The organism is Bacteroidales bacterium, assembly GCA_029210725.1.
Taxonomy (GTDB): Bacteria; Bacteroidota; Bacteroidia; order Bacteroidales.
This window is the reverse complement of sequence record JARGFM010000009.1, coordinates 57,672-115,342: the sequence shown is the minus strand read 5'-3', so window position 1 is coordinate 115,342 and position 57,671 is coordinate 57,672. Positions and strand designations below refer to the sequence as shown.

The window sequence follows — 57,671 nt, the reverse complement described above, 5'->3', positions numbered from 1 at the left end:
GGATCTTTGCATAGGAGCCCTCAATAAATGTTTGTCCCCCGAACCCCGGGTTGACCGTCATCACCAGTACCATATTCAGATCGGGAAGAATGGGTTCCAGCAGGCCCACATCGGTGTGAGGGTTCAGGGAGACAGCCGGTTTCATTTCCAGTTCCCTGATCCGGTGAACGGTCCGGTGCAGGTGGGTGCATGCTTCATAGTGGACTGTCAGCCAGTCGGCTCCTGCATCGCGGTACTCCTCCAGGTAGCGGTCGGCATGAACCACCATCAGATGCACATCCAGTGGTTTCCTGGCTACCGATTTGATCTGGCGGATCACCGGGAAACCGAAGCTCAGGTTGGGTACAAATACCCCATCCATGATATCCAGGTGCAGGAGATCTGCCTGAGAACGATTGATCATCTCAATCTCCCGTTCCAGATGGAGGAAGTCGGCTGTCAGAATAGAGGGTGCAATCAGGTGTTTGCTCATAGCGATGCGCTTTACCGTAAAAATACATTTTTAAAATTATACGCAACCATTGTACCGGATCGTTTCTCCTACAACATGAACTTTTGCTACCTTTCATCTTTTTTAATCAAAATACGAAGCATGTACAGGTCTCCGCTCCTTGCCGGAATACTCAGTATACTTCTGTTCAATAGTGTTTCAGGACAGAATTTTACATTCAGCGGCTATATAGAGGATAGTACCACCGGTGAAAAGCTGATTGCTGCAACCGTATACGACCGTTTATCGGAAAAGGGCACTTCATCCAATGAGTATGGTTTTTTCAGTCTGACGCTTCCCTCGGATGAGGTGCAGCTGCAGGTCTCCTATGTCGGGTATCGAAGCCATACGGTGAGCTTCAAACTTACAGACAATCAGACTATGAATATCTCCCTGGTGCCGGTACTGAGCCTGGAAGAAGTGGTGGTCAGCACGAACCGCCCCCGTGATATCGTGGAGGATGTTCAGATGAGCGCGGTGCATATACCCATCAGGGAGATCAAATCCATTCCCATGTTTATGGGGGAGGCCGATGTAATCAAGACCATACAGCTGATGCCGGGAGTGCAGTCGGGAACCGAAGGGACCAGCGGGATTTATGTGCGGGGGGGAGGTCCCGATCAGAACCTCTTCCTGCTGGACGGGGTTCCCATCTACAACGCCAATCACCTTTTTGGATTCTTTTCGGTTTTTAATCCCGATGCCATCTCCAATATTACCATGACCAAGGGGGGATTCCCCGCGCATTACGGAGGCAGGCTCTCCTCGGTGGTGGATATCCGTCTGAAGGAAGGGAACATGAAGGAGTTTCACGGTGCAGGCTCCATCGGGCTGATTGCATCCAAGCTAACCCTGGAAGGTCCGCTTATCAGGGATAAGACCTCCTTTATCGTATCGGCCCGCCGAACTTACCTGGATGTACTGGCCAGACCGGTCATCCGGGCCATCAATAAACAGAACGGGATCGAGGGACTGACCGCTTACTACTTCTATGATCTGAATGCCAAGATCAATCATAAGTTCTCGGATAAGGACAGGATTTATCTGAGTATGTACCACGGGCGCGACCGTTTGTTTATCAACGAGGAGGAACAATGGATAGACAATGATACCTCGTACCTGCGGAAATCCGAATCGGGACTCTACTGGGGTAACTTTACCACGGCACTGCGCTGGAACCATCTTTACGGAAATAAGTTATTCAGCAATGTATCCCTGATATACAGCAACTACAAGTTCGATACCTTTGATGAAACGCAAACCCTGGTGAATAAGAAGTATGATGTGGGCTATGCCTATGATTACTTTTCCGGAATTGAGGACTACGGCGGGATTTTCGATTTTGATTACCGGCCCCTTCCCGGCCATACCATCCGCTTTGGGGGCAAGTACCTCTATCATACCTTTTCTCCGGGAATCGAAACCCTGGAATCGACCGACGATACCTTGAATCTGCAGTTCAACGCCGATCCCATTTACGCCCATGAATACTATGTGTACGGAGAGGATAATTTCCAGCTTGGTACGAGGATCAGGGCCAACTTCGGGCTGCACTATTCCGGTTTTTTTGTGAACAGGGAGTTTTATCATTCGCTGCAGCCCCGTTTTACCGGCAGGTTACTGATCACCCCCGACTTTTCATTTAAGGCGGCCTTTTCACGAATGGATCAGTATATTCACTTGTTGACCAATGCGACCATCGGACTGCCCACCGATCTCTGGCTGCCGGCCACGGACCGTACCAAACCGCAAAGCTCCTACCAGTATGCCACCGGACTGGCATATAACCTGAAGGATAGCTGGTATTTTACTCTGGAGGCTTACTATAAGACTATGAACAATCTGATCGATTATGCCGAGGGCTCCAGTTTCTTTGAGTATGGAGTCGACTGGGAGGACAAGATTGAACGGGAAGGAAAAGGACTGTCCTACGGACTGGAGTTCCTCGCCCGGAAGGATGTGGGGAAGTTCAGGGGCTGGGTGGGTTATACCCTTTCCAAAGCCGAGGTGCAGTTTGAGAATCTTAACAATGGCGAAGTATATCCCTACACCTACGACCGGCGGCACGATGTTTCCATGGTCCTGATGTATCGCCTGGACGAACGCACGGATATCAGCGCCACCTGGGTCTACGGAACCGGTAAGGCCCGCACCCTGGCGGTCTCCCGCTACGCTCCTGATCAATACAACTTCAGCAGCTCTTTCATGAACCCTTATTCTTATCATTACTACGACGAGATCGAATATTTCAAGGGCAAGAATGCCTACCGGGAGCCGGCCTATCATCGCCTGGATGTGGGATTAAACCGGCACAAGGAAAAAAAGTGGGGGACACAGACCTGGAGCTTCGGGCTTTATAACGCCTATAACAGGCAGAATCCCTTCTATCTCTATTTTGGTTACGATAACTATGGAAACCGGGCTCTGAAGCAGTTGAGCATCTTTATGATGATCCCTTCCATTTCTTACTCTTTTGAATTTTAGCATGATGAGAAAAGATAAACACCTGTTAATACTGGGAACCGGGATTCTATTTCTTCTGGCAACTTCCTGTGAATCGGTACTGTTTATCGAGCTGGAAGAGTCCGATAAACTGATTGTGCTTAACGGTACCCTGAGCAAGGATTCCACTGTGGTGGTGCAGGTGAGCCGCACCAGGCATATCCTGGATAATGCGGACCTGGAACCCCTGGAAAACGCAAGCGTGAATCTTTTCAGAGGAGGCGAAAGGATTATGCAGATGGACTATTCCGGAAATGCTTATTTCCTGGCTTCCGGCTTTCGTCCGGCCATTGGTGAAGAGTTGAGCATTGAGGTGGAGCAGGCCGGATATCCGACTGTCTCGGCGCGTTGTGAGATACCGGAAACCGTAGGGATTCAATCGGTGGATACCTCGACAGTGGTTCAGGAGTACGGCGATATGTACTATAGCTACACGGAGGAAATGTTTCAGATGGATGTGACCCTGCGTGATCCGCCAGGCGTGGACAACTATTATCTGCTGAACCTGCTGGTGGATAAATCCTACACCAGCTGGAGAGATACTACCGTTCAGTATGTGGATTCTCTTTATCACAATAGCGAGTGGCAATACTATGTAGCGGATTCCACCTATACCCTTACCGAAATATTCCGCTATGCGGAGGATCCGATGGTCAGCTCCCCTGATCTGGTGGTGGAGGCCAACACTCCTGAGGGCATCCTCTTTTCCGATCAGCTGATCGATGGCAAGGAGTATTCGCTTCGCGTATCCACCATGGGCTATGCTCTGGGTTCGGCCGATTCGGCGGTGGTGGATATCCGTCTTCACTCCATCTCGGAATCCTATTACAAGTATCTGAAGACCCGTCAGAAGCACTATGAAACCAAGGAGGATCCTTTTGCAGTTCCTGTTATTGTCTATACGAATGTGGAGGGGGGGGCCGGTTTTTTAGGAGGGTATTCCTCCGATGTGCATTCTATCACTACCTTTGTTCCTGAGTTTGGCAATGAGTACTGGTATTATGAATATGAATGAGTATGATTGTTTTTGAAGAGGTGATCGCCGGGCGGACAGGGATTCCGCTCAGGCAGGTGAAAAATACGGTCGATTTGCTGGAGGAAGGGGCCACCATCCCCTTTATCAGCCGCTACCGGAAGGAGCATACCGGCAGCCTGGATGAGGTGCAGATCACAGAGATCAGGGATGCTCTGAACCAGCTGAAAGAGCTGCAGAAAAGGCAGGATTACATCCTGAAGACCATCGGGGAGCAGGAGAAGCTTACTCCCGAATTAAAACGAAAGATCGAAGAGTGTCTCGACCCGGTCCAGCTGGAGGATATCTATCTTCCCTATAAACCCAAGCGGAAAACCAGGGCCACGGTGGCCCGGGACAAGGGACTGGAGCCGCTGGCAAAGGTCCTTCTGAAGCAGCAGGAGATGCATATGGAGAAGGCAGCTTCCTCTTTTCTGAGCGAGGAGGTGGAGAGTGTGGAAGATGCTTTGCAGGGAGCCCGGGATATTATTGCGGAATGGGTGAATGAAAATGAGCGGGCCCGAAAAACCGTTCGTTATCATTTCGACCGCAGCGCGGTGATTTCCTCCAGACTGGTGAAAGGAAAAGAGGAGGAAGGGGCCAAGTACCGGGATTATTTTGAATTCAGCGAGCCCCTGAAAAAGTGTCCCGGCCACCGGATCCTGGCCATGCGCCGGGGCGAACAGGAGGGCTTCCTGAAGCTGACGGTAGAGCCGGAATCGCGCCCGGTGACCGATGCCCTGGAGGAACAGTGGGTAAAGAGCCCGTATGAGGGGGGTCAGCAGGTGGCCCAGGCGGTCAGGGATGCCTATAAACGACTGATGCAGCCTTCCATGGAGAATGAATATAAAGCCCTTTACAAGGAGAAGGCCGACCAGGAGGCCATAAAAGTATTTGCCGATAACCTGAGACAGCTGCTGCTGGCCTCCCCCCTTGGACAGAAGCGGGTACTGGCACTGGATCCCGGATTCCGGACCGGATGCAAGCTGGTTTGCCTGGATGAGCAGGGAAACCTGGTGCACAACGCCACCATTTATCCGCATCCTCCCCAGGCCGACCGGGCCGGATCGACCCGCAAGGTGAGTTCGCTGCTGCAGCAGTACAAGATCGAGGCGGTGGCCATCGGAAATGGAACGGCCAGCCGGGAGACCGAGCGTTTTATCCGGTTGATCCGCTTCCCCCGGGATATAGAGGTCTATGTGGTTAATGAATCGGGCGCTTCCATCTATTCGGCCTCGAAAACTGCACGGGACGAATTCCCCGATTATGATGTGACGGTGCGCGGTGCCGTCTCCATCGGCAGGAGACTGATGGATCCCCTGGCCGAGCTGGTGAAGATCGATGCCAAATCCATCGGGGTGGGACAGTACCAGCATGATGTGGACCAGGGGAACCTGAAGAAGAGCCTGGATGAGGTGGTGGAGAGCTGCGTGAACCTGGTGGGGGTGAATGTAAATACCGCCAGCAAGCACCTGCTCACCTATGTCTCCGGATTGGGACCGGTCCTGGCGCAGAATGTGGTGGATTACCGGCAGGAGATTGGCGGATTCACCTCCAGGAAGCAACTAAAGAAAGTGCCCCGCATGGGGGAGAAGGCCTTTGAACAATGCGCGGGCTTCCTGCGCATCGAAGGGGCAAAAAACCCCCTGGATAATTCGGCCGTCCACCCGGAAAGCTATCATATCGTGGAGCAGATGGCTGCCGATCTGATGGTGGACCTGACCCAGCTGGTCCGGGATGAAAGCCTGGTCAAACAGATTCAGCTGGAGCGTTATGTAAAGGGAGGGATCGGTCTTCCCACCCTGAAGGATATCCGGGCGGAACTGGAAAAGCCCGGACGGGATCCCAGGGAGCAGATCGAGGTCTTCGAATTTGACCAGACGGTCTACAGCGTGGAGGATCTGAAGCCCGGCATGGAGCTGCCCGGAATCGTGACAAACATTACCAAATTCGGGGTTTTTGTGGATGTGGGGGTGAAGCAGGACGGACTGGTCCATATCTCCCAGCTTGCCGACCGCTTTGTCAAGGATCCCAACGATATCGTGAAGATCCACCAGCATGTGAGGGTCCGGGTGCTGGAGGTGGACCTGGCCCGCAAGCGGATCCAGCTATCCATGAAAGGGCCTGGAAAATAGCAGCGGTCCGCGAATTTTCATTAAATTCGGCCAGTCAACCCAAAATCCCGGCTATATGAAAACAATCATCCCTGTCACGCTGACCCTGGTGGCCGTGCTGACAGTATAATCCTGTAAAACAAACACATCCATGGAAGCACCAGTTGCTGCAAAGAAACCCCGGGAGCTGACCATTCATGGTCACACACGAATCGATAATTACTACTGGCTCAGGGAACGTGAAAACCCGGAAGTGATTGCTTACCTGGAAGAGGAAAATGCTTACAGGGAGGAGCTGATGAAAGGGACGGCGCAGTTCCAGAAGGATCTCTTCGATGAGATTGTCGGCCGGATCAAACAGGACGATGAAAGTGTTCCCTACAAGGAGAATGGATATTTCTATTATACCAGGTATGAAGAAGGCAGGGAGTATCCCATTTTCTGCCGGAAGAAAGAGAGCCTGGAAGCTGATGAGGAGATTCTGGCCAACGTGAATGAGATGGCCGAGGGGCACAGTTATTACCAGGTGGGCGGACTGAGCGTGAGCCCCGACAACCGGTATATGGCCATCGGGATTGATACGGTGAGCAGAAGAAAGTATACGATTTATATCAAGGACCTGGAGACCGGGACCATGCTGGAGGATCAGATCCCCCTGACCACGGGAGGGGCCTCCTGGGCCGGCGACAGCAAGACCCTGTTCTATACCCGGAAGGATGATGAGACCCTGCGAAGTAAAGCCATTTTCCGGCACGTAAGGGGAAGCGATGCCTCGGAGGATGTACTGGTCTTTGAGGAAACGGATGAGACCTTCAGTACCATTGTTTATAAAAGCAAGTCACAGGCATATATGATGATTGCCTGCTTTAGCACGCTCACTACAGAGTTCCGCGTTCTCCCTTCCGATAAGCCGGAAGGGGAATTCAGGGTGGTTCAGCCCCGTGAGCGTGGACTGGAATACAATATTTCCCATTTCGGGGACCATTTTTATATCATTACCAATCTGGATGCCACCAACTTCCGCCTGATGAAGACGCCCGTTGAAAGAACAGGGAAGGAGAACTGGGCGGAGGTGATCCCCCATCGCGAGGATGTGTTTCTGGAAGGGCTGGAGATCTTCAAAGAATACCTGGTGCTGGATGAACGCAGGGAAGGGCTGACCAGGTTACGGGTAATTCCCTGGGATGGCAGTGAGGAGCACTATATTGATATGGGAGAAGAGGTATACACGGCCTCCATTTCAGTGAATCCCGAGTTTGACAGCGATGTATTAAGGTACCGCTATTCATCACTCACCACACCCAATACCGTCCTGGATTACCACCTGGCCAATAAGGAAAAAACAGTTCTGAAGCAGGATGAGGTGCTGGGAGGAACATTCGACCCGGCCTCTTATGAGGCCAAACGGATTTATGCCACAGCCGACGACGGGAAGAAAATCCCCATGAGTATTGTATACCGCAGGGGAACCGAATTGAACGGAGCAAATCCGACCCTTCTGTATGGATATGGATCCTATGGTCATACCATGGATCCGGGCTTCCGGTCGTACCGCCTCTCGCTGCTGGACCGGGGATTTATCTTTGCCATCGCCCATATCCGGGGCAGCCAGGTGTACGGACGTCCCTGGTACGAGGATGGAAAGCTGTTGAAGAAAATGAACACGTTTACCGATTTTAATGATTGCGCCGAACACCTGATCCGGGAGAAGTACACCAGTCCGGAGCATCTCTATGCCATGGGCGGCAGTGCAGGTGGATTGCTGATGGGTGCGGTGATCAATCTGCAGCCTGAGCTCTACAGGGGGGTGATTGCAGCCGTGCCCTTTATGGATGTGGTGACCACTATGCTGGATGAAGATATTCCACTGACCACCAGCGAGTATGATGAATGGGGAAACCCCAATGAGAAGGAGTACTATGACTATATGCTCAGCTACTCTCCCTACGACCAGGTGGAAGCCAAAGACTATCCCAACCTGCTGGTCACCACCGGACTCCATGACAGTCAGGTGCAGTACTGGGAGCCGGCCAAGTGGGTGGCCAAACTTCGGGAAATGAAAACAGATGACAATCTCCTGCTGATGTATTGCAATATGGAGACCGGGCACGGCGGCGCTTCCGGCAGGTTTGAACAATTCAGGGAAACGGCCATGGAATATGCCTTTTTGTTTAGTCTCGAGGGAATAAAAGAATAATTTATGCGACCAGCTACCAGCAGAGTTCAATACCGGGTTCTCTATGCCGATACCGATATGATGGGGGTGGTTTATTACGGGAATTACGGGAGGCTTTATGAAATGGGCCGGACGGAAATGATCCGGGAGATGGGTATGCCCTATATCGAACTGGAAAAGGCAGGCATTGTGATGCCGGTCTTCTCGGTGGAGTCCAGATACAGGAAGGTGTTGAAATACGACGAGCTGATCACCATCGAAACTACCGTGAAAGAGTTGCCTGCCGCACGGATGGAGTTCTTTCACAGGATCTACAACGAAGATGGCGGACTGGCCCATGAGGCAAAAGTGGTGCTGGTATTTTTGGATATGCAGACCAATCGCCCGGTGAGAGCTCCGAAAAAACTGCTTGATCTGCTGGAGAATTAGCCGGGCTGAAGGGTCAGCAGAGTAATCTCGGGACGGATGCCCACACGACCCGGATATCCGGTATATCCCAGTCCCCTGTTCACATACAGCTGCTGGCCATTCTCTTTGTAAAGGCCTGCCCAGTGCCTGTAGGTCCATCTGGAAGGGCTCCATTTGAACTTACCGATCTCAATGCCAAACTGCATTCCATGGGTATGCCCGGAAAGGGTCAGGTCGATAGCTTCTTTCCGGCATACCTGAAGATCCCAGTGGGAAGGGTCATGGGAGAGGAGGATCTTGACCCGTTCGGGGTGAACCCCAGCCATGGCCTTACGCAGGTCGCCCCGCTGGGGGAAGGGAGGTTTCCCCCAGTTCTCGACCCCGATAAGCTCCAGCGAATAGCCCTTCAGGGCAATGGTCCTGTGCTCATTCAAAAGAAGATCAAAGCCGCTGGCCCTGATTTGTGCTTTGACCCGTTCCAGGTTAGCTGCTTCCTCTTCTTCAGAGTTCCATGCGTAGTAAGCCCCATAATCATGGTTTCCCAGAACTGCATATTTTCCAAGCGGGGCCTTAATAGCTTTCAGTACCCCGGTGAAGGGATCGACTTCTTCAGAAAAGTTGTGGACCATATCCCCGGTAAAGCAGACCAGGTCGGGCATAAGTTCATTGACCAGGGTCACGACCCGCCGGATATAGGCCGGATGCTTATAAAAACCCGCCAGGTGAATATCTGAGAGCTGGACAATACGGAGCCCGTGGAAAGATTCCGGCAGGGACTGGATCCGGATATCTTCCCGGAAGACTTTCAGATGGGTTCGTCCCCGGGCCATGCCCAAACCAAGTGCGATAAGGGTCAGGAGTCCCACAAACAATCCAGGAAACAGGAACCAGGTCCTCAGGGAAGCGGAAGGCTGCCGGAACAGGGAAGAGACCAGGGAGCTCAGGTCGCCCAGCAACTGGATGATATTAAAGAGCAGCTTGGGCAGGTATAGCATCAGGAAGAGGCCCATGATCAGCATGATGGGGAAAAAACGGGAGGGATCGCGCTGTTGCTGAAACATGGATCCGGCCAGGATCAGGCTCACCAGCATCAGAAAGCTGACTCCCCAGTATATGTAATAGAACAGGCGATTCGGCTCACTGCCTGGAGAAAACAGGTGTTGAATCCCCCGGAGGGCATAAAGGTCCATGCCAATGATAAAAACCGCGATGATGACTAGGATGATCAGGGACCTCATTCTTTGGGATTCATATGATAATTCACACAAATAAACGAGAAATTGTTTTCCCTTGTATGAAAGGATTGTAAATTTATGAGGATGAAACTAACGATCAAGCAGGCCGGATTCATATCCATGATCCTTGCCATTCAAATCGGCCACTTATCTTTGGCCAAAGCCCAGAATCGGGCCGCCGAACAGGATCTCCTGGTGGCCCCCTTACCTGAAATTCTGATCAGCCGGTCGGGCCTTTCCATTGAATCGCCCGAACAATGGGAGACACTTCGCCGGCCCGAGATTCTGGATCTGTTCCGGGACCACGTCTATGGCCGTGTTCCGGAATCAGATGTTAAAGTTGATTACCGGCTTGTTTATGAGGACCGGGAGGCCCTGCAGAGAACAGCCATCCAGAAAGAGGTGCTCATGGAGCTAAGCAGAGGAGGCGATACGATGGAAATTCCGATGCTTATCTTTCTTCCCCGGGAGCAACATGGCCCGGTCCCCCTCTTCCTGGGACTGAACTTCAATGGAAACCATAGCGTTCACCCCGATCCGAATATATCAGTTACAGAGAGCTGGGTACGAAACAATCAGGAACATGGGATCCTGGACAACCGGGCCACGGAAGCTTCCCGGGGAGCAAGTTCCGGCCGCTGGCCCGTGGACCTGATCCTATCCAGAGGATATGGACTGGCCACCATTTATTACGGGGATATAGACCCCGATTTTGATGACGGTTTCAGGAACGGGATTTTTGCTTTGATGGATCCCGGTCAGCCCGGTCGCGGTCCTTCATCCTGGGGCTCCATTGCTGCCTGGGCCTGGGGCCTGTCCAGAGCTATGGACTATTTTGAAAGGGACACAGAAATCGATTCGGAGCGCGTGGCCCTGATGGGCCATTCCAGGCTGGGAAAGACCTCCCTCTGGGCCGGTGCTCAGGATGAAAGGTTCTCTATGGTGATCTCCAATAATTCGGGTTGTGGCGGAGCGTCTCTTTCCCGCAGGCCTTACGGAGAGCGTGTCAGCAATATCAACACCTCCTTCCCGCACTGGTTTGCGTCCCGCTTCCATGACTATAATGAGAACGAGGCTGCCCTGCCGGTGGACCAGCATATGCTGATGGCCCTGATGGCACCCCGGGCACTCTATGTGGCCAGCGCCGGGGAGGATGACTGGGCCGATCAGCGTGGCGAATATCTCTCTCTGGTATACGGAAGCAAGGCCTTCCAGCTGTATAACAGGGATGTTTTCCTGCCCGCTCAAATGCCCCGTCCGGATCAGCCGGTTAGCAGCGGTAAACTGGGCTACCACATCCGGACCGGCGGACATGATGTGACCCGGTACGACTGGGAAAAATTCCTGGATTTTGCCGACCGGCATCTTCAGGCTGCCGGAGAGAAGGGAAAGGCAAATCCCCTTAACAGGGAGTGGATGGAAGCACGTTTGTTTAAAACCCACCCCAGGCTGATCCTTACTCCACGGCTGGTGTATGAAATCCCGCAACAGATGGATGTGGCAGAGATGGCCAGCGGGGTGGCCCTGGCCATTGATTGGGGGGGTGAGTACTTATCGCCAGAGGTGGAGCAACTGGCCCGTCAGGCCTTTGCAGCCTGTGATTTCCTTTTAAACAGAGAGTTATGAGAAAAATTTCCATCCTCCCGGGGATGTGCCTGCTTTTGGCCATGGCTTGTTCCGGTTCCGGACAGAAGGAGCAGCCCAACTTTGTATGGATCATCTCCGAGGATAATTCCGTCCACTATATGGAGTTGTTCGATCCCGGAGGCATTGCCACTCCCCATATTGCCAGGATGGCGGAAGAAGGGATACGCTTTACCCGAGCATTCTCCAACGCACCGGTGTGCAGCGTGGCCCGCTCGACCCTGATCTCATCCTGCTATGGACCACGCACCGGGGCCCAGTATCACCGGCGATCCACACTGGTCCCCATGCCCGAAGGTCTGGAAATGTTTCCTGCTTACCTGAAAAGGGCCGGGTACTACACCACCAATAACAGCAAGGAAGACTATAACTATATAAAGAATGAGGGGGTATGGGATGAATCCTCCGGAACCGCACACTGGAGCAATCGTGAACCCGGCCAGCCCTTTTTTCATAAAGAATCCCACCCGGTATCTCACGAAAGCAGGCTTCATTTCAAGGCGGAGCTCATGGAGTCGTACCACCCGCTTTGTCATCCCGACAGCATACAGCTTTTTCCCAATCATCCCGACACCGATCTATTCCGCTTTACCTCTGCGTATTACCGCGATAAGATCCTGGGGGTGGATAACATAGTCGGGGGGGTGATCCGGAAGCTGGAAGAGGAGGATCTGCTGGAGAGTACCTTTGTCTTTTATTTCGGGGATCACGGGGGTGTGTTGCCGGGCAGCAAGGGTTATCTTTATGAGACCGGACTGCATGTTCCCCTGGTGGTCAGGATCCCGAAGAAATTCAGGCACCTGACAGATCTGAAGCGGGGAGAGGCTTCGGATGGTTTTGTGAGCTTTATCGATCTTGGGCCCACCCTCCTGAAGCTGGCCGGGATTGAGATTCCCGGAGCAATGGATGGGGTTCCCTTCCTGGGTGAGGGGGTTTCAGCGGAAGAGTCTGGCAGCAGGGAAATCACCTATGGATATGCCGACCGCTTCGATGAGAAGTATGATCTGGTTCGCACCGTCAGGCGTGGAGATCTGAAATATATGCGGAGTTATCAACCCTTTAATGTGGATGGATTGCAGAACAATTACCGCTATCTCTGCCTGGCTTATGAACAGTGGCGCGACATGTACCGGGCCGGTGAACTTAACCCGGCCCAGGCTGCTTTCTTCGAACCCAGAGAACCGGAAGCCCTGTACGATCTGGCGAAGGATCCTTTTGAAACCCGGAACCTGGCCGGGGATCCGGCCTTTTCGGATCAGCTCTCGGAAATGAGAGCGCTGCTGGCCGGGTGGGAGAAGGGAATGCCCGATCTGAGTTTCTACCCGGAGAATTATCTCCGCAAGCATGCCTTCGGGAATCCTGTTTTATTTGGAGAGCAGCATAAAGCCGATATCGGTCATCTGATCGATATTGCCAACCTGGAACTGCTGCCCTATGAAGAGGCACGAAGCGGAATTATAAAGGCTCTGGACTCAGAGGATCCCTTTACGAAGTACTGGGGACTGATCGTATGCAGTGCTTTTGGTTCAGAAGCAGGGGAATTCAGGGATCGGGCCGGGATTCTGTGCAAAGACGCTGATCTTCTGGTACGTACCCGGGCGGCTGAGTTTCTGGGTTTGACCGGACTGGGCGATCCGGTCCCTGTGATCCTGGATGCACTTTACGGATGCTGCGACGGGGTGGAGGCTCTTTTGATTCTTAACTCGCTGGTGCTGCTGAGGGATGGTCCTTATGCCTGCCATTTTGAGCTGGACGAGGGAAAGCTTTCCCCGCTTGTTCTGCAGGACCAGCAGGTGCAGCGGCGGCTCGGGTATATTCACTCCAGGCCGGCTTTGCCTTGAAGACTGGTAAAGCTGTAAAAAACTGTACATTTGCACATGATTTCATTTAAGGAGTTTCTGAAGGACAATCTGGTCTTACTGGATGGCGCCATGGGCTCCCTGATCTACGAAAAGGGGGTCTTTATAGATAAGTGTTACGACGAGCTGAATCTTTCCAGGCCCGAACTGATCTTTTCCATTCATGAGGAATATGTAAGGGCGGGAGCTACGGTGATTGAGACCAATACATATGGAGCCAACAGTTTCAAGTTAAAATCGCACAACCTCCTGGATCAAATGGAAGAGATCAACCGGAAAGGGGTTGAGCTGGCCAGGAAGGCAGCCGGCGGGGAGGTTTATGTGGCCGGTTCCATGGGACCTTCGGGTCTGGAGATTGAACCCTGGGGAGAGACCTCGCTGGAAGAGGTTTTCAAGGCTTATGCCCGGCAGGCCGACATTCTGAACCATGCGGGTGTTGACCTCTTTATCCTGGAGACCTTCCAGGATATCAGGGAGATGGAGCAGGCTATAAAGGCCATCGTGAGTGTCTCAGAACTGCCGGTGGTGGCCATGATGACCGTGGGGGAAGACGGCTTAACTCGTTATGGGGTGGATCTGGAAGATGTCACTACAGTGCTTGACAGGAGTGAGGCCACTGTGATCGGACTGAACTGCACGGTGGGACCCAAACCCATGCTGGATTTCGCGGAGCAGATGGGACGTCTGACGGATAAAGCTCTTAGCCTGATGCCTAATGCAGGACGGCCACAGTTCACCGATGGCCGGATGATTTATATGAGCACCCCGGAGTATTTCTCGGTCTATACAAAACGTTTTATTGAAAAAGGGGTCAGGATGCTGGGGGGATGCTGCGGCACCACTCCCGAGCATATAGCGAAAATGGCCAATGCACTGGCCATGAAGCAGACCCGGATCCAGCATTCCATAAACATCGGGTTGAAGCCGGTAAGCGAGGAACCCTTGCCCGACCCGGTACCTTTGGCTGAGAAGTCGAAACTGGCAGCGAAGATAAGCTCAGGCCGTCAGGTGGTCCTGGTGGAGATGGTGCCCCCGCGCAGCACCGATATCACCAAACCCCTGGAAGGAGCCAGGCTGCTCAGGGAGCACAGGGTGGATGCCATAAATATTCCCGATGGTCCGCGGGCCACGGCACGTATGACCGGACTGGCACTGGCAGTCTTGCTGCAGAACCAGGTCGACATTGAAACGGTCCTTCACTATACCTGCAGGGACCGTAACCTGCTGGGTATGCAGTCGGACCTGCTGGGAGCCACGGCCATGGGCATACGGAATATCCTGGCAATCACGGGCGATCCGCCCATGATCGGGGACTACCCCCAGGCCACGGCTGTTTTTGATATTGATTCCATCGGACTGGTGCACCTGATCAATAATCTGAATCACGGGATGGATGTGGGGGAGAAAAGAATCGGAGATCCCACTTCATTTTTTACCGGGGTGGGAGTGGATCCCAACAGCGTGAATCCGGAGAATGAAATACATCGACTGCAGCTGAAGAAGGAGGCAGGTGCCGAGTATGTGATAACCCAGCCGGTTTTTGATGTGGATTCGCTGGAGAGATTCCTGGAGAAAGCGAATCTGGGGAGTCTTTCCCTGGTGGCCGGGATCTGGCCGCTGGTTAGTCTGCGTAATGCTGAATTTATGAAGAACGAGGTGCCGGGTGTTTATGTGCCGGACGAGCTGATCTCTCGTATTGCCAGTTACGATAACAAGGAGGACCAGCTGAAAGCCGGAATCGAGATTGCCCGGGGTATGGTTGAACGGGTTTCCGCTTTTGTTCAGGGGATCCAGGTAAGTGCCCCTTTCGGACGATACCATCTGGCCGTGGAGGTGGCAGGGTCCATGCTATAGGATCTGATTGATCTTTGGCATAAAGATCAGGAGATAGGTGAAAAAAGAGAAGCCGGTAATAAAGGCCAGTACCACATTACTCAAGGCTTTGATCCGCACAGCCTGATCCGCTGAAATGGAGTCGTCATACCTGGCTGCCAGGAAGACGGCATTTCTGTAAAACCCGGTAAACAGAAAAACAGTGGAGAGCAGGGTAACAATGGTCCACTGTAAAAAGTTCAGCTGCAGGAATATACCTGCAGAAATAACAGCGATTGTAAAAAGCACCTGGATAAGAAATTCACCCTCTTCTGTGATTATTCTTCCTATACCCATGTGGTGAGCTGTGCATCTTTTTACCATGGTATCATCAGGCTGTGTGACCAAATGTAATCAATGTTCCGTGAATGTCAAATTTCTTTACATGAAATTTTTTATTGGAGCAGGTTCCTGGCAACTGCTTTCCACGAAATGGCCGTTTTGAAGGATGAATGTAAGCTCCGGGTCCGGCAAGATCACTACCCACGGTTATTTCCCGATGGACCCATTCTGTTTTTATCCGCTTCTATGGAATATTTCCTCAGGTATTTCTGATGCATCAGCCGGGCATCAAATTTGCTGATGCTTTTTGCGCCTCCCAAAAATTCAGCTTCAATAAAGGTCTTGCAGGCTTTCTCCAGGACCTGGCATACCACAAAGGCTTCCTCCAGGTTGCGCCCCACACAAACGGCCCCGTGATTGGCCATCAGTGCGGCATTTCTTCCTTTCAGGGCCCTGACCGTCCTTTTCGCAATTTTTTTTGTGGAGGAGAGTGCATATTCCGTTACCCTGACCGAGGGTCCGATAATCTGAGCCATATCATCCAGAACCGGGGGAAGCTCCCGGCGGGCTGCAGCCACCGTAGAGGCATTCATCTGGTGGGTGTGAATGACTGCATGGATATTTTTCCTGCTTCGGTATATTTCGCAGTGAAGCTCCTTTTCAGAGGAGGGCCTGATTTTTCCTTCATGCCTGCAGCTGAGGTAATCCACCAGGACAATATCTTCCGGCTGCAGATCTTCATAAGTACGTCCGCTGGGAGTAATCAGCATACGGTTCTTATCCACCCTGATGCTAATATTTCCCCAGGTTCGCGTCACCAGGCCCTCTTTCAGCAGCCTGATTCCGCCTTCGATGATCTTTTGTCTGATCCGTTTCAGCTCCTGGTTATCTTCCATACGATTCTAATTTACGGAAAATCCGGATGCAGAAACGATGGAAGAAATGTATTTTCTTGTAACTTGTCTTAGCTTACCAAATGACCCCGTATTTAATTTCAAACACTTAACAATTTCACCATGAAAACAGTAAGATTCTTAATGATTTTGATGCTGCTTGCAACCTTTGCCACCACCGTTTCAGCCCAGAAAAAGATGGACCCTGCCGGAACCTGGGCCTATGAAGCCCCTCAGGCGCCCTATGAATACAGTTCAGGAGATATTGTGATAAGCAAAGAGGCTAAAGACTACACCGTGAAGATGGTGCTTGGCGAATTTGAATCGGAGGCCGGGAATGTGGTCTATGAAAACAACGTTCTTTCATTTAATATTTTTGTGGAAATGGAGACTGTGGAGATCAAGTTAACTGTAGAGAAAGATTCCATGGAAGGAACAGCTGCCTACAGCGAGGGAAGCATACCAATCACCGCCAAGAAAAAATAGGAGTTCTTTGTCCTTAGCCACAGGCAACATTGGTAAAGACCATCATTAAGCTTCCACCATGAAATACTTCATACCTGCTCTTCTGGCTCTGACCCTCTTGGTTTCATGTCATCAGCCCCCTCCTCCTGCAGCCCTGGGGCCGGTGCCTTCAGAGCGCCAGCTCCTCTGGCATCAGCTTGAATTCTATGCCTTTGTGCATTTTAATATGAATACCTTCACGGATATGGAGTGGGGGACCGGGGGAGAATCACCGGAGTTATTTAATCCCTCAGAGCTGGACTGCAGGCAGTGGGCCCGGGTTTGCAAGGAGGCAGGGATGGAGGGGATCATATTAACCGCCAAGCACCACGATGGTTTTTGCTTATGGCCTTCGGAGTACACGGAGCATTCGGTCAGGAACTCTCCCTGGAAAGACGGGAAGGGCGATGTGGTCAGGGAACTGGCCGATGCCTGCCGGGAGTACGGATTGAAGCTGGGATTGTACCTCTCCCCCTGGGACCGGAATCATGCAGACTATGGCACAGAGGCTTATCTCAGCTATTTCCGGAATCAGCTGACCGAGCTGATGAGCAACTACGGGGAGGTTTTTGAAGTGTGGTTTGACGGGGCCAACGGGGGTACCGGCTATTACGGCGGGGCCAACGAGGAGAGGCGGGTCGACCGGGAGACCTATTACGACTGGCCCAATACCCGTCAGATCGTCAGGGATCTGCAGCCCCTTGCCGTGATGTTCAGTGATGCTGGTCCGGATGTCCGCTGGGTGGGAAATGAAGAGGGATGGGCCGGTGAAACCAACTGGTGTTTCCTTCGCAGGGATGAGTTCTATCCCGGATCGCCCAATTACAGAGATCTGACCAGCGGTCATGAGGACGGGACCCACTGGGTGCCTGCCGAAGTGGATGTATCGATCAGGCCCGGATGGTACTATCATTCATCGGAGGACGATAAGGTAAAAACGCTTAGTCAACTGGTGGATATTTACTACCACTCCATTGGAAGGAACTCCTCGTTTCTTCTGAATTTCCCGGTCGACAGGAGGGGACTGATCCATGAGAAGGATGTGGAGCAGCTGAAAAAGATGGTGGAGGTGATCCGGAAGGATCTGGAGACCGATCTGGCCAGGGATCAGAGAGTGACTGCCAGCCAGGTCAGAGCTGATTCCAGGAAATTCAGTGCTGCAAAAATCGTCGATGGGGACCCGGAGAGCTACTGGGCCACGGATGACGATACGCTTGCTGCCTCGCTGATCATCGACTTTGGTAAGGAAACGACCTTTAACCGTTTTCTGGTACAGGAGTATATTCCTCTGGGTCAAAGAGTGAAAAAGTTCTCCATAGAGGCCTGGAAAGATGGCGCCTGGGAGGAGATCGACCTTCAGACCACCATCGGGTCCAAACGGATTTTACGTTTTGATGATGTGAGCAGCGATAAACTGCGCTTCAATATCCTGGATTCCAGAGCCTGTCCCGCCATATCGAATATGGAGGTCTATTTGGCACCCGGACTGACGGAAGGTGATTCTACGGATTAAGAAATGAGGAGCTCTTAGTTTATTTGTTACAATATTCAAAAAAACCGATCCGGTCCAGTTCCTCCCGGATGGTTTTCTTTTCCGGATCGGAGATGGTCTGCAGCGGAAGCCGGTTGGGTCCGCAGTCCAGGCCCAGATAGCTCATAATGCTTTTTCCTGCGATAATATTCCTGCGATATTTGTCCAGAATCCCGCAGAACTGATTCGCCTGATCCTGAAGTTGCCGGCAGCGCTTCATCTCTTTTCCGGCATAGGCCACTGCCATCTTCCTGTACAGGCTGAAGCAGTGATTGTAGGTTCCTCCCACCCCTGATTTGATTCCATAGTCCAGGCCATCCAGGAACATATCATCCCTTCCCCAGAGCATTTCAAATCTCCCTTCAGACAGCTGCATACAACGCTCAAATTCATCCAGGTCACCGGAGGAGAATTTAACCCCGGCAAAGCTGGGAATCTCTTTCGCAGCTGAACTTAGAAGTGCGGATACCGGCAGCTGAACCCGGTTCAATGGTGGGATATGGTAGTAATAGAAAGGGAGTGAGGGAGCAGCACCTGCAACAGATTTGCAGTAGGCGAGCAACTCTTCATTTCGTCCGGGGGGAAGAAATGCAGGGGCCATGGCGGCGATGGCAAAGGCCCCGGACCTTTCGGCATGAACCGCCAGAACCATCTGGTCCTTTAAGGAGATGCCTCCTGTGTGTACAACAATCTTCAGCTTCCCTTCGCTTCCGGCGATCCATTTTTCTGCAACAGCCTGGCGCTCCTCTCTGGTGAGCAGGGCCCCTTCACCTGTGCTTCCGCAGATAAAGGCACCATCCAGTCCGTTCCGGATTAAATAAGCGGCATATTCAGGAATCAGATCCAGATTCACTTCCCCGTTTTCGTGCATGGGGGTAAATGGTGCAGCCAAATATCCTTCGATTCTTTTCATATTTCAAATTAAAACATTTAATTGAGCTACAAATACAAAAAACAAAATATGAAGAAGCCGGCTGTAATTCTCCTGCTTGCTTTTGGATTTTTTCAATGGAAGGCTGCAGGCCAGGAAGAGGAGAAACGTATCTTGATCTACACGAAAAACGGAGAAGGCTATGTGCATGAGAACATTGCTGCCAGCGTGGCAGCCCTGGAGAATATCTGTGCCAGGGAGGGCATCCTTACGGAGTGGTCTGACCAGCCCTCGGTTTTTACCGGGGAAAACCTGAAGCGCTTCGATGCCCTGGTGTTTTCCAATTCCAATAACGAAGGTTTTGATACAGATGAACAGCGAAAGGCTTTTCAGGAATTTATCCGCCGGGGGGGAGGGTTTGCAGCCATCCACTCCGCTAATGCCACAGAGCGGGACTGGCCCTGGTACTGGGCCCTGGTGGGCGGCAAGTTTCTTCGGCATCCGCCTTACCAGGAATTTGATGTGCTGGTGTGCGATTCCACCCATCCGTCCACCCGGCACCTGCCTGCCCGGTGGACCGTCAGGGATGAATGTTATTACTCTTACCAGTTGAATCCGGATATCCATGTGCTGTTGAACGTCGATCTGAACACCATCGAGGACATGGAGAAGAAAAAATATCCCGGTGAGACCTTCGGACATCTTTTTCCCCTGTGCTGGTGCCACGAATTTGAAGGAGGACGGCAATGGTACACCGCCCTGGGACACGATTCACAATTCTACGAGGATCCGCTGTTCGTGGAGCATCTGAGGGGTGGCCTGTTGTGGATTCTTGAAACAGAATAAGGGCAAAGGGCTCAGTTCTGTGGATGGAATCGTTCGTTTGAAACTCCGGATGCCAGAACATATTTAACCAGGCCCACTTCTTTGGCCAGGTATATTTCCCTTACCGTGAAATCAGTCCAGTAAGGATTAAAATCGTTAAAGATGAAATGTAAAACCTCCTGGTAAGTACCGTAGGAGGTAAGCAGTGAATCAAGAAACTCCACAGAGGACATGATCTCTCCGTCCTCGTGAATCTCGTAGCCCTTGTCGGTCATCAGAAGGTTCTTGTAACCGAAGGGAGTGTCCAGGCTGCTTATGGTTTCAAAATCAAAGTCATACGAAAATCCCACCTGTCCCAGCGAAATGCTGATCTGATCCCCGTGTGGTGGACTGTTAGCCCTCATGGAGATTCCGAGAAGCATGCCAAAACCTGATTTGAATGACTGGAAACACTCTTCTGTATAGCAGGTGCGGGTATTGATTCCTAAAAACGTGCTCCAGCTTTTCCCCATCGTTTCATTGTTCCCGGTCATACTCATGCTCGATGAGATTCCGTTATAGTCTCTCATAATGAACACCTCTCCTATGGTGTCGGGAGCAAGCCATTCTTTATGGGCCTCTTCCAGGTAATAGTATTCTTCCTTCAGGGGGTGTTCACCTTCACCTCCGCAGGAAAGGAGGAAGAAGCCCATGGCCATATATACTGGCTTAATCGCTAATCTCATAGAATTCCCCGTTGCTCATCTCTATTTTCAGGATACCGAAGGCTGTATTGTAAAATATACTGTCGGCCAGGATTTGTCCCTCCGGGATTCCATCCCTCCAGTTGTTCCCCATTTTATAAACTTCCCTGTACCAGTTCTGGCCAATCTGTATGGAATCGAAGTAGCTGTGGCCAAGGTCGATCTCCATGGTGCATGGAAGCCAGAAAGATGAACCTCCGGCCCAAATCAGGCACTCATACCGGGCAGTATCTGTTTTGTGGATTCCTATATTACAGGGAAAAATGGGATAATCCGGGGTGAGTGTGCTAAGGTCCGACTCCCTGCGTACTTCGGTGCATTCATCATAATAATCTGATTGTTTCTCCCTGGATCTGCTGGCATAAAAGGATATCTTATATCCCTCTGAGTGAAGGAAGCTGTATGTCTGGCCGTCTATATAGGGCGAACTGCTGATTGCCTCCTCGCTCAAACTGCCAAAGTCGATCAGATGGTAGTCACAGGGAGGAGGACAAGCCGTAAGAACGGTCCCCATGGTCGCGAACAGGATGTATCTGAAGCCCTTTCTCATTTGTGACACAAGCTTTGCATGCTATTTCACATACTTCTCCAGCCACTGGTCCTGTTCCCATAACATGTGCAGGATGCTTTCCCTGGCCCGGTAACCATGGCTCTCTTTGGGCAGCATCACCAGCCGGACGCTTGCTCCAAGTCCTTTCAGGGCATTGAAATAGCGGGTGCTCTGAAGGGGGTAGGTGCCCGAATTGTTGTCTGCCTCACCATGGATCAGCAGAAGGGGGGTCTTCATCTTATCGGCATGCATGAAGGGAGACATGCGGTAATAGACCTCAGGAGCTTCCCAGTAGGATCTCTCTTCGCTCTGGAAGCCAAAGGGGGTGAGGGTCCGGTTGTAGGCTCCGCTTCTGGCAATCCCCGCAGCAAACAAATCGCTGTGTGAGAGCAGGTTAGCTACCATGAAGGCTCCGTAGCTGTGTCCGCCTACGGCCACCTTGTTACGGTCAATATAGCCCAGTTGATCTACGGCATCAATGGCTGCCAGGGCGTTGGCCACTAACTGCTTGCGGAATGAATCATTGGGTTCTTCATCTCCTTCACCCACAATGGGGAAGGCAGCCCCGTCCAGAACCACATAACCCTTGGTTACCCAGTAGATGGGAGAACCATAGTTGGGTGAGGTGAAACGGTTGGGATTGGCGGTGGTTTGTGCAGCACTGGACTTGTCCTTGTACTCCCTGGGGTAGGCCCAGAGAATCATCGGAGCTTTCTCTTTTTTCTCCCTGTCATACCCCACAGGCAGGTAGAGGGTGCCGGAGAGTTCCAGACCATCGTCACGCTGGTAAGTGATCACCTCTTTATGAACATTCTGCAGGCTTTTGAAGGGGTTTTCAAAGGCCGTTATCTGCTGCAATGTGTTGTTTTTTAAATTTCTGAAATAGTAGTTTGGATAATCCGTGGGTGATTCGATGCGGACCAGGAGCCTGTTTTTATCTATATCAAACCGGCTCAGGTTTTCCAGCCTGTCGGTATATGTCGATTGGTAAATCCGATTAATTGTTTTGGTTTTCAGATTCATCTGGTCCAGGAAAGGAAACTGGCCCTCTTCTGAATAACCGCTGCCAAGGAGGTAAAGATGGTTCTTTTTTATGCTCAGTACCCTGCTCCCATATTCATTCCTTTCGCTTACAAACCGACCCGGATCATTATACCGGTCCTGGTAATTCCGGTCGAAAAGGACAAGCGGTGCACTGCTGGCGTCGGAGGGGTTGAACAAATAGCTCTTGCTGTTCCTGGTGTTCCACCAACGGTCACTGGCCACGGCCACCTTTTCATTACCCCATTGAATGCCCGTGAAGCGGTTGATGGTTTTCAGGAGCGGGACCGGTGTGCCGTTAAAGGGGGCTTCCAGCTGGAACACTTCATCCCTGAAATCCACCTCGTTTTCAGGATCACCTCCATCCAGGGCCACTGCAAATACCAGGGTGGCCGGCCGGTCGCCTCGCCATTCCAGGTCTCTTCTCCCTTTTTGAACTGCCATAAAACCCTGTGGAAGTTCCTCGATCAGGGGAGACTCCAGGACCGTTTCCACTTTTACTGCATCACTCGAATATACCGTGCTTGTGGATGGAAAACGGTAATAGGGAACCAGGTAGGAGAAGGGCTTTTCAACCGTGGTGACCAGCACATAGCTGCCATCCGGCGAAAAACTGATACTGCTGTACATGGCACTCTCCAACCACTTTTCACTCCTTCCGTCCAGGGAGACCTTATGGAGTTCGCTTAGGGCCAGCTGTTCGAAGTTGTGTTCATCGTTCTTGTTCTGCAAAAGGTCCTGGTAGGTCCGGTTCTGGGCTCTTTTTCCATCGGCCACCGAGATGGTAGGGCCCTGCGGAACAGCATTCACCGCATCAATCAGTGCTTTTCTGTCTGAGGAGATCATCTTGACCAGAATGGACTCGCTGTCTTCGAACCAGTTAAGCACAACGCCCATGTTGGCATTGATCCCTGCCCCGGTAAGGCGCCTTGCTTTTGCCGAGTCAATGTCCAGTACCCAGAGTTCCACCCCGGTGGCAGCGGTATGGGTAAAGGCCAGTTTCTTCTGATCGGGCGACCAGCTCAGGCTGGTCAGTTTTGGGGTACCGGGCAGTCCCTGTACCTGGACCACTGCCGCCTCATTTTCAGTCAGTTTTTTGATCTTGAGATTATTCACATAGGTGGTGCGGCTCCCGATATTGGTTAAGGGATCGATCCGCAGTCCCCCGAGACGCAACTCCTGCCTGGAAAGTTCCTCGATGGATTCATAAGCATCCCGGTAGAGGAGTATCATGTTTTCCTGCTTGTCGTCCAGCAGGACCGATGGTGCAAGCGGGACATCGACAAGTTCCAGGATCTCTTTGGAGGGTTTCTGATACGCCAGGTTTAACTGGGCCAGAAGAACCGGGGAGAGAATGAGGGTAAAAAACAGAAATAAGGCTGTGCGTTTCATTTGGTAAACGTTTTTGATGTGATTTTTCGTCAAATGTCTGGTCTGTTTATTGGAAGAGCGCAAGAACCGTCTCCAGTTCCAGCCCTCTGAAATCATCCAGTGCCAGGCTGACGCCCTCTTCCAGCAAATCTTTCTTCGTATGTCCGGATGCAATACCCACCACCCGTATTCCGGCATGAAGGGCCGACTGGATGCCGGCCCGGGAATCTTCAAATACCAGACAGTTTTCGGCCGGTATGTCCAGGAGCTCCAGTGTTTTCAGATAGACTTCGGGGTGGGGTTTTCCGTGAGTTACATCCACTTTGCCGACAATGTGTTCAAAGATGTTTTCCAGCTTCAGTTTCTGAAGGCCCAGTTTAATGTTCAGCACCGGTGCGGAAGTGGCCAGGGCAATCCTGTAACCGTTTCTTGTGATTTGATCCAGGAAGCTGTTTAATCCGGCGATGGGTTTTACATCCTCTGTCCGATGGAGGATATTCTGGTAATTGCTGTCCACTTCTTCCAGAAAGAGGTCCAGCTTTTCCTGACTCAGATCCTTCCCGAAAAGCATCCGGAGAGAAGTGGGACCGGTTCTCCCGGAAAGGACATTATCAAAGAGTTGATCATCGTAAGGAATCCCCTGTCCGCTCAGGAATTTTTCCCATGCAATCTTATGGTATGGATTGCTGTCAATCACCACGCCATCCATATCAAAGATGAAACCGTATTCCATTGGCCCTTTAGAGATTTAGGAAAAGATCTATGCTTCCCCGAATTTTACCCATTTTTCCTGGTCATTGTAACCTGCACGCACCACCGTATCGATGAATTGCATGCCACGAATGCCGTCCTCCACTCCTGGAAAATCCAGCATTTCGGCACTTGGCTCCTGCCCATTGGCCCTGGCCCTGACCGTCAAGCTGAAATTACGGTAAATATTGGCAAAAGCTTCCAAGTAACCCTCCGGATGTCCGCCCGGAGTGCGCGTATTATGGGCCGCTATATCACTATTCAGGCTGGTTCCCACACGCAATACCTGCATGGGAGCCTCCTTCCACTTCACGATCAGGGAATTGGGTTCCATTTGCTCCCATTCCAGACCGCCCTTATCCCCGTACATCCTGATCTTTATGTCATTTTCCTCCCCGGCTGCCACCTGCGTAGCCATTAAGATGCCTCTGGCACCATTATCGAAACGCAGAAGGGCAGCCCCATCATCATCCAGCAGCCGGTCGGGAACAAACACATTCAGTTCCGCACAAAGCTCGGTCACTTTTAATCCGCTGATATACTCTGCCAAATGGTGGGCATGGGTTCCGATATCCCCCATGCACCCGGCCTTCCCAGAGCGCTTTGGGTCGGTGCGCCAGCTGGCCTGAGGGTTGCCAGTGTCTTCCAGTTTGGAGGAAAGCCAGCCCTGTGGATATTCCACGAATATTTTCCGGATTTTGCCCAGTTCCCCGTCAGCCACCATCTTTCTGGCATGTTTTACTGCAGGGTAACCCGAATAGGTATGTGTCAGGGCAAAGCTTAATCCGGTTTCTTCAATTTTCTTCTTAAGTTCAAGCGCTTCATCCAGGGTGAAGGTGATGGGTTTGTCCATGACCACGTGAAATCCGTTTTCCAGGGCCATCATGGCCGGGTCGAAATGGACAAAGTTGGGGGTCACGATGCTGACAAAGTCCATTCGCTCGCCTTCGGGGAGCCTGGCTTCCTGTTCAAACATCTCCTGGTAGCTTTCATAGACTCTTTCTTCAGGAAGGTAATAGGATTTGCCCGACTCCTTTGAGATCTTGGGGTCCACACTGAAGCAGCCGCAAACCAATTCAATCTGATTATCCATTAAAGCAGCCAGGCGGTGAATCGCTCCGATAAATGCATCGGTTCCTCCGCCGACCATTCCCATCCTGATTTTTCTGTTTTGCATGGTATCAAGCGTTTTGTTGTTGAGCAGATAAAGCTAACTTTTTTTTCAGAGAGAAGCGCCCTTTTTTATTACTTTTGAAAGGCAAAAAAACCGCTTTGATCTATCCTGAACACTTTGAATCAAAAATTGGTTTTGACCGGATTCGTGAACTGGTCAAGTCCCACTGTCTCTTTGATCCCGGAAGGGAACGGGTGGATGAAATGGCCTTTATGAGCGATCATCCGGCTATTATCCATGAGCTAAAACTGGTGGAAGAGTTCATGGAGATCCAAACGCAGGAAGATGAGTTTCCTGTCCAGAATTTCACGGATAACCGGGAGGCCCTTAAAAAAGCGGAGGTGGAAGGTGCCTACCTGATGAGCGAAGAGGTAAGCAGCCTGCAAAAATGCCTGGACTCGGTTCGTGCCATCTTAAACTTCTTTAAAACGGACGAAGAGGAGAGATACCCGGTGCTTACAGAATTGTGCAGGCCTGTAAAGGTTTTTCCTTTTGTGGGAGACAGGATTCATAAGATCCTGAACAAGCATGGAAATATCCGTGATAATGCCTCGCCGGCCCTGCAGCATATCCGCAGGAGCCAGCAGGAGAAGCAGGGAGCTGTTTCAAAAAAGCTGAATCAGGTAATGAGCCGTGCACAGCGCGAGGGATGGGTGGATGCCGATGCAGCCCCCACTTACCGAAACGGTCGCCCGGTAATTCCTGTCATGGCGGGAAATAAGAGGAAACTCGGAGGAATGATCCATGATGAATCTGCTTCCGGCAGAACGGTATTCATTGAACCTGCCGAGGTGGTGGAACTCTCTAATGAGATCAGGGAACTGGAGTATGCCGAACGCAGGGAGATTATCCATATCCTGCAGGAGTTTACCGCGGACATACGGCCCTATATCCCGGATTTGCTCTCTTCCCAGGAGTTCCTGGGCCGCATTGATTTTATCCGGGCACGTGCCCTGTTCGCCACCCGGCTGGGGGCGATCAGGCCCCGGGTGGAGCAGGAGCAGATCTTCGACTGGAAGCAGGCCCTACATCCCCTCCTGTACCTTTCGTACAAAGCTGAACAGAAAGAGGTGGTGCCCCTTTCCTTCCACCTTTCCGGTAATAACCGCATTCTCCTGATCTCCGGTCCCAATGCCGGAGGAAAATCGGTTTGCCTGAAAACCATCGGACTCCTGCAATATATGTTGCAGTGCGGCATGCTGGTACCTTGTTCAGAGACCTCTGTTTTTGGACTTTTCGCAGGGATCTTTATCGATATCGGCGATGAGCAATCCATCGACAACGATTTGAGCACCTACAGCTCCCATTTGCTTAATATGAAATTCTTCCTCAGGCATGCCGCTGCAGACACCCTGGTGTTGATTGATGAGTTTGGGACAGGTACCGAGCCCATGCTGGGAGGAGCTATCGCAGAAGCAATCCTGGAGCAGATGAACCGGTCCGGGACCAGCGGAATTATCACCACCCACTATACCAACCTGAAGCATTTTGCAACCTCTTCGGAGGGCCTTGTGAACGGAGCCATGTTGTTCGATAACCAGAAGATGCAGCCCCTGTATCAACTGCAGGTTGGTAAGCCGGGCAGTTCTTTTGCCTTTGAGATCGCCAGGAAAATCGGCTTGCCCGAAGAGGTTCTCGGTAAAGCTTCTGAAAAGGTGGGTCAGGATCATATCGATTTTGACAAACACCTGAGGGAGATCCTCCGGGATAAGAAGTACTGGGAAGGAAAGCGGCAGAAGATCAGGCAGTCGGAGCGCAAACTGGAGGATCTGATGGAGCGTTATGAGAAGCAGCTCCAGGAAAGTGAAAAGCAGCGCAAGGCCATTGTTAAAGAGGCCAGGGAAAAAGCGGATGCCATGCTGACCGGTGCCAATAAGAAAATTGAACAGACCATCCGGGAAATTAAGGAGGCAAAAGCGGAGAAAGAGCGGACCCGGGAGGTGCGGAAGGAGCTTGCGGAATTCAGGGAGCAGATGGAGATGGAGAAGGGGAAGGAAGAGAGGAAGGTAGAGAAACAACTTCAGGAGATCCGCCGGAAGGGAAGTGAGCTGGAGACCAGCCGGCCCGATCTTCGTCAGCGCTCCGGAAAGACCCTGGTTCAGAAAGAGGTGAAGGAAGATCCCGGGATCCGGGTAGGGGATATGGTCCGTATCGGGGGACATGATGCTGCAGGAGAGGTGCTGGAGATCAAAGGCAAAAATTGCGTCGTGGCATTTGGGATGCTGAAAACAAATACCAAACTGGGACAGCTGGAGAAGATTCTTTCTGAGGAGGCCAGGCAACTCAGGAAAAAAGTCCAGTCGAAGGTAAACCTGGGTGAATGGAACGTAAGCAGCAGAAGGGTCCGCTTTCGTCCCGATATGGACCTGAGGGGCAAGCGGGCCGATGAAGCCATGGAACTGGTGGTATATTTTATCGATGAGGCTATTATGGTCAACGCCCGGGAGTTGAGAATCCTGCATGGAAAGGGAAATGGAGTCCTTCGGCAGCTGATCAGGGAATACCTTCATACGGTGGACCTGGTGGAGTGGTACGGGGATGCCCATGTGGACCAGGGAGGGGCGGGAATCACCGTGGTCAGACTTGAAGTTTAGTGGCAGTAAGAATTTATACAGTTCCCAATTCATTTGAAGTAAATAAATACCCAGGGTGTTGAAGATCAGTTTTATAAAGAGAAAAGAGATTCAGGTCGAGAAATGGGATCACCTGATAGCCGGATCCACGGCCGAGACCCTTTATCCGTATTCCTGGTACCTGGATGCCGTTGCAGAAAACTGGTCGGCCCTGGTGGCGGAGGATTACCGCTTTGTGATGCCGGTCGTATGGAAAAAAAAGGCGGGAATGAAATATATATACCAGCCTTTTTACACCCAGCAGCTTGGAGTCTTCAGCAGGGAGTATGTGGAGCCTGAACTGATCCGGAAGATGCTGCACATCCTGTATAAAAAGTTCCGCTTCGCCGGGATGAATTTGAATACCAGAAACCTGGTCGGAGAGGAGGCTCCGTTTACGGTGGATGATAAATCTAATTATATCATGACCCTCTTTAAGGATTATGATACTCTTGCCAGGGGGTACTCAAGCAATGCCGGCAGAAATATAAAAAAATCCACGGAGCTTTCCGAAGTTATTGAGAGAAGCCTGCCGGTTGAGGAGTTGGTCAGGCTGAAAATGGAGAATGATGTGATCCGTCGCTCCCGGGAGGATTACCGCTGGATGCTTGATCTGTTCGAGACCATCCTGCAAAGGGGTGCCGGAAAGATCTATGCAGTACGCAGGGAAAGGGAGATCACTTCTGCGGCATTTTTTGCCTTCAGCAGAACCAGGGCCATCTACCTGCTTTCAGCCTCCAGCCAGGAAGGTAAGGAGCAGAGAGGGATGTTCAGGATTGTGGATGCCTTTATCAGAGATCATGCCGGAAGCGGATTGATCCTGGATTTTGAAGGTTCAAATATTCCATCAGTAGCGCGTTTTTTCGCAGGATTTGGGGCACAAGCTGAAATATACCAGGGAGTGAGCTTCAGCCGATTGCCCGCCACACTCACCAGGCTGAGATAGCATGAAAGAAAGAATCCGAAAAACAATTACCGCCCTGGCCCGTCCATGGAAACTGGAACGTCTGATCGGGCTTTCGGGAGAGGCTGATATTTTTCCCTTCTATCATACGGTTTCCCCGGAACCCCTGCCCCACATCAGTCACCTGTACCGGGTGAGGAAGCCGGAGGAGTTTGAAAGAGATCTGGAACAATTGCTGAGCTGCTTCGAACCTGTCAGTCTGGCTTCCTGCCTGGAAAACAGAAAAGATACGAGAGGCAGGCGCCGCATGGTCCTTTCCTTTGACGATGGCCTTTCGGGATGTTATCAGTATATAGCCCCCCTTTTGAAGAAGAGAGGGATACCCGCCCTGTTTTTTCTGAATAACAGGTTCATTGATAACAGGGCCCTCTTTTACCGGTACAAAGCGAGCCTCCTGCTGCATCGTTCAAAAGAGGATTGCCGTGCAAGGGAGCAGATGGCCGCTTTTCTGAAGATCCCGGAGGAGCAGCTTGAAACCTCTATTCGAATGATCGCCTTCGATCAGCGGGCATTGCTCGATGCTCTTGCCAGGGAGGCGGAACTGGATTTCTCTGCCTACCTGCGCTCCAGAGCAGTCTATATGGACAGTGAAGAGATCAGGGAGCTGCTTCGGTGGGGCTTCGATATAGGAGCTCATTCGGCCGATCATATGGATTTTACCCTGTTGGAAGCAGATGAGATGATCCGGCAGGTCCTTACCAGCATAAGGGACCTGCAACAGCGCTTTGGGATATCCACCTCCTATTTCTCCTTTCCCTTTACCAGCGACGGCGTTCCGAAACAGGTGATTGAATCGCTTCTGGAAGAGGGGCTGGCCACGACCTTGATGGGTAGTGCCGGATTGAAGCGGACCGGTCATCCGGCCTTTATCCAGCGCATTCCCATGGAACAATTTGAAGCTGATGCATTCGAAGCCCTGAAAACAGAATATCTCTCATTCCTCTTCAAGAAAGTGGCCGGACTGGACCGCCTCAGATACTGATCAGCCGGTGAACATCACATCCCCGTCTCCATCATGAATTACTGGATTTTCAGGGATCAGGCCGGTCAGCTTATGATGGGCAAAGATCAGCTGGGGCATCTTTCTTACAGAGAGAAAGATCTTTTTAAATGCCAGCATCTTTTCTCTTAACTCTGCATTGCGGATAGTGCTGTGGGTGCACCCCTTGTCAATCATGGTCCTGACAATGACTTCGGCCATGCAGTTTTGCAGCCCTTTCTCTGTGGCGAACAGATAGGGGACAGACAGTGCATTATTGTGGATCAGGAGCCAGATGATTCCATGACTTTTCCCATCGGAGTGAATCAGGTGATAAATGATGTTTTCGAAACGGCTGGCCCGGTAGGAAAAGTGATAGTTGATGGGATCGCAGCCCTGCTCTGTAAGCCATGGATATTCCAGGGCCCACTGAAAAATTTCCCGGTCCCTCCGGAACAAAGTATCACGCTGCTGTTTGCTTACCAGCTCCGATAACTGGGCAATAAAGCCATTGACCTGCTTCACCTGGCAGGTATTCGTGCCGGGGAACCTGAATCTCTGCAGGCCAAATTCCCGAAACCGGTTTATCAGCAGATCGGTGGTTCTGAACAACTTTTCGTATCCCATACGTGGCGCCAGTAAATCTTCGGTGGCCGATCTCAGGTGGAATCGAAAGCCATCTCTTATTGAGATAAGACCGAAGCGGCCGCTGCGGTCATAGACGGCCCTGGATTCCGGTGCAAAGTTGGTATACATCAGCCGCCCCTGCCACTGCTCCTCGGCTGTTTCTAGCAGCCGGGTGGAGATCCCGCGGCGCCTGAAACCGGGATGCACCCAGTTCCCGCTCAGCCAGGCGAATCGCTGAGACTGACCCTCACGATCATATAAATAATCCGGCAAAAGAGTGCGGTATGCCACGACTTCGCCCCGCTGACGCATTTCAAACAGAACAGGGTCGGAAAAATCCGCCCTGGGATTCCTGAGGTAAGACTCCAGACGGAGCGGACTGACAGGTACGAGGGATTCCGGATTAGAATAGAGGGTGTAAAGATAAGGCTTAAGCTCCTCCAGTGTATAGATTCTCAGATCCATACCAGGCTTTTAGACATTCTGGATCAGCCTGTCAAAATCTGCTTCTGAAAGATTGGCGCTTAACAGCCGTCCATCCTCACATCTCAGGGTTCTTGAAGGAAAGCGTTTGATCAGGTTGTAGTTATGGGTCGCCATGACCACAGCCCTGCCGTTTCCCGAGATCTCTGCCAGGATATTCATGATATCATCGGAGGTGGCCGGATCCAGGTTGCCGGTAGGCTCATCGGCCAGGATAATTTCCGGATCGTTCAACAGTGCCCTTGCAATGACCACACGCTGCTGTTCACCCCCGGAAAGCTGATGTGGCATTTTGTAGCCTTTATAACCCAGATCCACTTTTTCCAGGACCTCCGCAATGCGGTCGTTTATTTCTGCTTTGTTTTTCCAGCCTGTGGCTTTCAGTGCAAACTCCAGATTGCTGTCCACATTCCGGTCGTTCAGGAGCTTGAAGTCCTGGAAGACAATTCCGAGCTTTCTCCGGAGCATGGGAATCTCTTTACGTTTCAGGTCCGCCAGGCTGAATCCGGATACCGTTCCGGTACCCTCTTTCAGGGGTAACTCGGCGTTGATGGTCTTGATCAGACTGGTCTTTCCGCTTCCGACCCTGCCGATCACATAGACGAATTCACCCTTTTCAACAGAAAGATTTACCTGCTCCAGAACCATATGTTCGTTGACTGCAATAACCGCATTTTCAAAGGAGATGACATTGTCCAGCGCCATAGTATCTGAATTATATGGCTAAATTAAGAATTAAAATCATACTAAAAATTAACATCTGACTGTTAATTAAAAAGAAGAGGCGCCAAATGAGCAGGCTTTAATATTCGTACTTTTATCTAGTTAATCTCATCCTTATGATCCATTCGAAAAAGAGAAGCATATCCATCATATTCCTGCTGGCAACAGTCCTGGTCTATGCTCAGAAAAGTGCCGTGTATGACTATGGTGACCAGGAATACATGGAGGGGCTGGAGTTGTATGAGAATCAAAAATATGGTGCGGCCCGCAGAGTGTTTGGAAAATTTCTGAAGGAGAATCCCGGCTCCAGGTCCGAAATACGGGCCGAAGCTTCCTTTTACCTGGCCATGTCGGCTGTGGAACTGAGAAATGATGACGCAGAGTTCCTGGTTCATTCCTTTGTGTCTGAATTTCCGGGCAGTCCTTATGTGGATGAAGCCGCCTTTCGCCTGGCCGATTTCTTTTATGACAAGAACAACTGGGCCAGGAGTATTTCCTGGTATAACCGGGTGGACCGCTACCGGATTGGAAAGGAGAAATTACCGGAATACTACTTCAAGAAGGGCTATAGTTACTATAAAAGAAACGATTTTGAGAATGCAAGAGTCAACTTCTATGAGATCCTGGACTGGGACAGCCCTTTTACGGGACCGGCCACCTATTACTATTCCCATATACACTATGTGGATGGAAACTATGAAACTGCACTGAAGGGATTCAGGGATATTGACGAAGATCCGCTGTTTAGTGCCATCGCTCCCTATTATATCTCGCAGATCCTTTTTATGCAGAAGAAATATGAAGAGCTTATTGATTACGCTCCTCCGTTCATGGATTCGGTTTCAGAGCGAAGACTGGGTGAGGTGGCCAAGATCATCGGGGAATCGCACTTTATGCTGAATGACTACCAGTCGGCCATCCCTTATCTGGAGACCTACCGGTCCAATTCGACATCTTACAGCATTCACGACCGTTACCAGCTGGCCTTCGCCTATTACAACAATCAGGAATATGAGAATGCGCTGTCCCTTTTTGAAGAGATTTCTTACCGCAATACGGAGATTGCCCAGAGTGCGCTGTATCACCTGGGCGACTGTTATCTGAAGACGGGTGATAAGAATAAGGCCCGGATCGCTTTTTCCAAAGCAGCCAATATGAATTTTGACCCGAACATACAGCAGGACGCCCTGTTTAATTTTGCCAAGGTCACTTTTGAACTTTCCTACAATCCCTTCAATGAAGCAATCCGGGCCCTGGAGCTTTATATTCGGACCTATCCGGCCGCAGAGAATACCGATGAGGCCAATAACTATCTGGTGACCGCCTACCTGGCCACCAGGAATTACTCCATGGCCATGAACTCTCTGGAGAAGATCCGCCGTAAGGATGCAAATATCGAACGGGCCTATCAGAAGGTGGCATTTTACCGCGGACTTGAACTCTATAAGAATCTGAGGTTCACTGAAGCAGTGGATGCCCTGGAGGTTTCCCTGCAATATGCGGCTTATGATCCCGTGATTGCCGCCCGGACCTATTTCTGGCTGGGGGAAGCAGCTTACCGGACCGGCGATAGGCTTACCGCCCGGATGTATTATGATGAATTTCTGAAAGACGGGCGCGCTGATCAGCAAAAGGAGTATTCGCTTTGTCACTATAGCCTGGGTTATCTTCATTTCGATGAAAAATCCTATGCTGAATCGCTCAGCTGGTTTGGGAAATTCCTTCGCTTGTCCGGAGGGGAGAACAGGGCCAGCGTTTCAGATGCCTCTAACCGGATGGCCGATTGCTATTATGTACAGAAGCAATACCCGCAGGCTATTGAGTATTATGACAGGGGGATAGCGTCCGGGCTGGCTGATGTGGATTATGCCATGTTCCAGAAAGGCTTTACCCTTGGACTGCTCGACCGGACCCGGGAGAAGATCAATGTACTGAACCAGATCATTGCAGAGCAGCCTAAATCTGCTTTTGTGGATGATGCCCTGTTCGAAATAGGAAGGAGCTATGTAGTTCTGAACCTGCCACAGCAGGCCCGGAGTTATTACGAGCGCCTGGTGAATGAGCACTCAAACTCCAGCTACACCAACAATGCCCTGAACCAGCTGGGCCTGATTCATTACAATGCCGGGGAGTACAGTGAAGCACTCGGCTATTATGAGCAGGTGGCCACCAACTACCCGGGCACTGCTGAAGCAGAGAATGCCCTGACCAGCATTAAAAACATCTATGTACGAAACGATAATGTCGACGGGTACCTGGCTTTTGTAAACGGACTGGGCCGGGATATTACCTTAAGTGAACAGGATTCGCTTTCCTATACTGCCGCCGAGATGGTGTATATGCGTGACGACTGTGAGGGGACGGTCCGGGCCTTTACCGATTACCTGGACGCCTTTCCCCGGGGCAGGTTCCTGTTAAATGCACACTACTACAAAGCCGACTGCCAGCTTAAACTGCAGCAAAATGACGAAGCACTGGAATCGCTCGATTACATCATCGGGCAGGCCCGGAATATGTTCACGGTTCCGGCGCTTGAAGCTGCTTCCAAAATCAGTTTCCGGGAAAAGGATTATAACAGGGCGGCTGACTATTACAGGGCACTGCTGGAAACGGCCGAGCAGAAACAGAATATTTTCGATGCCCAGGTGGGACTGATGCGCTGTTATTTTGAGTTGCAGGAGTATAGCAATACCATTGAAGCAGCCCGCCAGGTACTTCAGCTGGACAAGGTTCAGGAGGAGTATATCAGGGAAGCCAATTTTAAGATTGCCAAATCCTTTCACTACTTGAACGAAGTTGATTTTGCCTATGATTTCTACGGGAAGGTGGCTCATGAGGTAAACAGTAAAGAGGGTGCCGAGTCAAAGTATCTGATGATCGAGATCCTTTTTGGCAAAGGTGAGATGGACCGTGCCGAAGAGATGGCTTATGAGTTTATTGAAATGAATACCCCTCACCAGTACTGGATGGGAATGGCCTTCCTGACACTCTCGGATATCTACATTGAGAAAGGCGATGAGTTTTCGGCCATTAACTCCCTTCAGAGCCTGATCGATTATTATACGGTGACAGATGATGGCATCATTGCCAATGCCAAACAGCGAAAGGCAGCGCTTACAGAACAGGCGGAAAGTGATATTGCTCCCGAACCCAATTAAAATGAAAGCACGGAAATGAAACAGTTCAGGATATACTCCCAAAGATTACTGACAGCTATCTTATTGCTGCTGCTGCCTCTGGCTTTAATCGGACAGCAGCAGGAGGTAAGGGTGGTAAAGCCCTATTCGCCCACTCTGTCGGGTGCCAAAAAGATCGAGTTGCTTCCGGGTATGGAGGAGGAAATCGAATTTGAAATCCCGGTAATCAACTACCAGCTTCATCCCAAACGCTATGAGAGTCAGTTCAGGGTAGAACCAATCGTTGCAGCCAGGATGGTGAAAATGCCGCTGGAGAGGCTTTACAAGAGCCAGTTGACCATGGGTTTCGGAAATTACCTGACTCCACTTGCCGAACTGAACATCAACCAGCTGAGATCCCGGAACGGTACTTTAGGACTTTACCTGAAACACCACTCCATGAACGGGAAGCTCAAACTGGAAAACGACCAGAGGGTTCCGGCCGGTTTTAACGATAATGAAATCGAATTGTACGGCAGTCGTTTTATGAAAAATTCGGTATTTGATTATAGTGTTGGAGCCAGCTACAAGTCTTATGTGCACTATGGAGTCGATCCGGTTCTGGATACCTTGCTGACCCGGGAGCAAACCCTGCACCCCTATTTCACAGCCGGGGCGGCTATCGGACTTCATTCCATGCATGCAGACTCCTTTCATCTGAACTATAAAACCGCATTGGAGTATGCCTATTTCACCCATGAGTTTAACCAGGTGGAACATGGGGCCAGGCTCACCTTTGATTTTGACAAGAAACTCAGAGTGGTCGATATGGCTGCTGAACTGGGTGGGGAATTTCTGGGTCACTATCCCGACTGGGACACTACGGTGGGCTCTCAAACCTTATTCTGGCTGAACCCCTCCATTGCCAAAGGAACGGCTCAGTGGCGTTTCACGGCCGGGATCAATGTCTACGGGGAGGTGAACAGGGAGCAGTTCACCCCGCACCTTTACCCAAGGGCCTCTTTCCGCTTCCATATGGTCAAGGAGGTGATTGTCCCCTATTTCGGAGTGGATGGCTATCTGGAATCCAACTCCTACCGGCAGATCGTGGAGGAGAATCCATACATTGAACCCTCCCTGGGGGTCCGGCCTGTCAATCATAAGCTAATTGGATATTTCGGACTGAAAGGTCGTTTTTCAAAGGCTGTGGCCTACAACCTGAAGGCCAGTTATTCCATTATTGAGGATGCTTATTTTTATGTGAACGACCTCAGCGATCCGCTGATGAACCAGTTTATCGTGGTTTATGACGATGTGACCCTGGGCAAACTGCACGGGGAGCTTACCTTCCGGCCCGGCGATTCCTGGAAGTTTTTCCTGAAGGGGAACTATTACAGCTATATAACCATGGTGAGGGAGGAGCATCCCTGGAACAAGCCGCAGTTTGATATCTCTTTCCAGGCGAGATATAACATGAGGGATAAAATCATCGTCAATGCCGGGATTTATACCATTGGTTCCAGGTATTACGAAGATTATGATCCCCTCCTCCAACAAACTCTTCCTCTGGCTGTGGATGCCAATCTGGGCCTGGAGTACCGGTACAGCAAGCTGCTTTCTTTCTGGACCCGCCTGAACAATCTGGCAGCCCAGCCCTACTATCTCTACCATCAATATCCGGCCTATCGTTTCGGGCTAATGGTGGGATTTAAATATGCCCTATAGGAACAAAGGGTATGCGGAACCTTTCAGTTTTTATAAGTACCAACAGCTTCTCAGCATGTATCTTAAAAGTTTTACTTTTCGTGAAAATGCCGGTCAGAACATCGAATGGCTCATTGATCAGGTGAGCCTCGGCCTGACCAACCTGGTCGTGGGAAAAAATTCCAGCGGAAAAACCCGTACTCTGAATGCTATATCAGATCTGGTGAGTATGCTTATGGGCAAGGGGACCACGGCCACCGGACCGGTGAGTTACGAGTTATTGTTCAGGAACAGCGAAAATGAAATGAAATATGAACTGGAGTATGATCTGGACACCATACACCTGGAGCGCCTCTATGTGGGAGAGGAGATGGTGCTGGAGCGAAAGGAGGGCGGTACCGGAATCGTTAAGTATGTGGCTACTCCGGATTCCATGTTCCTGGATTTCGCGATTCCGCACGATCAGCTGGCCTGTTATGCCAAGCGCGACCGGCTGCAGCACCCCTTTATTGAGATGATCCACAGCTGGGCCATCAGCCTCCGAAGGTTTAATTTCAGCAGCGATTTAGGGAAATCACGATATGCCCTGAAATCTTCCTTCGAATCCAGAGAAGTAGACTGGACCGATACAGCAAATTCGCTGGTTCCAGCCATTTCGGTGGCTGAGGAGGAGTTTCCTGAGTTCCACCAACTGGTCCTGAAGGATATGAAGCAGATCGGATATGACCTGCATGATTTCGGGGTCATCCGTTTTTCGGAGCGTTTCAGCGGTGGCAGCCAGGACCGTTTTGCGGTTTACACGACAGAGACGGGACTGGAAAAACAGGTGACCCAGCGCGATATGTCCCAGGGGATGTTCCGGGCATTCTCCGTACTGGTGCAGGTGAATTACTACATACTCTGCAAGCATAAAGGTTTCGTGATTATCGATGACATCGGAGAAGGGCTCGATTTCTCCAGGGCCAAGCAACTGGTACAGGTCCTGATCTCCAAGGCAGCAGAAGCTGAAATTCAGCTGATCATGTCCACCAATGACTCCTTTATAATGAATGCGGTAGATATTGAAAACTGGGCAGTGATTATGCGGGAAGGGCATAAGATCAGCCTCTTTAACTACGAAAATTCAAAGGAGATCTTCGAGGAGTTTAAATTTACCGGGCTGAACAATTTTGATTTTTATGCCAGTGAGTTCTTCCGCTCCGGATTCAGCGACGAGGATGAGGATGAAGATCAGGGAGCATGAGAAAACTGGCCATTTTTGTAGAGGGGCTTACCGAACAGATCCTGGTCAGGCATATGCTTCAGACAGTACTCGGACAGAACAGGATCGCCATTCAAACCGTAAAGATCACCGGCGGGCACAATGTCAGAATGTCTTTCACGGTGATGCGGGCCGCCCATGTGGAGAGGTATACGGACTATTATATCATGATTTACGATTGTGGAGGTGAAAGCAATGTGAAAGGCTACCTGATGGCGCACCGCGATAAACTGGTCTCCAGCGGGTATACCATGGTTATGGGACTGAGAGATGTATATCCCAATTTCAAGCGGGAGGAGGTAGGCAGACTGCGGAGGGGGCTCAATTATAAATTACCACAGAAGGGAGCAGCCACCAGGATTTATCTGGCAGTGATGGAGACCGAGGCCTGGTTCCTGGGAGAATACAAACATCTGAAAAAGGTTTCACCCAAACTGACACCCCAGTTTATTGAGAAACGGCTGGGATTTAATCCACGTACAGAAAACATGGAGGACCGCGACCGGCCGGCTGCAGATATGAAAGCCGCCTACCAGCTGGTGGGTCACGATTACACCAAAAAACGGGACAGGCTCAGCGCGGTGGTCCAAAAACTTGATTTTAACCATTTCAACCATGCCCTGGCGGAAAAGATGCCCAGCCTGGGGACTTTTGTGGATGGCCTTTCAGCGTTCTTCCAGGAGAGTCTGTAATTAAATTTATGGAAACAGAAGCTATAATCAAAGAGGTCCTTGAGGCACTAACAGATCTGGGAAGTGCCGAACGGAGAGAAAAATCAAAAAGTTATTTTCCCACCGCACAAAAGGTATTGGGTGTTACCAGTCCGGAAATCAGGCAGGTACTGAAAGAGATCAGGAGGAAATATTCCAGCTGGTGTGCCGAAGAGTGGATTGCTTTCTGCAAATCCCTGGTGGCCACTGGAGTTTTTGAGTGTCAGGTTCTTGCCTTTGAGACGCATGGAAGGGACAAGAGCTTATTGGATGCCCTGGAGTATCAGGACCTGGAGGCACTTGGAAGAAACCTGGATAACTGGGCTTCGGTAGATCACTATACGGTGGGGATATTTGGGGTGCTTTGGGGAAGAGGAGTGGTTCAGGATCATCACATTGAGGCATTACTTGAATCAAAGAATTTCTGGGAGCGAAGGATGGCTGTTGTTTCCTCGGTGCCCCTGAATCTGAAATCCCGCGGTGGCAAAGGCGATACCCCGCGGACCATCTCGGTTTGCGAAAGAGTTGTGGATGATCACCACGACATGATCCAGAAGGCTCTCTCCTGGGTGCTCAGGGAACTTTCCAAACGGGACCGGGATGCAGTTAGTTCATTTCTGGAACGGAACGAAAAGCGACTGGCAAACAGAGTGCTCCGGGAGGTCAATCACAAACTTGATTTCGGGACTAAGAATTAAGTCCGGAATTTCAACCATCCAATGTTAATAACTTCACTGGTTTTCAATACTTTCCGTACTTGCAGAATGGATTTTTTTTGCTATTTTTACATGAATTATTGAAAAGGGGAAAGTTGTTTTTCAAACAATTGAAAATCAAGTACATAGAAATATTCATCGGGATTGGGAATTCAAATGGGACGGCAAGCTCTGAACGCTTGAACGAAGGGTACATAATCACATAAAAATAACGGTAGTTTAAATGGTGGTTCGATGACTATCATTTTTATCACATAAAGCAGCGAGATAATGAGTGAGCAGTTGAACAAAAAAGATTATTCGGCGGATAGTATACAGGTCTTGGAAGGATTGGAAGCGGTACGTAAGAGACCTGCCATGTTTATTGGGGACGTCAGTGAAAAGGGATTGCACCACCTGGTTTATGAAGTGGTGGATAACTCCATTGATGAGGCACTGGCCGGACATTGCAGCAGAATTGATTTAACCATCAATGAGGATAACTCCGTTACCGTGGTGGATGATGGCCGCGGTATTCCGATTGATATGCATGAGAAGGAGGGGAAATCCGCTCTGGAAGTGGTTATGACAGTGCTTCATGCCGGTGGCAAGTTTGATAAGGAATCCTACAAGGTCTCAGGCGGATTGCATGGGGTAGGGGTATCCTGTGTAAATGCCCTCTCCGGAACCCTGAAGGCCGAGGTCCACAGAGGTGGGGAGATTTATGTCCAGACCTACCAGAAAGGGATCCCCGACGGTCCGGTTACGAAAGTCGGCACCACCCAAAAGACCGGGACCATCGTTACTTTTAAGCCCGATGAAACTATTTTTACGGTTACCGAATTCAAATATGAGATTCTGGCTTCCCGCCTCCGGGAACTGGCTTTCCTGAACAAGGGAATTCAGCTCAATATCAAGGATATGCGAGAGAAGGAGGAGAATGGAAACGGGAACGGAAACGGGAATGAGCATGCTGAAAGTGCTTACCGCCATGATGAGTTTTATTCGGAAGAGGGGCTCAAGGAGTTTGTAGCCTTCCTGGACGCCAACCGGGAGTCGCTTATCGAGGAAACGGTGCATATAGATACGGAGAAGAACGATGTTCCTGTAGAGATTGCCCTGCAGTACAATACCTCCTTCTCGGAGAATATTCACTCTTATGTAAATAATATCAATACCATTGAAGGTGGGACGCACCTTTCGGGTTTCAGAAGGGGGCTGACCCGCACTCTGAAAAATTATGCTGAAAAATCGGGGATGCTCTCCAAACTGAAGTTTGATATCAACGGAGACGATTTTCGGGAGGGTTTAACAGCTATCATTTCCGTGAAAGTGGCGGAACCCCAGTTTGAAGGCCAGACCAAGACCAAACTGGGGAACTCAGATATCATGGGTGTGGTTGATCAGGCAGTAAGCGCTTCACTGGCCTATTACCTGGAGGAGCATCCAAAGGATGCCAGGCAAATTGTCAGCAAAGTGATCCTGGCTGCTACCGCCCGTCATGCGGCAAGAAAAGCCAGGGAACTGGTTCAGCGCAAAAATGTCTTATCGGGTGCGGGGCTGCCAGGTAAACTGGCCGATTGCTCCGAAAAGGATCCTGCCTTGACGGAGATTTACCTGGTGGAGGGTGATTCTGCAGGGGGAACTGCCAAGCAGGGCAGGGACAGGGCTTTCCAGGCCATTATGCCTTTGAGGGGCAAGATTCTGAATGTGGAGAAGGCCATGGTACACAAGATCTTTGAGAACGAAGAGATCAAGAATATCTTCACAGCTTTGGGCGTGAAGATCGGTACGGAAGAGGATAGCAAGGCGCTGAATATAGCAGGATTACGTTACCACAAGATCATCATCATGACGGATGCCGATGTGGATGGTTCCCACATAGCCACCCTGATCATGACCTTTTTCTTCAGGTATATGAATGAGCTGATTAAAAACGGATACCTCTATATCGCGACCCCACCACTTTACCTGGTACGTAAAGGTAAAAACGAGCGGTACTGCTGGAGCGAGGAGGAGCGTGAAGCCTTCATTAAAGAGGTTGGAGGCGGAAAAGAGTCAGGTGTTCATATCCAGCGCTATAAGGGTCTGGGGGAGATGAATGCGGAGCAACTCTGGGATACTACCATGAATCCTGAGAACAGGACCCTCAGGCAGGTAACCATCGATAGTGCCGCCGAGGCCGATCGTATCTTCTCCATGCTCATGGGAGATGAGGTTCCTCCCCGCAGGGAGTTTATCGAGAAGCACGCCAAGTATGCCAACATCGATGCATGATGTTTGTTTCATGGCTTCCTGCTAAGGAATAGCTACGAATTGTCCCCCTGTTATTATTGGCTTAATCACGGAGTAAGTCTGAATTGCGGTGATTCCTGTCCTGCCCGGAAGGAGTCCCTGGACTGGTTACCGGGAAACGGATCGCCCGGAAAACGCAGCGAGGATCCTGGAGTTAAACTGCTCTCAAGGAGCTTTGCAGTCCGGCATCCCTGATAAGGCGGGGCACGATGGCTTCCCAGCCTACCGACATCAGGTGGAAGCCCCTGATGCCTTGTTTACCCCGGATCTTTTCCATGATATCCAGGGCAATCTCCACTCCAAGTTCTTCATAATTATCTTCTTTAGCCTCTTCGAAGCGGTCCAGGATGTTTTTGGGAATCCGGACTCCCGGAATGTGGTGATGCAGGTGCAGGGCCATCCGCCTGCTTCGTATGGGAGTAACTCCGGCGAGGATGAAGACCTTATCAGGCACCCCTCTTTTATCCAGTGCTTCCAGCCACGGATCCAGTGCCTGCGCGTCGAAGATCAGGTTGGTCTGGAAAAACTGTGCCCCGGCATTGATCTTCTTTTCTTCTCGGAGGGCCTGAAAACGGGGTTCAGAAGCAAAAGGAGAAGCAGCGGCTCCCAGGAACAAGCGGGGAGCCGAATTCATCTTCCGTCCATCCAGATAGATGCCTTCATCTCTCATTCGTCTCAGTATCCAGAGCATCTGCACCGCATCCATATCCAGGATATTGGTAGAGCTGGTGGGTGTGGGGCCTGTGCGGGCATGGTCGCCTGAAATGCACAGTACATTATGTACCCCCATGACATTGGCTCCCATGATATCGGATTGCAATCCGCTGCGGGTTTTGTCCCTGGCTGCGATCTGAAGCACCGGATCTGCACCCATATCAGCGGCGATCTTGCAGCAGGCCATGCTCGACATGCGCGGATAAGCCGAGGCACTGTCGGTAAAGTTAATGGCTGTGACCAGATCCCCGACCAGGGCAATGTCGCGCTTCAGCTTTCCGGTGGCTGCACTCAAAGGCGGGGATACCTCGGCAGTAATAACAAATTTCCCTGCCTTCAGGGCACTCTCCAAGGGGGAGACGGGCTCTTTTTTCAGAGGGGGATGATATTCCGGGTCGCCTTTCCACCAGGAGGGCTGCCGGACCGCTTGAAACACCGCTTCCCAGGATTCCCGTTTTTTCTCCTTGTTCCGGGAGAGACCTGCTTTAATAAAGCTGCCGGAACCGAAATGACGGATCGAACGGATTACATCTCCCCAGGTTTCGGTCCCTGCCTTGTCCCAATCCAGGGGCGGCAATACTTCGAGCAGCCTCTTCTCCCTGCCCATCTTAAAGGAGCGTTCATAGATTTTATACCAGATGCAGGGCCGGGTCTCATCCACATAGCACTTTTCCGGTGTTGATCCTCCACAGGGCCCGTTACGCATGCCTTTGGGACACTCCATGGGGCAGATAAAGGCGGTTTCCTGAAGCAGGCAGTTCCCACACATCCGGCAGCCGAAGAGGGGGCCCTTCACCATCCGCTCCACCTTTCTCAGAACTCTTTTGCCAAAGGGCTCTTTCTTAGAAGGCAGGAAGGGAGCCTGCCATCTTCTGCCTGGGGTAAATACGGCCATTGCTTCTGAGTTTAAGTTGTTTGATCAACTGTTTTTCAAAGCCTCCTGACTAAAGAAGAATTCTGTAAACCGCATAGCGAATTCATCCCTGGCCCTGACCAGGTCCAGGGCCCTGACAAAGGTCGTGATTTTGTCAGGGTTGGCGATGGGACAACTGAGACCGTTCCAGATGGAAATGGCCAAATGAGCCTTGTTCAGTTCTTCCCTGTTAGGCAGTCCGAAAGAGATGTTGCTGGCTCCCTGTGTGATATTGAGACCAAGTCGGTCGTGAACCAGTTTGATGGTTTGCAGGGTGACCATACATGCATCGTGATCGGCGCTGACCGCCATGGCCAGGGGATCAATGATCACATCCTCCGCTGGAATCCCTGTCCGGACGGCCCGGTTAAGAATCTTTTCTGCAATCTGAAATCTGAGTTCCGGATCCTGTGTGATCCCTTCCTCATCCATCACCAGCCCGATCACTGCTGCTCCGTACTCTCTGGCCTGGGGAAGGATGGCCTGCAGGGACTTTTCTTCTCCATTCACCGAGTTAATCAAAGCTTTGCCTTCGGCCGCCTTTAATGCTGCCTCGATGGCTTTGGGATTGGGGGAGTCCAGGCAGAGGGGGATGTCAAAGCTCTCCTGAATGGCCCTCACAGTTTCTGGCAGCATGCTTTCATCGTCCACCCCGGGAAAGCCCACATTTACATCCAGGACCTCTGCGCCGCTTTCTATCTGCGATTTTGCGAGTTGCAGGACGAATTCAAAATCATGGTTTCGCAGGGTCTCCGCCAGTTTCTTGCGGCGGGTGGGATTGATGCTTTCGCCAATGACGACTACCGGTCCTTCGGTGTCGATGATCACCTCTTTTGTCTTGCCTCTGAGTATGGTTTGCATATGAACGAATGGAAAGTGATACACTTATGAACATAATATTTCTGACCTGTCCGGCTTACATGAGTCCTGTAATATTCCCGTCATTATCGATGCTGATATTTTCTGATGCCGGATGGGCCGGCAGGCCAGGCATCCTCATGATGTTTCCGGTAATGGGGATCAGGAATCCTGCTCCCGATGCAATCTCAATCTCGCGTACAGTGATGATAAAGTCTTTGGGCCGGCCCAGCAGGGCGGGATTGTCGGAGAGGGATTTTTGAGTCTTGGCAATACAGACCGGCAGTTGTTCCAGACCCAGTTCGGAAATCTTTTTCAAATCCTGCCTGGCCTGGGGCGAGTAATCCACATGTTCGGCACCATATATCCTGGTGGCCAGAGTTTCTATCTTTCTTTTTACATCCCAGTTCCAGTCATACAGGGGCTCAAACACCGGAGGGTCGGACTCGGCAAGGGCCATCACCTTTTCTGCCAGATCCAGGGCCCCTTCGCCTCCTTTGGCCCAAAGATCTGCCACGGCGCAGTCGACGCCCAGTGATCTGGCTTTTTCAAGCACCATGTCGATCTCCTCTTTGGTATCGGAGGTAAAGCGGTTCAGGGCTATCACGGGAGTCACCTTAAACTGCCTGATGTTTTCCAGGTGTTTTTCCAGGTTGGGCAGTCCCTTTCTCAGGGCTTCAGGATCCGGATCCTTCAGTTTCATCAATTCGGCACCGCCATGGTATTTCAGGGCCCGGATGGTGGTGGTCAGGACCACCACCTTCGGTGAAAGGCCCGCACTCTGACATTTGATATCGAAGAATTTCTCAGCTCCCAGGTCAAAGCCAAAGCCCGCTTCCGTGACGGTATACTCCGAAAGGGTCATTCCCATCTTGGTGGCTATCACTGAGTTGGTCCCCTGGGCGATATTGGCAAAGGGCCCTCCGTGAATAATGGCCGGATTTCCTTCAATGGTTTGTACCAGATTGGGCATAATGGCATCTTTCAGCAGGGCAGCCATGGCCCCTTCCGCTTTCAGATCCCGGGCATATATGGGCTCTTTCTGATGCGTATATCCTACAAAAATATTGCCCAGCCTGATTTTCAGATCGTGAATATCGGCCGCCAGGCAAAGGATGGCCATGATCTCCGAGGCTGCTGTAATATCGAAGCCGGTTTCCCTCGGAACGCCTGAGGTGGTGCCTCCAAGCCCCACGATGATCCGGCGCAACGACCGGTCATTCATATCAATCACCCTTTTCCAGGAGATGGTTCTCGGATCGAGTCCCAGTCCGTTGGTCCTGCTTTGAATATTGTTATCGATCACCGCGGAGAGCAGGTTATGCGCCTTTTCGATAGCGGCAAAGTCGCCCGTGAAATGAAGATTGATATCCTCCATGGGCAGTACCTGGGAGTATCCTCCGCCGGTGGCCCCTCCCTTGATCCCGAAGATGGGCCCCAGGGAAGGCTCCCTGAGAACCACCGTGCTTTTCTTCCCCAGGCGGTTAAGCCCCTCTGAGAGGCCTATGGATACCGTAGTTTTGCCCTCTCCCGCAGGAGTGGGAGAGGTGGCGGATACCAGGATCAGCTTGCTCTGTTTAACCCGCTTTTCATCAATGAGATGCAGGGGCAGCTTGGCTTTATACTTACCGAACATCTCTATCAGATCTTCGTGAATACCCAGCTTGCCTGCGATGGCTGAGATATGCAGTAGCTTTACTTTTTTGGCTATGTCAAGATCATTCATGTTGGAGGACTTTGAATTCTGAAGATAAAACTATTCTGAACAAACTATACGGGTAATATCAAATTACTGTTTCATAATCACTATTTTTACCTTCAGCAAAGCCTGACATTACATTCTAAAACCTCACTATTTATGGATTCCTTATTAGTAAAACTTGGTGAAGCAGTGGAAGCTGGAAAAGTGGACAAAAACTCCCCCTATCCCCCGCAGATGAAGGGACTGGACGGAGCGGATGAAATTGCCTTCGAGGCTCTGGCCAGTGGAGTATCTCCCTCAGATATTCTTACCGTGGCGCTGGTCCCGGCCATGGACCGCATCGGACAAAAGTTTTCAGAGAACAAGATATTTGTCCCCCAGATGTTAATGTCCGCCAAAGCCATGGGGGCTGCCATGAAGCACCTGAAGCCCTTCTTTCAGAGTGGTGATGTGAAAACCAAAGGAACCTTTATCATCGGTACCGTGAAGGGTGACCTGCACGATATTGGAAAGAATCTGGTGGCTATGATGGTGGAAGGCGGGGGATGGAGCATCATTGACCTGGGCGTGGATGTGAATGAAGATACCTTTACACAGGCAGTTTCGGAGAATCCGGGGGCGGTGGTCGGCCTGTCCGCTCTGCTTACCACTACCATGGCCAATATGGAGGAGATTGTAAGGAAGATCAAAGGGACTCATCCCGGTACCAGGATCCTGGTGGGCGGAGCTCCTCTGACAGACGAGTTCAGAATCCAGATCGGAGCTGATTTCTATTCCCCCGATCCCCGCGGTGCCGTGGAATACTTAAAAGAACTTGCCGTTTAGCTTTTGGAAACCGTCCGGATCACACTACTTCCTCCTGGCAAAGAACTGACAGTCACCAGGGGAGCTTCCTTAATCGATGCTCTGCACGAATTCGGTGTTGAATTTCCCTGCGGGGGGAAGGGAAGATGTGGCAAGTGTAAAGTGAAGGTAGCCGGGGGCCTAATCCAAACCATTCCGGAGCATCAGAGAAAACTTAAAGAACTGGGACTTTCCCCGGAGTGGAGACTGGCTTGCATGAGCAGGGCTGAGGAGGATCTGGTGCTGGAAGTGGGACAGTTCGAAACGATGATCCAGGCCGATGAAAGTTCCTTCTCGTTTGTGCCCCTTTCCGGTTATGGAGTGGCAGTGGATCTGGGAACCACCACCCTGGTGGCGCAGCTGGTGGACCTCTCTAGCTCAAAGGTGCTTGCTGTTGAAACAGCCCTGAACCCCCAGCGCAGATGGGGAAGCGATCTGATCACCAGGCTTGAATCGGCACTTGCCGGGAACGGGCCCCGGCTAAGCCGCTTGATCCGGGAGGAGATCGGAGCCATGTTACTGAAGCTGACCGGAGGAAGAAAGACCAGGATCGAGAGGATCGTGATGGTGGGGAACACGGTGATGCAGCATCTGTTTTCCGGCGCCGATATCAGGCCGCTGGCTTATTATCCCTTTGATTCGCCCGACCTGGGAATCAGGGAATTCAGCGCCTCCGGGCTGGACTGGGATTTAAACTGTGACCGGATCAGCTTCTTCCCTTCCATCGGGAGCTTTGTGGGAAGTGATATCCTGGCGGGAATACATGCCACGGACCTGTGGCGCAGAAAGGAGTATTCGGTACTGGTGGACCTGGGAACCAACGGGGAGATTGTCGTTGGGAACAGAGAGCGCTTGTTATGTGCCTCCACCGCAGCAGGACCTGCTTTTGAAGGTGCCAGGATATCCAGGGGGATGCTGGCCACTACCGGGGCTATTTCGTCGGTCACGGACAGCGGGGAGGGATTAAGTTGCCGGGTGATCGGGAATGTTCCGGCTTCAGGAATCTGCGGAAGCGGCCTGATCGATGCGGTGGCCACGCTCCTGGACAGGGGTATGCTGGGAGTTTTTGGGGAGATCCTCTCAGGTGATGGGGAGATAGCTCTTACGGAGGGGGTCAGCCTTACAGCCAGGGATATCCAGGAGTTCCTGCTGGCCAAGGCAGCCATCGCGGCCGGTCTGACTATTCTGCTGCGAAAGCTTGGAATCAGTGCAGAGGAGATCTCCCGTATTTACATATCCGGGGCTTTTGGTACCTATATTAATCTGGAGAAGATGCTTCGGACAGGAATGATGGATTTTCCTCCGGATCGTTTTCGAAAACTGGGAAACTCCGCTTTGATGGGAGCCAAGATGTTTCTCTTTTCCCCGATGGAGCTGACTGAAAAGATTCTGGGCCTTAGCAGCCATGTGAACCTGGAGTCTGAGAAGGATTTCCAGGATATTTATGTAAACTCCCTCTCCTTTAATACCCCTTCCAGCTAAGTGTTTCAGGGGTGATTTAATACATGCAGGCTCCCGTTTTCAATACGCAGCAGGGAAGGAACACTTTTCCTGTTTCCCAGTTCGTCAAAGGAGATAGTGCCGCTTAGCCCTTTGTAAAAGGTCGATTCGCTCAGGTAATTTGTGATGGATGTCCTGTCTGTTCCGACATGCTGAATTGCATTGATAACCAGGTTTACAGCATCGTACAAATAGGCAGAGCGGCAGTCCGGAAACTTGCTTTCCCTGGCAGCATGCAGACCAATCAGGTAAATTCCTTCGAAAGCTTCAGAGCCCGATTCCCGGCTCTCCATTCCCATCTTAAAGTGGAGGGTGCCATAGATTTTCAGGCCTGGTTTCTGCGTTCCAAGGCTTTGAATCAGATCACTCATGTTAGCTGCGTAGTAGGGAATAATTAAGTGATCCAGTTCATTGCTTATGATCTGACCGAAAACTCTCTGCTGCCTGGTATGGCTGGTATCCAGGGGGATTAGCACTGGTGCCATTCCGGTTTTCTGAGTTACCGCTTTGGTAAGACTTTTAATGGCATAACGGGTGTCGTAGCTCTCTACCGAGAGGATGCCGGTTTTTCCTCCGCCTTCTTTTTGTATCTGGTCCAGGATGACAGCCGCCTGCTGGTCATCATTGGGCACCACCCGCATGAACCAGGGAACAAAGGCCTGAGAAAGGGTGGGCTCGGTGGCGAAGGTCTCCATGTAAGTGAGGTGCGACTTGGTGGCCACCTGTTCGGCCAGATGTCCGTTCCGGCCGTCCAGTGACCCGATGATAGCCCGGACACGGTCCTCATAAACCAAACTGACCGATTCTTTGGAACCTGCGCCCCAGAACCCTTCTGCAGTGCGGATGATCAGTTCAAAATCGTGCTGCTTATAGCCGCCTGCATCATTGGCTTCCAGAATGGCCAGTTCTGCTGCCTCAGCTACTTTCCAATAGCTGGGATCGGGGAGGAGCAGTCCGATGCCTATCTTGCCTGAAGGGGTCAGATGCTCCCCGGGAACTCGCTGCTGATCCTGAGCGGCCCCGTCAAAAGGAAGGGCCACGATCGCCAGAAACAGGTATCGTGAAAGCCGGGTCAAAACCTGGCCGGTTTAGAGCACGTGAATGGAGCGGCCTATGGCCTCTGCCACTTTCCGGAGATCTCCCATCATCCTCCCGAACTCCTCGGGATAAAGGGATTGTGAACCATCACAAAGGGCTTCTTCGGGCCGGTAGTGTACCTCCATTAATAATCCGTCCGCCCCTGCGGCAATAGAGGCCCTGGCCATGGTAGGCACCAGGGATCGTATCCCTGTGCCATGACTTGGATCCACAATCACGGGTAAATGAGTGCGTTGTTTCAGTACCGGAATGGCATTAAGATCCAGGGTGTAGCGGGTGGATGATTCAAAGGTCCGGATGCCTCTTTCGCACAGTACCACCTGGGTATTTCCCTGTGAAAGCAGGTATTCGGCCGCATACAGGTATTCATCGATGGTGGCCATCATCCCCCGCTTCAAAAGGATGGGTTTGGAGGTTTTCCCTGCCTCTTTCAGCAGGGGGAAGTTCTGCATGTTCCTGGAACCGATCTGCAGCATATCGGCATACCTGGCCACGGTCTCTACCTGCCGGGTATCCATGACCTCAGAGACCACAGATAAACCGGTCAAACCCCGGGCTCTTTCCAGCATCTCCAGTCCCTCTATGCCCAGGCCCTGAAAACTGTAAGGGGAGGTCCGCGGCTTAAAAGCCCCGCCTCTCAGGATGGAAGCTCCCAGGCTTCGGACACTTTTTGCTGTTTCACTTAATTGCACCTCGCTCTCAACGGCACAGGGGCCGGCCATGATGACAATCTCCTTGCCACCGATCCGGATGCCGTTGACATTAACAATAGTGCCCTCCGGTCTGGCGCTTCTGCTGACCAGGTCGGGATCATCACTTTTGAGGGTGGTTTCAATACTACACGTATCTGTTTGCATCTCTTCCTCCTTGTTGGTTTAAGGTTTCTTAAGGTACTATTTCCATTCCCAGGATGCCGGGGAGAAATGGTAGTCCCCTTCTTTGATCTCTGCCAGAAAGATAGACCCGATATCATTCCATGAACCGTCCAGGATGATCGGACCTGTAATTCCTTCGTAACCCTGGAAGGTTTTCAGATCGGTAAGTTTATCCCGGATCAGTGCCTTGTTGAGTCCTACCTTCTCGATGGATTTAATAATCAGGTTCATCCCGTCATAAGCATGTGCTGCAAAAACATCCGGCTCCATTCCAAAGCGTTTTTTATAATTTTCCTGAAAGGCTTTCAATTGAGGGGAGTCCGCTTTGGGATTGTACTGGCAGGTGGTGATGATGCCCTCGGCATTTTCCCCGGCAATTTCCAGGAAATCCGGATTGACTGAGCGGTCCGAGGCATAGATGGGTTGTTCCATACCCATCTCCCTGATCTGGTTCACGATCATCGCCATGGAATTAGCATTCCCCCAGAGTAAGATGGCATCGGGATTCGAGTTCTTCATCCGTTCGATCTGTGCGTCAAAGGTGGTTTCGCCCTCATCGTAACGGACCTCCAGAACCAGGGGATAGCCAATTCTCAGGGCGGCGTCCCGGAATTCCATGATGCCCACCCTCCCGTAGCGGTTGTTGGCACGTAACACGGCTACCCGCTTATGTTCCATCTTGCGGTGGATATAATCCACCAGGGCGTAACTGCTCTGGCGGTCATCGCCGATGACCCGGATAACCCAGGGGATGGCTGTTTCGGTGAAGGTGGGATCGGGGTCCCCGCAATTGACGACCGGTATCTCGAGTTTCAGGGCGACCCGGATGGCCACGTGGGAGTTCACATCATCGATGGTGCCCAGAACAGCCCAGGCGCCTTCGTCATGCATTTTAACCACCTCGTTGGCTGCTGCCCCCCAGAGTCCCACATCGTTGTGCGGCATGACCTTGAAGGGAAGTCCCTTATAGCCCCCTCGCTTACTGGCCTCTTCGGCTGCCAGCATGGCTCCCTGAAGCAACTGGTTTCCCTGCGGGGACAATACATCGCCGGACAGCGGAGCCAGCACACCGATCCGTACTTCTGAAAGCCCGGTGGGTTCCTTCTTTTCACGTCCGGCTCCCAGGAAGGGTTGAGGCTCATGAAAATGGTAGATATAGGCATCCTGGTAGTTTCCGTAAGGAAGCATTTCACTGGGTGTCTTCCCATAGTTATCATCCTTCTCCTGGTACCTCTGCGCATTCAGATCCGGGGGCGAAGAGAGTACTAACAGCCCTGTTAGGCCCAGGAGAATTGTCCTTGCTATATGTTTGCTATGTTTCATGATTCGATCCATTGAGATTCCGTTCATGCTTAATTGATTCTGTGACCGCGGCTCAGACCGTAGGAGGTGGCCACCCAGATGGTGTCATCCCCCTGGATATCCATCCCGATGGTAAAACTGTGGGCGATCCCGGTGGGATCCTCTTTGGTGGAGGCGTTGCCATCCTTCCAGTAGAGCCGTCTTCCTCCCTGATCTGTTTTCTGGTAGCTGACCCACTCTTCACTGTTAAAGCTGCTGAGTCCTTTGTCCGTACAAAGGTAGACCACATCATCGACTGCTCTGAGAAAGTTGATAAAGTTGCTGGCCAGTCCGCTGTCATGATCAAAATAGCCTTTCCAGTGGGTCCCGTCGTAACGGCTCATTCCAAAGTAGGTGGCTACCCAGAGGATGCCGTTGTCAAAGGATACCGCGGTGGTAATATCGTGAACCACCCCGTCGTCGGGGAAGAGGTCGATTTCCATTTCGCCATCCGGGTCCACATAGTCCCGGAAAGTCTGGTTTTCTTTTTGCCATTCGATCACTCCACCGCCCCAGGCAGCAATCCAGACCTTGTTATCCCCGGCACAGACACTGTAGGTCCATGGTTCGTGCATGGGAGCATTACGTTCCGTGTAAATGGCCCATTCTTCCTGGTAGGTGTCGTAATGTCCTGCTCCGCCACCGGTGGCACACCAGACATCCTTGCCATCGCAAATCACCGAATAGATCACATCATTGGCCAGTCCGCTGTTAAACTGGGTGAAAGTCTCAAATTGCCCGCCCGAATAACGGTTCAATCCTCCCAGCGTTCCGATCCAGACATCGCCGGTAAGCTCGCTCACATCAATGGCAAGCACACCGGGGTGGGCCAGTCCGTCCTCCTCGGTAAAGGTTTTAAATTCGTCATTCTCATAAAGAACCAGTCCGTGGCTGGTACCGATCCATACCCGGTCGCCGTCGGCTCTCACACAATAGACCTTGTTGGCAGGCAGACCATTTTTAGTTGTAAAGGTTTCCCAGTTGCCGAATTCCGGCAGGGTACTGTTTTTTTCTTCCGGCTCCGCGGCCATCAGTAAGACCGGGACTACCATACATAGACCGGCAATGAACAGTGCTTTTTTCATTCTTGCTTATTTTTTTTTGACACAGAGGCTTCATAGATTTTGGCTTCCTCCATATAGTTTTTCGCATCCCCGAGCGACTTCAGGTACTCGACCAGGTCGTTTAACTGATCTTTAAACATATCATTGGCCACTCCGTGCTCGTCGTGGTCATTGAATTTGGTCCAGATCTCCTCCAGGGTTGGGGCCTTCCCGTCGTGCAGGTAGGGGGCCGATTCATAGACATTGTTTAGCTGGGGGACGTCAAATTTCATGGGATCGTCCGAGTTGGCCAGGGTCCCTACATCGGTCATCTCCAAATTGGTGAAGTAGGGAGGCGGGTGACAGGTGTGACAGCGGTTCTTTTCAGGTATTTCGTTGCCAAAGTTATCGTGGGTCCGGTAAAAGATCTCCTTGCCCCGTTGTTGTTTGGCTGTCAGTTCCCCTGTGGGATTATATCTGAGATTGGGCGGATTCGGAATTCCGGTTACGATATAGGCCACCAGGGCATCCAGCTCTTTGTAGCTAAAGGCCTCGTTCCGGGTCAGGATGGTGGAGAAGCGCATGCCGTCCTGCTTGTAGATAGTCTGGTTCTTTCCGTTCCACTTATAGGGAGGGATATCTCCTATATCCCTCAGGGTTTGCACATTAGCCAGGTTTCGTCCCATGTCCGTCCCCGCCATATTGTAGACCAGTCCGTCCTCGTGGGCATCAGGGTGACAGGTATAGCAGGCATACTGGTTCTGGAAAGTTCCACTGGCATTGTTCAGGACCTGCCGTCCGTGTCGGGCCACGGTTCGCCTCCGGGGCCCTTCCAGCCCGATGGTTCCAACCGTTTCCAGACTTTCCGTATTGATCACTGCAATCCGGTCGTTCAGGCGTTCGGCTACGTAAAGCAGGCGGCCGTCGGGCGACAGCACCATCCCTTTCGGGTTGGCCCCGGTGGGAATGCGGCCGATGACATAGCGGCTGCTTAATCCCAGGTGATTGGCATAGTCCTCCAGTTCTTCGTCCGGGACTTCGGCAAGTACCTGGCGCAGTTTTTCCAGGTCGATGGCAGTTACCTTGTTTACCGCCCCGTGCGATACAAAGGCTCTTTTCCCGTCCGGAGTGATTACCAGTCCGAAGGGATCGGCATAAAAGGCATTGGGTTCGTCGAGAAGCAGCTGGACCATACGTCCGCTTTCCCTTTCGATAATGCCCAGTCCCTGGGTCATCATCCAGCCCCTCTCGATCTGTATAGTGGGAATAAGGTTCTTCGGACGGATCAGGGTGGCCAATACCAGGTCGCCCGACGGGCTTACATCCACCGTTTCCATGATATAGGCATCCTGGAACATTTTGCGGTCGCTCACCCGCTGGTATTTGGTGCTGGTCACGGTTAATTCGGTCAGGGGATGGGTCATATGGGGGACATCCACACTGCGGCGGCTGCTCACGTAGACCTCGCTGCCGTCGGGCGTCATGGCAGCCGAGACAGGATTGTTCCCGGCTTTCAGGCGCCTTCGCTCCTGCATATCAGCCAGGTCAAAGACCGAAATATCATTGGAATAGGAATTCACGCACCAGAGGTGCTTTCCATCCGGACTGATCACCAAACCCGCGGGTCCGCCTCCGCTCAGCAGGGTATCGACCACGCGCAGGCTTTCCAGATCGATGCGGTAAATATTATCGGCCCACTGGTTGCTTACATAGGCACTTTGTCCGTCGGGACTCAGGGTCACTGTGTGGGGGCGCAGTCCCACGGGAATCTTTTCCAGGACCTTTCCCTCTTCCGTATCTACCACGATCACTTCGTTGGATTCCTGTCCCACCACATAAAGGGTGCTGCCATCCTGAGAGATGTCCAGCTTATAGGGGGATACGTAGGTTTCGTTTATCAGTTTGGCGATGAAATTGTCCTTCTGGGTGTAGATGTGACAGCTCCAGCAGGTCCTGGGATGATCGTCTGTGGCCGTTATATAATTCACGTGTCCGCGGGCCCATCGTCCTCCAAAAATAAGAACCGCTGCAAGGACCAGTACAATCGCTCCGCTAATCAATATGCCTTTTATTCGTATCATTTTCTGCCTCCTCTCTTATTGCCTTGCTTCTTTTTGTTGGCTTGCCAGTATCACCGGGTCTTCTTTGATCGCGTGAGGCTGGTAGTTCCGGGGGGCCAGTTCCGGGTCCACATGGCAGCCTGTACAGGCCCTGCGCTCATTGGGTCGCAGATATATCCAGTCGGAGGGTCCCCGCACGATCTCTCCCTGGTTGTTCAGGGTTTCCATGTAAAAGGGAGTATCCGCATCCAGTTTCAGGTAGACCGATCCATCGTCCCTGGCCTCCACCACGGCCAGCTCACCCTCCAGGGTTGAAATACGGATGCGGTCGGCCAGACTGTCTCCGGTGATCCCTTCATTTACCGGCAGCATGCTGTGGTTGATATTCTGGGTCATCAAAATGGCGGTGGGATTTGCAGGATCCACCGGGCTGGGCAGGATCTTCGGACGGGGTTCCACCCTGGAAACTACCAGCGGATCCACCAGATGTTTATCTCCAAGGAAAAGGGCTTCGGGTTTTCCCGGACGGCGGGGATCGAACTGGTACAGGCCGTAACGGTCGCCGTCAACCGGCAGATAGCTGACCAGGCAGGAGCTGTCAGCCATCGGGGTGACCGAGGCAAAACTTCCACCCAGCTCTCCGGACAGGTTCTCAAAGCTGTGCAGCGGACGGCGGTGCAGCACCCTGCTCACCTGTTCGTCCGAACTGATAAAATAAATATAGCCATCCGCTGATTCCAGTCCCCCGCTCACGGGAAGCAAGCCGCAGCAGCCGGGGCTGTAAAGTTCTGACTTGGTTCCGTCGGGGCGCATGATCAAGAGCTGTGCTTCCCGGTTTTCCGGGTATACCTGCCGGCTGGAGTACAGGATGCGGCCTTCCCGGAGTACACTGGAATAGATGTTTTCTGCCGGATGGTGGGTGAGTTGTGTCAGGCAGCAACCATCCATCATACACTTCCAGAGGTTCCGGACCTTTTTACCCCGGACTTCGCCTTCCCGGCTGAAAACCACGCTGCCGTCGGGCAGAGAGGCCGGATGAGTGCAGTTCTCAGGCAGATTGCTTACGCGGCTTACCTTTCCTTTTTTAAGGTCCAAAACCCAGATCTGCCAGGGATCGCCTTCTTTCTTCCGTCCCTGGAAATAAAGGTAGCGTCCCTCGTGGGAGAGGGAGGGCGAGGCGCTGCTTTCAAAATCACTCAGCAGGGCCCTGGAGTCCTTCTCCTTGTCTGCGGGATCCAGAAGCACCAGCTGTGCCCCTTCCAGGGTTCCGGGCAGGCCATCCAGTTCCACCGCGATAACTTTTTCCTCAAACTTATTGCCACTGCAGGAGAAACCGGCCAAACCGGCCAGACCGGCGTAAACAGCCAGCCTGAAAATTCTCAGCCATTTGCCGCTTCTGTTCATTCGTTTGTTCATTCTTCTGTGATGCTAAGGATCTGGTTGATTTCCGGATTTTCAATCCGTTGTACTTTACCGGAGGGCCATTTGACCTCTACAAAATCAACAGTTTCGGCATCGCCCAGTCCAAAATGCAACCGGTGATCGTTCTGAGAAAGGTAACCGGTGGTACTTCTTCTGACCCCTACCTGTTCCCTGTCGCCTGCTGAAATTTTCACCAGGGCACCAATGGCATCCCGATTGCTCAGGGTGCCAATCAGCTCAAAGGTGATCCAGTTGTTCTCATTACCACGGTTGTTGCGCAGGAATGAGCCATAATTGTCCAGGTTGACCACGTAGCCATCCAGATCCCCATCGTTGTCGTAATCGCCAAAGCAGGCGCCCCGCCCCACGTTCTCTTCCTGGAAGTAGGCTCCCAGTTCCACGGAGATATCCACAAACTTTTCCCCGTCCATATTTTTGAATATCTGATCCTCCTGCCCGTAGAGGTGCTTCAGCTCACCATTGGCCTTAAACAGATCCACCCTTCCATCGTTGTCATAATCAATAAAGGAAGAAGACCAGCCCACATGCTGGGCTGCGGCCATGGAGATGCCCGAAGGGTAGGCCATATCCCTGAAAACACCTCCGCCCTGATTCTGGTAAAGAGAGCAATAGGTATCGTCCGACATAAAGACATCGATCAGGCCGTCGCCATTATAGTCGGCAAAGTCCACGGACATGGAGATGGTGGCCTCCCCGGCCTGGTTAAAGGCCATCCCTGTCTGGGTTCCTTGATCCACAAAGCCTTTGCCTTCCAGGTTATGGTAGATATTATTGACCATATGGTCATTTGCGACGAAGATATCGACCCAGCCATCTCCGTCGAAATCGGCTGCACCCACCCCCATGGCCCGGCCATCCGGATTGGCGATCCCCATGTCTTCGGTTACATTTTCAAATGTATTGCCGCCCAGATTATGATACAGCGCATCGATCTGGCCGTCATAGGCCATGGGACCTGGAAATCCGTCCGGTTCGTAAAAGTAACCGTAATCCGGGTCGTATTTAATGTAGTTGCCCACATAGAGGTCCAGCAGTCCGTCGTTATCATAGTCCAGCCAAACAGCACCCACACTGCACTCGTTACCAGCCACACCCGCTTTTTCACTGATATCCGTGAAGGTTCCGTTCCCATTGTTCAGGTAGAGCACATTGGGACCGAAGTTGGTGATATAGATTTCGGGATAACCGTCGTTGTTGATATCCCCCACGGTCATGCCCATGCCATAACCCGTATCTCCCACACCGGCTTTTTTGGTTACATCCTC

Annotated in this window: 44 protein-coding genes (2 of these 44 cut by a window edge); 22 read left to right on the top strand and 22 right to left on the bottom strand. The window is 51.6% G+C overall.

Annotated features, from left to right (window positions below):
- On the bottom strand, positions 1–472 hold the 5' portion of the coding sequence (gene rpe, locus P1P86_06875) for a ribulose-phosphate 3-epimerase (protein MDF1574902.1). Its footprint begins 185 nt before the window's first position; only the first 472 of its 657 coding nucleotides appear in the window; its start codon is at positions 470–472; the stop codon falls past the left edge of the window.
- A gap of 120 nt (positions 473–592) precedes the next feature.
- Here rpe and P1P86_06870 point away from each other — a divergent pair, with 120 nt between their 5' ends.
- From P1P86_06870 to P1P86_06850, 5 genes are all read left to right on the top strand, one after another.
- Positions 593–2,974: a TonB-dependent receptor gene (locus P1P86_06870; GenBank protein MDF1574901.1), complete on the top strand. Its 2,382-nt coding sequence runs from the start codon at positions 593–595 to the stop codon at positions 2,972–2,974.
- Between the two features lie 4 nt (positions 2,975–2,978).
- Positions 2,979–4,007 (top strand): DUF4249 domain-containing protein, encoded by a 1,029-nt coding sequence (locus tag P1P86_06865; GenBank protein MDF1574900.1) that lies wholly within the window; start codon positions 2,979–2,981, stop codon positions 4,005–4,007.
- Between the two features lie 2 nt (positions 4,008–4,009).
- The gene (locus tag P1P86_06860; protein MDF1574899.1) at positions 4,010–6,139 is read left to right on the top strand and encodes a Tex family protein; all 2,130 of its coding nucleotides are present in this window, start codon (positions 4,010–4,012) and stop codon (positions 6,137–6,139) included.
- 130 nt (positions 6,140–6,269) lie between these two features.
- On the top strand, positions 6,270–8,315 hold the full coding sequence (locus P1P86_06855) for a S9 family peptidase (GenBank protein ID MDF1574898.1): 2,046 nt from the start codon (positions 6,270–6,272) through the stop codon (positions 8,313–8,315).
- A gap of 3 nt (positions 8,316–8,318) precedes the next feature.
- On the top strand, positions 8,319–8,723 hold the full coding sequence (locus P1P86_06850) for a thioesterase family protein (protein MDF1574897.1): 405 nt from the start codon (positions 8,319–8,321) through the stop codon (positions 8,721–8,723).
- Here the strand turns inward: P1P86_06850 and P1P86_06845 are convergent.
- Positions 8,720–9,940, bottom strand: a complete 1,221-nt coding sequence (locus P1P86_06845; protein MDF1574896.1) for a metallophosphoesterase — start codon at positions 9,938–9,940, stop codon at positions 8,720–8,722. The two genes, P1P86_06850 and P1P86_06845, sit on opposite strands and share 4 nt — an antisense overlap.
- Positions 9,941–10,021: 81 nt before the next feature.
- Between P1P86_06845 and P1P86_06840 the strand changes: the two genes are divergently transcribed.
- From P1P86_06840 to P1P86_06830, 3 genes are read left to right on the top strand one after another with little or no spacing between them, the layout of a single operon-like run.
- The gene (locus P1P86_06840) at positions 10,022–11,563 is read left to right on the top strand and encodes an acetylxylan esterase (GenBank protein MDF1574895.1); all 1,542 of its coding nucleotides are present in this window, start codon (positions 10,022–10,024) and stop codon (positions 11,561–11,563) included.
- Positions 11,560–13,422 (top strand): sulfatase-like hydrolase/transferase, encoded by a 1,863-nt coding sequence (locus P1P86_06835; protein ID MDF1574894.1) that lies wholly within the window; start codon positions 11,560–11,562, stop codon positions 13,420–13,422. Before P1P86_06840 ends, P1P86_06835 begins: the two co-directional genes overlap by 4 nt.
- 36 nt (positions 13,423–13,458) lie before the next feature.
- A complete protein-coding gene (locus P1P86_06830; GenBank protein MDF1574893.1) occupies positions 13,459–15,294 on the top strand; it encodes a bifunctional homocysteine S-methyltransferase/methylenetetrahydrofolate reductase in 1,836 nt (611 codons plus the stop codon).
- Here the strand turns inward: P1P86_06830 and P1P86_06825 are convergent.
- A complete protein-coding gene (locus P1P86_06825; GenBank protein ID MDF1574892.1) occupies positions 15,289–15,609 on the bottom strand; it encodes a hypothetical protein in 321 nt (106 codons plus the stop codon). The genes P1P86_06830 and P1P86_06825 overlap by 6 nt on opposite strands.
- A gap of 182 nt (positions 15,610–15,791) precedes the next feature.
- A complete protein-coding gene (locus P1P86_06820) occupies positions 15,792–16,490 on the bottom strand; it encodes a class II aldolase/adducin family protein (protein ID MDF1574891.1) in 699 nt (232 codons plus the stop codon).
- 120 nt (positions 16,491–16,610) lie between these two features.
- Here P1P86_06820 and P1P86_06815 point away from each other — a divergent pair, with 120 nt between their 5' ends.
- Both P1P86_06815 and P1P86_06810 read left to right on the top strand, forming a co-directional pair.
- Positions 16,611–16,973 (top strand): hypothetical protein, encoded by a 363-nt coding sequence (locus tag P1P86_06815; GenBank protein ID MDF1574890.1) that lies wholly within the window; start codon positions 16,611–16,613, stop codon positions 16,971–16,973.
- 58 nt (positions 16,974–17,031) lie between these two features.
- On the top strand, positions 17,032–18,504 hold the full coding sequence (locus P1P86_06810; GenBank protein ID MDF1574889.1) for an alpha-L-fucosidase: 1,473 nt from the start codon (positions 17,032–17,034) through the stop codon (positions 18,502–18,504).
- Between the two features lie 19 nt (positions 18,505–18,523).
- On the opposite strand, the gene P1P86_06805 is transcribed toward P1P86_06810, so the two are convergent.
- Complete coding sequence (locus tag P1P86_06805) at positions 18,524–19,435, bottom strand: dihydrodipicolinate synthase family protein (GenBank protein MDF1574888.1); 912 nt, start codon at positions 19,433–19,435, stop codon at positions 18,524–18,526.
- A 48-nt stretch (positions 19,436–19,483) separates the two neighbouring features.
- Here P1P86_06805 and P1P86_06800 point away from each other — a divergent pair, with 48 nt between their 5' ends.
- A complete protein-coding gene (locus P1P86_06800; protein ID MDF1574887.1) occupies positions 19,484–20,239 on the top strand; it encodes a ThuA domain-containing protein in 756 nt (251 codons plus the stop codon).
- Between the two features lie 11 nt (positions 20,240–20,250).
- On the opposite strand, the gene P1P86_06795 is transcribed toward P1P86_06800, so the two are convergent.
- The 5 genes from P1P86_06795 to P1P86_06775 are packed head-to-tail and all read right to left on the bottom strand — an operon-like array spanning position 20,251 to position 25,850.
- Positions 20,251–20,943 carry a hypothetical protein gene (locus P1P86_06795; GenBank protein ID MDF1574886.1) on the bottom strand — a complete coding sequence of 231 codons (693 nt, stop codon included), beginning with the start codon at positions 20,941–20,943 and terminating at the stop codon, positions 20,251–20,253.
- On the bottom strand, positions 20,927–21,511 hold the full coding sequence (locus P1P86_06790; protein ID MDF1574885.1) for a hypothetical protein: 585 nt from the start codon (positions 21,509–21,511) through the stop codon (positions 20,927–20,929). The genes P1P86_06795 and P1P86_06790 overlap by 17 nt, the downstream gene beginning before the upstream one ends.
- 21 nt (positions 21,512–21,532) lie before the next feature.
- The gene (locus tag P1P86_06785) at positions 21,533–23,944 is read right to left on the bottom strand and encodes a prolyl oligopeptidase family serine peptidase (GenBank protein ID MDF1574884.1); all 2,412 of its coding nucleotides are present in this window, start codon (positions 23,942–23,944) and stop codon (positions 21,533–21,535) included.
- A gap of 46 nt (positions 23,945–23,990) precedes the next feature.
- The gene (locus P1P86_06780) at positions 23,991–24,656 is read right to left on the bottom strand and encodes an HAD family phosphatase (GenBank protein MDF1574883.1); all 666 of its coding nucleotides are present in this window, start codon (positions 24,654–24,656) and stop codon (positions 23,991–23,993) included.
- A gap of 27 nt (positions 24,657–24,683) precedes the next feature.
- Positions 24,684–25,850, bottom strand: coding sequence for a Gfo/Idh/MocA family oxidoreductase (locus P1P86_06775; protein MDF1574882.1), 1,167 nt, complete (start codon positions 25,848–25,850; stop codon positions 24,684–24,686).
- A 95-nt stretch (positions 25,851–25,945) separates the two neighbouring features.
- Between P1P86_06775 and P1P86_06770 the strand changes: the two genes are divergently transcribed.
- From P1P86_06770 to P1P86_06760, 3 genes are read left to right on the top strand one after another with little or no spacing between them, the layout of a single operon-like run.
- The gene (locus P1P86_06770) at positions 25,946–28,441 is read left to right on the top strand and encodes a Smr/MutS family protein (protein MDF1574881.1); all 2,496 of its coding nucleotides are present in this window, start codon (positions 25,946–25,948) and stop codon (positions 28,439–28,441) included.
- 58 nt (positions 28,442–28,499) lie between these two features.
- Complete coding sequence (locus tag P1P86_06765; protein MDF1574880.1) at positions 28,500–29,405, top strand: hypothetical protein; 906 nt, start codon at positions 28,500–28,502, stop codon at positions 29,403–29,405.
- 1 nt (position 29,406) lies between these two features.
- Positions 29,407–30,405 (top strand): polysaccharide deacetylase family protein, encoded by a 999-nt coding sequence (locus P1P86_06760; GenBank protein ID MDF1574879.1) that lies wholly within the window; start codon positions 29,407–29,409, stop codon positions 30,403–30,405.
- On the opposite strand, the gene P1P86_06755 is transcribed toward P1P86_06760, so the two are convergent.
- Positions 30,406–31,494, bottom strand: coding sequence for a GNAT family N-acetyltransferase (locus P1P86_06755; GenBank protein MDF1574878.1), 1,089 nt, complete (start codon positions 31,492–31,494; stop codon positions 30,406–30,408). It abuts the gene before it with no gap.
- A gap of 9 nt (positions 31,495–31,503) precedes the next feature.
- Positions 31,504–32,217, bottom strand: a complete 714-nt coding sequence (locus P1P86_06750; GenBank protein MDF1574877.1) for an ATP-binding cassette domain-containing protein — start codon at positions 32,215–32,217, stop codon at positions 31,504–31,506.
- Between the two features lie 134 nt (positions 32,218–32,351).
- Here P1P86_06750 and P1P86_06745 point away from each other — a divergent pair, with 134 nt between their 5' ends.
- From P1P86_06745 to gyrB, 6 genes are all read left to right on the top strand, one after another.
- Complete coding sequence (locus tag P1P86_06745) at positions 32,352–35,393, top strand: tetratricopeptide repeat protein (GenBank protein ID MDF1574876.1); 3,042 nt, start codon at positions 32,352–32,354, stop codon at positions 35,391–35,393.
- A 15-nt stretch (positions 35,394–35,408) separates the two neighbouring features.
- Positions 35,409–37,076 carry a hypothetical protein gene (locus P1P86_06740; protein MDF1574875.1) on the top strand — a complete coding sequence of 556 codons (1,668 nt, stop codon included), beginning with the start codon at positions 35,409–35,411 and terminating at the stop codon, positions 37,074–37,076.
- A 55-nt stretch (positions 37,077–37,131) separates the two neighbouring features.
- On the top strand, positions 37,132–38,298 hold the full coding sequence (locus P1P86_06735) for an ATP-binding protein (protein MDF1574874.1): 1,167 nt from the start codon (positions 37,132–37,134) through the stop codon (positions 38,296–38,298).
- Positions 38,295–39,008, top strand: coding sequence for a DUF4276 family protein (locus P1P86_06730; GenBank protein MDF1574873.1), 714 nt, complete (start codon positions 38,295–38,297; stop codon positions 39,006–39,008). Before P1P86_06735 ends, P1P86_06730 begins: the two co-directional genes overlap by 4 nt.
- 8 nt (positions 39,009–39,016) lie before the next feature.
- Entirely contained in the window at positions 39,017–39,724 is a 708-nt protein-coding gene (locus tag P1P86_06725; protein MDF1574872.1) for a DNA alkylation repair protein, read from the top strand.
- A 288-nt stretch (positions 39,725–40,012) separates the two neighbouring features.
- Positions 40,013–41,998 carry a DNA topoisomerase (ATP-hydrolyzing) subunit B gene (gene gyrB, locus P1P86_06720; protein ID MDF1574871.1) on the top strand — a complete coding sequence of 662 codons (1,986 nt, stop codon included), beginning with the start codon at positions 40,013–40,015 and terminating at the stop codon, positions 41,996–41,998.
- A gap of 172 nt (positions 41,999–42,170) precedes the next feature.
- Here the strand turns inward: gyrB and P1P86_06715 are convergent, their stop codons facing one another.
- From P1P86_06715 to P1P86_06705, 3 genes are read right to left on the bottom strand one after another with little or no spacing between them, the layout of a single operon-like run.
- Positions 42,171–43,625 carry a methylenetetrahydrofolate reductase C-terminal domain-containing protein gene (locus P1P86_06715; GenBank protein ID MDF1574870.1) on the bottom strand — a complete coding sequence of 485 codons (1,455 nt, stop codon included), beginning with the start codon at positions 43,623–43,625 and terminating at the stop codon, positions 42,171–42,173.
- A 24-nt stretch (positions 43,626–43,649) separates the two neighbouring features.
- Entirely contained in the window at positions 43,650–44,504 is an 855-nt protein-coding gene (locus P1P86_06710) for a dihydropteroate synthase (protein MDF1574869.1), read from the bottom strand.
- Between the two features lie 55 nt (positions 44,505–44,559).
- Positions 44,560–46,227 (bottom strand): formate--tetrahydrofolate ligase, encoded by a 1,668-nt coding sequence (locus P1P86_06705; GenBank protein MDF1574868.1) that lies wholly within the window; start codon positions 46,225–46,227, stop codon positions 44,560–44,562.
- A gap of 132 nt (positions 46,228–46,359) precedes the next feature.
- On the opposite strand from P1P86_06705, the gene P1P86_06700 reads away from it, so the two are divergent.
- Positions 46,360–47,028: a cobalamin-dependent protein gene (locus P1P86_06700; protein ID MDF1574867.1), complete on the top strand. Its 669-nt coding sequence runs from the start codon at positions 46,360–46,362 to the stop codon at positions 47,026–47,028.
- A 3-nt stretch (positions 47,029–47,031) separates the two neighbouring features.
- Positions 47,032–48,528: an ASKHA domain-containing protein gene (locus P1P86_06695; GenBank protein ID MDF1574866.1), complete on the top strand. Its 1,497-nt coding sequence runs from the start codon at positions 47,032–47,034 to the stop codon at positions 48,526–48,528.
- A 5-nt stretch (positions 48,529–48,533) separates the two neighbouring features.
- Here P1P86_06695 and P1P86_06690 read toward each other — a convergent pair whose 3' ends face one another.
- The 7 genes in view from P1P86_06690 to P1P86_06660 are tightly spaced (at most 36 nt apart) and all read right to left on the bottom strand, a layout consistent with a single transcriptional unit that may run on beyond the window.
- Positions 48,534–49,622: an ABC transporter substrate-binding protein gene (locus P1P86_06690; protein MDF1574865.1), complete on the bottom strand. Its 1,089-nt coding sequence runs from the start codon at positions 49,620–49,622 to the stop codon at positions 48,534–48,536.
- 12 nt (positions 49,623–49,634) lie between these two features.
- Positions 49,635–50,501 (bottom strand): 3-deoxy-7-phosphoheptulonate synthase, encoded by an 867-nt coding sequence (gene aroF, locus P1P86_06685; protein ID MDF1574864.1) that lies wholly within the window; start codon positions 50,499–50,501, stop codon positions 49,635–49,637.
- Positions 50,502–50,537: 36 nt separating this feature from the next.
- Entirely contained in the window at positions 50,538–51,869 is a 1,332-nt protein-coding gene (locus tag P1P86_06680) for an ABC transporter substrate-binding protein (protein ID MDF1574863.1), read from the bottom strand.
- Between the two features lie 2 nt (positions 51,870–51,871).
- On the bottom strand, positions 51,872–52,945 hold the full coding sequence (locus P1P86_06675) for a hypothetical protein (GenBank protein MDF1574862.1): 1,074 nt from the start codon (positions 52,943–52,945) through the stop codon (positions 51,872–51,874).
- Complete coding sequence (locus P1P86_06670; protein ID MDF1574861.1) at positions 52,942–54,984, bottom strand: beta-propeller fold lactonase family protein; 2,043 nt, start codon at positions 54,982–54,984, stop codon at positions 52,942–52,944. Before P1P86_06670 ends, P1P86_06675 begins: the two co-directional genes overlap by 4 nt.
- 15 nt (positions 54,985–54,999) lie before the next feature.
- Positions 55,000–56,379 (bottom strand): hypothetical protein, encoded by a 1,380-nt coding sequence (locus P1P86_06665; protein MDF1574860.1) that lies wholly within the window; start codon positions 56,377–56,379, stop codon positions 55,000–55,002.
- A protein-coding gene (locus P1P86_06660) for a CRTAC1 family protein (protein MDF1574859.1) crosses the window boundary here: on the bottom strand, positions 56,376–57,671 show its 3' portion. The gene runs 366 nt beyond the window's last position; the window shows 1,296 of its 1,662 coding nt (coding positions 367–1,662); its start codon lies beyond the right edge, outside the window; it ends in the stop codon at positions 56,376–56,378. Before P1P86_06660 ends, P1P86_06665 begins: the two co-directional genes overlap by 4 nt.

Bases quoted from the DNA above. Each gene is read 5' to 3' on its own strand.
- P1P86_06870 (MDF1574901.1), top strand. From the start codon at position 593: ATGTACAGGTCTCCGCTCCTTGCCGGAATACTCAGTATACTTCTGTTC.
- P1P86_06865 (MDF1574900.1), top strand. From the start codon at position 2,979: ATGAGAAAAGATAAACACCTGTTAATACTGGGAACCGGGATTCTATTT.
- P1P86_06860 (MDF1574899.1), top strand. From the start codon at position 4,010: ATGATTGTTTTTGAAGAGGTGATCGCCGGGCGGACAGGGATTCCGCTC.
- P1P86_06855 (MDF1574898.1), top strand. From the start codon at position 6,270: ATGGAAGCACCAGTTGCTGCAAAGAAACCCCGGGAGCTGACCATTCAT.
- P1P86_06850 (MDF1574897.1), top strand. From the start codon at position 8,319: ATGCGACCAGCTACCAGCAGAGTTCAATACCGGGTTCTCTATGCCGAT.
- P1P86_06845 (MDF1574896.1), bottom strand. From the start codon at position 9,940: ATGAGGTCCCTGATCATCCTAGTCATCATCGCGGTTTTTATCATTGGC.
- P1P86_06840 (MDF1574895.1), top strand. From the start codon at position 10,022: ATGAAACTAACGATCAAGCAGGCCGGATTCATATCCATGATCCTTGCC.
- P1P86_06835 (MDF1574894.1), top strand. From the start codon at position 11,560: ATGAGAAAAATTTCCATCCTCCCGGGGATGTGCCTGCTTTTGGCCATG.
- P1P86_06830 (MDF1574893.1), top strand. From the start codon at position 13,459: ATGATTTCATTTAAGGAGTTTCTGAAGGACAATCTGGTCTTACTGGAT.
- P1P86_06825 (MDF1574892.1), bottom strand. From the start codon at position 15,609: ATGGGTATAGGAAGAATAATCACAGAAGAGGGTGAATTTCTTATCCAG.
- P1P86_06820 (MDF1574891.1), bottom strand. From the start codon at position 16,490: ATGGAAGATAACCAGGAGCTGAAACGGATCAGACAAAAGATCATCGAA.
- P1P86_06815 (MDF1574890.1), top strand. From the start codon at position 16,611: ATGAAAACAGTAAGATTCTTAATGATTTTGATGCTGCTTGCAACCTTT.
- P1P86_06810 (MDF1574889.1), top strand. From the start codon at position 17,032: ATGAAATACTTCATACCTGCTCTTCTGGCTCTGACCCTCTTGGTTTCA.
- P1P86_06805 (MDF1574888.1), bottom strand. From the start codon at position 19,435: ATGAAAAGAATCGAAGGATATTTGGCTGCACCATTTACCCCCATGCAC.
- P1P86_06800 (MDF1574887.1), top strand. From the start codon at position 19,484: ATGAAGAAGCCGGCTGTAATTCTCCTGCTTGCTTTTGGATTTTTTCAA.
- P1P86_06795 (MDF1574886.1), bottom strand. From the start codon at position 20,943: ATGAGATTAGCGATTAAGCCAGTATATATGGCCATGGGCTTCTTCCTC.
- P1P86_06790 (MDF1574885.1), bottom strand. From the start codon at position 21,511: ATGAGAAAGGGCTTCAGATACATCCTGTTCGCGACCATGGGGACCGTT.
- P1P86_06785 (MDF1574884.1), bottom strand. From the start codon at position 23,944: ATGAAACGCACAGCCTTATTTCTGTTTTTTACCCTCATTCTCTCCCCG.
- P1P86_06780 (MDF1574883.1), bottom strand. From the start codon at position 24,656: ATGGAATACGGTTTCATCTTTGATATGGATGGCGTGGTGATTGACAGC.
- P1P86_06775 (MDF1574882.1), bottom strand. From the start codon at position 25,850: ATGCAAAACAGAAAAATCAGGATGGGAATGGTCGGCGGAGGAACCGAT.
- P1P86_06760 (MDF1574879.1), top strand. From the start codon at position 29,407: ATGAAAGAAAGAATCCGAAAAACAATTACCGCCCTGGCCCGTCCATGG.
- P1P86_06755 (MDF1574878.1), bottom strand. From the start codon at position 31,494: ATGGATCTGAGAATCTATACACTGGAGGAGCTTAAGCCTTATCTTTAC.
- P1P86_06750 (MDF1574877.1), bottom strand. From the start codon at position 32,217: ATGGCGCTGGACAATGTCATCTCCTTTGAAAATGCGGTTATTGCAGTC.
- P1P86_06745 (MDF1574876.1), top strand. From the start codon at position 32,352: ATGATCCATTCGAAAAAGAGAAGCATATCCATCATATTCCTGCTGGCA.
- P1P86_06740 (MDF1574875.1), top strand. From the start codon at position 35,409: ATGAAACAGTTCAGGATATACTCCCAAAGATTACTGACAGCTATCTTA.
- P1P86_06735 (MDF1574874.1), top strand. From the start codon at position 37,132: ATGTATCTTAAAAGTTTTACTTTTCGTGAAAATGCCGGTCAGAACATC.
- P1P86_06730 (MDF1574873.1), top strand. From the start codon at position 38,295: ATGAGAAAACTGGCCATTTTTGTAGAGGGGCTTACCGAACAGATCCTG.
- P1P86_06725 (MDF1574872.1), top strand. From the start codon at position 39,017: ATGGAAACAGAAGCTATAATCAAAGAGGTCCTTGAGGCACTAACAGAT.
- gyrB (MDF1574871.1), top strand. From the start codon at position 40,013: ATGAGTGAGCAGTTGAACAAAAAAGATTATTCGGCGGATAGTATACAG.
- P1P86_06715 (MDF1574870.1), bottom strand. From the start codon at position 43,625: ATGGCCGTATTTACCCCAGGCAGAAGATGGCAGGCTCCCTTCCTGCCT.
- P1P86_06710 (MDF1574869.1), bottom strand. From the start codon at position 44,504: ATGCAAACCATACTCAGAGGCAAGACAAAAGAGGTGATCATCGACACC.
- P1P86_06705 (MDF1574868.1), bottom strand. From the start codon at position 46,227: ATGAATGATCTTGACATAGCCAAAAAAGTAAAGCTACTGCATATCTCA.
- P1P86_06700 (MDF1574867.1), top strand. From the start codon at position 46,360: ATGGATTCCTTATTAGTAAAACTTGGTGAAGCAGTGGAAGCTGGAAAA.
- aroF (MDF1574864.1), bottom strand. From the start codon at position 50,501: ATGCAAACAGATACGTGTAGTATTGAAACCACCCTCAAAAGTGATGAT.
- P1P86_06680 (MDF1574863.1), bottom strand. From the start codon at position 51,869: ATGAACGGAATCTCAATGGATCGAATCATGAAACATAGCAAACATATA.
- P1P86_06675 (MDF1574862.1), bottom strand. From the start codon at position 52,945: ATGAAAAAAGCACTGTTCATTGCCGGTCTATGTATGGTAGTCCCGGTC.
- P1P86_06670 (MDF1574861.1), bottom strand. From the start codon at position 54,984: ATGATACGAATAAAAGGCATATTGATTAGCGGAGCGATTGTACTGGTC.
- P1P86_06665 (MDF1574860.1), bottom strand. From the start codon at position 56,379: ATGAACAAACGAATGAACAGAAGCGGCAAATGGCTGAGAATTTTCAGG.